Source organism: Pseudonocardia yuanmonensis (assembly GCF_039542425.1).
Taxonomy (GTDB): domain Bacteria; phylum Actinomycetota; class Actinomycetes; order Mycobacteriales; family Pseudonocardiaceae; genus Pseudonocardia; species Pseudonocardia yuanmonensis.
In genome coordinates this window covers 1-56,852 of record NZ_BAABIC010000012.1, presented here as the reverse complement: position 1 = coordinate 56,852, position 56,852 = coordinate 1, and the positions used below count along the sequence as shown (strand labels likewise).

Below are 56,852 nucleotides of genomic sequence, written 5' to 3'. Positions count from 1 at the left end.
GGTCAGGGCGGCGGCCGAGCTGGTGGCGTTCGGCCTGCAGCGCCGCTCCCGCCCCGTGGAGGGGAGCGACTACCGCGCCCTGCTGGACCGGTACCGGTCCGAGCTGCGCTTCCGGGACGTCGTGGACACGATGGCCGAGGGCCTCGGCCTCGAGGTGCTCGGCACGCCGCGCTCGGGGATCGTGCTCGCGCCCGAGCCCGGTGGCGCGTTCGCGACCCGGCTCGCCGACCTGCGCACGATGGACCAGGCGGAACGGCTGGTGTTCGGCCTGGTCCTGCTGGGGATCGCGGCGTACGCGTACCCGCAGGACGTCGACTTCGACGACCCGGAGACCAAGCTGGTCGACGTCGTCAAGGTCGACGAGTTCCTCCGCTCCGCGATCGGCACGCTCCAGGGCCAGGAGGGCGGCGAGGGCACTCCGGAGGAGCGCGCCCGGGCGGCCGCCGAGGTCTACGCCGACATGCCGCAGCTGATCACCACGCAGACCGGTCGGCGCGCCCGCGGCTGCACCCTCAAGGTGATCGAGGACGCGCTGGGCTGGCTCGTCGACCAGGGCGCGGCGCGTGAGGCCACCACCCTGGGGCCGGACGTCTACCACCTCACGGACCGCTTCCGGCTGCTCGTCGCGGACTCGGCCGGCGGCGCGGCCCTCGACGCGTTGCGCGGGCTGCGGGCGACGGAAGGACGGGCGCGGTGACGGCCCCGGTGATGTGGAAGATGAGCCGGGTCCGCCTGGACCGGGTCGGCCCGAGCGCGGCGCGGTTCCTCGACGTCACGCTGGACTTCACCGACGAGCGCGACGGGCACCCGCTCGACTCGATCCTCTGGCTGCGCAACGGCGGCGGGAAGTCCACCCTCCTCTCCCTGGTCTGCGCGTTGATCCGGCCGCGCCGCCGGGACTTCCTCGCGACGGCCGCCACCGGCAAGCACCTCGAGGACTACGTGCTGGGGGCGGACACCGCGCACGTCGTCGTCGAGTGGTCGGGGCCGGACGGGCGGCGCCTGGTGACCGGCGCCGTCCACGAGTGGGCCGACCGTGCGCAGCCGGCCGATCCGAACCGCGACCACGACCGGCTCAACTCCCGCTGGTACCTGTTCCGACCTCAGCCCGGGCGGGCGGAGCTGGACCTGCTGCCCTTCGAGATCGACGGGCGTCCGGCCACCCAGAAGGACTTCCTCGCCGCGGTGCGCGCGTGGGACGCGGTGCCGCAGGCCGGCGTGGCGATCACGGACGGGCTGGACCGCTGGGCCCGGCTCCTCGACGAGCACGGCCTCGACCCGGCGATCTTCACGGCGCTCCTGCAGATGAACGCCACCGAGGGCGGCATCGAGGGGCAGTTCCAGTTCCGCAACGCGGACCAGTTCGTGCGCTACCTCCTTGAGCTGATCGTCGATCCCGAGGTGCCGGGCCAGGTGTCGGCGATCCTCGAACGCGTTCGCGCCGGGCTGGCCGAGCGGCCCGAGCTGCTCGCGGACCTGGCGTTCGCGTCCGAGGCGGCCCCGCTGCTCCGCTCGCTCGCCGAGGGCCGGGCCACGCTCGCCGGGGCCGAGGAGGCCGAGCGCGCCGAGCAGGAGCGGGCCGCCCGACTGGCCGGCGCGATCGCGGCGGGCGTCGGCCGCGCGCGCCGCGAGGAGGCGGCGTACTCCGACCGGCAGCAGGAGCTGGCCGCGCACCTCACCGAGCTGCGCGGGCTGGCCGCGACCGCCGAGGAGCTGGAGTCGGCGCTGCGCGGGCTCGCCGCGCGGAACCGGGTGGAGGCGGCGCGGGAGGAGCTGGCGCAGGCGCAGGCCGGCCAGGAGCGTGCCCGGGCGGAGCTGGCGGCATGGCGCGCGGTCGTGGACGTGCTCCGGCTCCGCGATGCCCGGGCGCGGGTGCGGTCGTTGGAGGAGCAGCTCGCCGCGGCCGAGGAGGACGCGGAACCCCTGCGGCGCAGGCTCGCCGAGGCCGCCGCCCGATACGCCCGCAGCCTCGACGCGGCCCTCGCCGAGCAGACCGAGCAGGTCGCGGTGCTCGAGGAGCGACTGTCGGCGGCCCGCGCGGCGGCCGACGCCGCCCGCGAGCGGGCCCGGGCGGCCACGCGCGTCCAGGGCACGCTGTCCGGTGAGCTGGCGGCCCTGCGCACCCGGCTCGCGGAGCTCGACGCGGGCATCGACGCCTCCCGCGCGCAGGGGCACCTCGACCCGGAGGAGGAGGTGGCCGCGGCCGTCGAGCGGCACCGGGCGGCGGACGCCGAGGCCGCCGCCGAGCTGGACCGGCTGCTCCAGGACCGGGCCGGACTCCGGGAGCGCCGCGACGAGCTGCGGGCGGCCGCGGACTCCCTCGCGACCGGGCGGCGCACCCTCGCCGAGCGGCACCGGGTGGCCGCCGAGCGTCGCGCCGGACTGCGGGCCCGGGCCGCGGAGCTGGCCGCCGACGACCGGCTGCGCGCGCTGGCCGGTGGCGACGAGGTGGACCCGATCACCGAGGCGGGCGACCTGGAGGCCCTGCTCACCGCGGCGATCGCGCGGGCCGACCGGCACCGCGTCGAGCTGGCGGTCGAGGGGGCGGAGGACGAGCGCGCGCTCGCCGCGCTGGGCACGTCCGGCCTGCTCCCGCCGGCCCTGGACCTCGCCCGCGCGCAGGAGGCGGTGGAGGCCGCGGGGATCGCCGTCGCGACGGGCTGGCGCCACCTCGCCGACTCGGTCCCCCAGCGGGAGCACGAGGCCGTCCTGCGTGCGGCGCCCGCGCTGGCGTCGGGCCTGCTCGTCCACGCCGAGGCCGACCTGCCGACGGCGCGCCGGGCGCTCGCCGCGGCCGGCCTCCGCCCGACCACCGCCCTCGTCCTGGCCACCACCGCCGAGCTCGACGCCGTCGTGCAGGAGAGTCGCTCGCCGCGGTTCGAGCTGGTCACGCCCGCCGCCGCGCTCACCGACCCGGCCGCGGCCGGGGCGGAGACGGCCGCGCGCGAGCAGGCCCGGGCCGCCCGGGCGTCCCGGGACGCGGCGCTGGTGGCGGACCGGGAGCGGGACGACGACCTGCGCCGCCACGTCCGCGCGCTGCGGGCGGACTGCCCACCCGGCACCCTCGAGGCGCTCGACGCGGAGGTCGCGGCCGCCGCGGAGGAGCTCGGCCGGGTGGACGAGGACGCCGCGCTGGTCGCGGTCGACCTCGCTGCGGTCGACGAGCGTGAGCAGGAGTGCGAGCACCGCCGCGAGGCGGCGGAGGCGATCCGACGGGCGGCCGGTGTGGCCGGGGCGGTGCTGCGCGGCATGGCCGAGCGGCTCGTCGCCGCCGAGGAGGCCCGGGAGCGGGCGCAGGTCCTGCCGGTGGAGATCGACGCCGCGCAACGGGAGGTCGAGCGGGCCGGCGCCGAGGAGGAGGCGGCCCGGCGGACCGCGCGGGAGGCGGAGGAGCGGGCGGCCGCGGTGCGCCGCAGCGTCTCCGGGCTGCGCGAGGCCCGCGACGGGCTGGACGTGTCCGCGGGCGATCCGGATACCGCGGACGCCCCGCCGGTGGCCGAGGCGCAGCGGGCGTGGGAGAGCGCCGGGCGTGCCTACGCGCGCGAGGTCTCCGACTCCGCGCTGGTCGCGGCGGTCGCCGAGGCGCGCCGGGCCGTCGAGGTCCCGGCGCAGCAGGTCGCCGCCCTCCCGCCGGCGGTGCAGGAGGCCGCGACCGCGCTGGTCGACGGGCCCGACGCGGTCGACGCCGAGGCCCGCGCCGCCGCCGTTGCCCGGGCCGAGCAGACCGCCCGGGCCGCGGACGAGGCTGTGGGGTCCGCCCGGTCCGCCGTGGCGCTGACTGAGTCAGAGCTCGGCCGCCACCCGACCGTCGGCGACCTGCCCGATCCGCCGCCGCCCGACGCCGCCACCGCGCTCGCCCTGGCGGACGGGGCCGCGGAGGAGCACGCCCGGCACCGGGCGGCCGCCGAGCGCGTCCGCGCCGAGCACGAGAAGGCCGGCGGGCTCCGGGCGGAGGCACGCGAACGGGCGTCGGAGCTCGGACACCAGGGGCAGCTGCTGGGCGTCGCGCCGCCGGAGGCCGACGAGGTCACCGCTCACGAGGTCACCGCCGACGAGGTCCTGGCTGATGAGGTCACCGTGGACCAGGCCACCGCCGAGGTCACGGCCGTCCGGGACCGGCTCGACGCCGCCGGCGCCGCGGTCCGTCGCGGCCGGGGCGCCGTCGAGAAGGTGGCCCGCGAGATCGTCCTGTGGTCGGCGGCGGACCGGTTCGCCGCGGTCAAGCCCGCGGTGCGGGACCGGTTCCGGGTCACGGACGTCGCCGGCGAGCTCGGCCCGGAGGCGGAGGACCTCGCCCGCGAGCTGGAGACCTACGCGGCGAACCTGCGGGGCCGGCTGGAGGAGCTCGAGGAGCACAAGTCCGTCGTCGTCACGGCGATGACCGGCATGGTCCGCCAGGCGCTCAAGGCGCTGGCCCGTGCGCAGTCGCTGTCCGAGCTGCCGGAGAACCTCGGGCCGTGGGCGGGGCACCGCTTCCTGGAGGTCGGACCGCGGTCGGCAGTGGAGACCGCGGACGCCGTGGTGCGGGACCGCTGCGCCCGGCTGGTCGACCTGCTGACGTCCAGGGGTGCGGAGGTCCCCCGCGGCCAGGAGCTGTTGTGGCAGGCCACGAACGCGGTGGTCGGCGACGGCAACTGGAAGGCGCGGGTGCTCAAGCCGTCGACCGCGCTCGCCCTCGAGCGGGTGCCGGTGGAGCGGATGCGGAAGTGGTCCGGCGGCGAGAAGGTCACCATCTCGCTGCTGCTGTTCTGCATGGTCGCGAAGCTGCGCGCCACGAGCCGCGGCCGGGACCTGCCGGGGCTGGGCGCGCTGCCCCTCGACAACCCGCTCGGCAAGGCCAACTACGTGGTGTTCCTGGACCTGCAGCGCAAGGTCGCCGCGGCCAACGGCGTACAGCTGATCTTCCTGACGGGGGTGGGGGACATGAAGGCGGTCGGCCGCTTCCCCAACATCATCCGGCTGCGCAACACGGCCAACCGGGGCCGGGAGTACGTCCGGGTCGCCGACCGCACCCAGGCGGGGGAGGACCCGGCGGGCGCGGTGGACGTCACGCGGATCCACCGCGACGACCCGGTGCTCACCCTGCTGTAGCGCTCATGATCCACGTCCGGGCCGGAGAAGCGTCGGAGACCGGCGGTTCCGCTGCCGGGGAGTGGATCATGGTCGGCGAGGGAGGTACTTCTCCGCCGCCGCCCGATAGCGCTCCTCCAACCCCGGGGTGAGCTCGCCCTCGTACCGCTCCGAGGTCCCGCTCGCCCAGGCCGGGGGCTCCGACCCGCCGGAGAGCACCCAGGCGGCCTGCCGGGCGGCGCCGTCGGCCACGTACTCACCGGGTTCGGGCACCACGACCGGCACGCCGAACACCGTCGGGGCGATCAGCCGCACCGCCTCCGAGCGGGCGGCGCCACCGATCAGCATGATCTCGTCCGCGTGCACCCCGACCGCGGCGAGGGCGTCGACCCCCGCCTTCTGCCCGGACAGCATCCCCTCGATCGCGGCCCGCGCGAGGTTGGCGGGCGTGGCGTTGGCCAGCGTCATGCCGTGGATCGCGCCGGTGGAGTCCGGCAGGTTGGGCGTGCGCTCGCCCTCCAGGTACGGCACGAGCGTGAGGCCCTCCGCGCCGGGCGCGGCGGAGAGCGCGAGCCGGGACAGCTCCGCGTGGTCGACGCCGAGCAGCCGGGCGGCCGCGTCGAGCACCCGGGCCGCGTTGAGCGTGACCACCAGCGGCAGGAAGGCGCCGGTCGCGTCGGCGAACCCGGCGATCGTGCCGGTCGGGTCACTGCCCTGCCGGTCCCCGCGCGCCGACACCACGCCCGAGGTCCCCAGCGAGACGACGACGTCGTCGCCCGCCCCGAGCCCGAGCGCGGCGCCCGCGTTGTCCCCGGCCCCGGGGCCGAGCCGGAACCCCGGGCCCTCGACCGACTCGGTGGGGCCGAGCACCCGGGGGAGGACGACGTCGTCGCGGCCGAGGCCGAGTCGCAGCAGGTCGCGGCGGTAGTTCCCGGAGGAGGCGTCGAAGTAGCCGGTGCCGGAGGCGTCCGACCGGTCGGTGACCAGCGCGTCGAGTCCCGGAGCGCCGTGTCGACGGTCGGCTCCGCCGCCGGCCAGCTGCCAGGTCAGCCAGTCGTGCGGGAGGCAGACGGCGGCGGTGCGGGCGGCGTTGGCGGGCTCGTGCTCGGCGAGCCACCGCAGCTTCGTCACGGTGATCGACGCGACCGGCACCGTGCCGGTGGCGTCCGCCCAGGCCTGCGCGCCCAGCTCCTCGACGAGCGCGGCGGCCGCGGCGGCGGACCGGGTGTCGTTCCACAGCAACGCCGGCCGGACGACCTCGCCGGTCTCGTCGAGGCACACCATGCCGTGCTGCTGGCCGGCGACGCTGACGGCCGCGACGTCCGCGAGCCCGCCGGCCTGCTCGAGGGCCTGCTGCAGCGCCGCCCACCAGTGCTTCGGCTCGACCTCGGTCCCGTCGGGATGCGTGGCCCGCCCGGAGCGGACCAGCTCCCCGGACTCCGCGTCCCGGACGACGACCTTGCAGGACTGCGTCGACGAGTCGACGCCGGCGACCAGCTCACCCATGCCGATCACCCTGCCCTGCGCGCCCCCTCGGGCGCGAGGGCAGGATCGGGCGCGTGCAACGACTTCTGATCACGGGAGCCGCCGGGCGGATCGGGCGGATGCTGCGGGCGCGGATGCCGCGCCCCGACCGCGAGCTGCGGCTGCTCGACCGCGTCCCGGTCGACGAGCCGGGCGCGATCACCGCCGACGTCGCGGACCTCGACGCGATGGTGGCCGCGTGCGAGGGCGTCGACGCCGTCGTGCACCTCGGCGGGATCTCCGGCGAGGCGGACTGGGCGTCCATCCGGGACGCCAACATCGAGGGCACGTACGCGGTCTTCGAGGCCGCGTGGCGGGCCGGGGTGCCGCGGGTGGTGTACGCGTCGAGCAACCACGCCGTCGGGTTCGCGCACCAGCCCGACGACCCCGATCTCGACATGCCCGACGACCTCGCACCCCGCCCCGACACCTACTACGGCGTCAGCAAGGTGCTCGGCGAGGCGCTGGGCAGCCTGCACCACGACCGGCACGGGCTCGATGTCGTCTGCCTGCGGATCGGCACCTGCGCCGAGGAGCCGCACGACCTGCGCGGGCTGTCGACCTGGCTCTCGCCGGACGACTGCGCGCGGCTGGTCGAGGCGGCCGTCGCGACCCCGTCGCCGGGCTTCCGGATCGTCTGGGGCGTCTCGGCCAACAGCCGTCGCGTCTGGTCCCTCGACGGCGGCGCGGCGATCGGGTACGTCCCGCAGGACGACGCCGAGGTGTTCGCCGACCGGATCGGGCCCGGCGACCCGGCGAAGGACGAGGCCGGGAGGAGGTACGTCGGCGGCGCCTTCACGCTCTGACCACCCGGGATGTGCGGCTCGGACGCCCGGAAGTGGCGACGCGGGGGACACGGCGGGACCTCAGAGGGCCATGGCGTCCGTCCAGAGGCGGGCGGAGCGACCCGTGAGGACGTCCAACAGGGCGCCCGCCTGCGCGTCCGTCAGCGAGGCCACGTAGTCGATCACCGCCCGTCCGCGGGCGAGGTCGCCGACCTGCGCCGCCTTGACCACACCCTCCTCGGCGAGCGCGGAGTACTCGCCGCGGGCCAGCTCGACCAGGTCGTGCAGCCGCGGCGGGAGACCGGGGGCGTCCGGCGAGCGGCCGTCGGCGAGCCAGTCGTGCAGCGCGCCGACCAGCCCGGTGACGACGGTCGCCTGGCCGCGCTGGTGCGAGGCCAGGTCGGCGCGGCGCAACACGAACTGCTGGTGCACGAACTTCAGCACCGCCACCTCGTGCCACTGCGCCTCGCCGAGGGCGACGTGCGCCGCGCGGACCGGCGGGTCCTCGAGCACGCGGATGCCGCCGACGAGCCGTGAGGTCCAGCGTGCGGAGAACTCGGCGACGGCCCGCTCGGCCGCCATCGACCCGTCGAAGGGCACGGCGAGCAGGCCGTCGACCAGCTCGGCCCGCACCCGGGAGACGGCGGCGGCGAAGGCGTCGTCGGAGTAGACCCAGTCGTCCCGTTCGGCGAGCCGGCGGCGCAGGCGCTCCAGCGCGGCGCCCGGCCCGGCGGTGGGGCCGGGCTCGGCGGACCGTTCCCAGCCGCGCAGCTCGGCGGCCACCCCGGCCTGCTGGAGCACGCCGACCCGGTGGAAGTCCTCGACGTCGTGGATGGCGTAGGCGATGTCGTCGGCCGTGTCCATCACCGCGGCCTCGACGGTCTGCTGCCACGGCGCGACCGGGAACGGCGCCCGGGCCGCCCGCAGCTCGCCCAGCTCGGTCACGTAGGCGGAGAACTTGGCCGACCCGGAGTCGGGGACGCCGGGGAGCGGGCCGCCGCCGCGGGGCGGCAGGTCGGCCTCGCTGGGGTGCGGGTCCGGGTACCCGCGCCGCGCCCAGGGGTACTTGAGGACGGCGGCGCGCACCGCCGCCGTCAGGCCGAGGCCGGTGCGCCCCGGGCCGTGCAGGTCGATCGTGGTGACGATCCGGAAGCTCTGTGCGTTGCCCTCGAAGCCGTCCCGCAGGCCGAGGCGTTCGCGGGCGAGCCGGTCGAGCACCTGCTCGCCGAGGTGCCCGAAGGGCGGATGACCGAGGTCGTGCGCCAGCGCCGCGGCCTCGACGACGTCCGCGTCGCACCCGCCGAGCTTGTCGACCACCGGCCCGGACTCCTCGCCGAGCCGCTCGGCGATCGCCCGGCCGACCTGCGCGACCTGCAACGAGTGCGTGAGCCGGTTGTGCAGCAGCAGCCCGGCCCCGTTGGGGCTCACCACCTGCGTGACGCCGGCGAGGCGGGCGAAGAAGGGCGACGCGGCGATCCGGTCCCGGTCCACCCGGAACGGCGAGCCCGCCAGCCCGGCTCCCGTCTCCGCCGCACCGGACGCGCGCTCCTCCCGCCCGTCGGCCGTGCGCAGGGTCATGCGCAGCAGGCTATCCGCGCGGCCCCGCGCCCGCCGGGACCGTCTGGACGCAGCATGGATCCATCACGCCTCCATGACGGGTCGTTCGGCGAGTCATGGATCCATGACGTCTCCAGGACGGGCCCTTCGACGCGTCGTGGGCCGCGCGCCGGAGCCGGATCACAGGCGGTGGAGGCGCACCGGGATCCCGCCCACCGGGACGGGGAGCGAGGTGTTGTCCCAGCGCAGCGTGTAGCCGGGCTCGACCTCCCAGCGGTAGGTCCGCAGCATCTCGTGCAGGATCGCGGTGACCTCGTAGGTGCCGAAGTGCAGGCCGATGCACTTGTGCACGCCGCCGCCGAAGGGGATCCAGGCGTCGCGGTCGGAGCGGTCCTCGCGGCGCGACTCGGAGAAGCGGTCGGGGTCGAAGGTCTCCGGGTCGGTCCAGCAGGTCGGGTCGTAGTGGTTCACCCCCTGCGCGACGACGACCCGGGTCCCCTTCGGCACGAAGTACCCGGCCACCGTGGTGTCCTTCACCGCCGTGCGCATCACGACCGGGACCGGCGCGTCCATCCGGAGCGCCTCCTTGATCACGAGCTCCAGCGTGCCGAGGGACTTCAGGGCGGCGACGTCCGGGGGCGTGTCGCCCAGCGCGAGGGACTCCGCGCGGGCCTTCTCCTGCCACTCCGGGTTGCGGCCCAGGTGGTAGGCGGCGGACGCGGTGGCGATGGTCGACGTGTCGTGCGCGGCCATCATCAGGAAGATCATGTGGTTGACGACGTCGTCGTCGGAGAACCGCTCGCCCTCCGGCGTGACGGCGTGGCAGAGGGCGGTGAACAGGTCGTCGCCGTCGCCCGCCCGCTTGGCCGGCAGCGCGTCCCGGAACCACTTCTCCAGCACGGCGCGGCCCTGCAGGCCCTTCTGCCAGCGCGTGCCCGGGATCGGGTACCGCACGAAGGCGTTGGCCGCGCGCACGCAGTCGACGAAGGCCCGGTTGATCTCGTCCGCCTCCGGGCCGCTGCGGGCGTCCATGAACACCCGGGTGGCGATGTCGAGGGTCATGCTCTTCAGCGCGGGGTAGAGCCGCAGCGACCCCTGCCACGTCGGCACCACGTCCCGGACCACGGGCACGGCCTCGTCGACGTAGGACCTGATGCGCTCGGCGGTGAACGCCTCCTGCATGATCCGCCGGTGGGCGCGGTGCTCGTCGAAGTCCATGAGCATCAGCCCGCGGTGGAAGAACCGGTCGACCAGGACCCGCCAGCCCTCCTGTGAGAACGCCTTGTCCCGGTTGGTGAGCACCTCGCGGGTCGCCGCCGGGCCGCCGACGACGAGCGCGCGGCCGGTGGGGCTGCGCATCCACCAGACCGGGCCGTAGTGGGCGCTGCGGCGGCGGTTGAGGTCGGTGCCGAAGCGGACGTAGCCGAGCGCGTGCCCGAGCAGGGGCAGCCCGTCGTCGCCCGGCACCGGGCGCAGACCCTCCGGGGCGGTGGAGAACGGCGAGCCGACGGTGCCGGCGGAGCGCTCGAGCAGGGCGCGGTCGACCCGCTCGGGCAGCGGCAGGGTCAGCACGGAGGAGAACCGCTCCCGGGCGCGGCGCGGGAGCGACCCGAGTCCCGCACCGACCTGCTGCACCTGCTCGATCACCGTCACTGAGTCCTCCTCGACCTCGGCTGCGCCACCGACGTTAGACACTGTGACCAAATGTGTCCAGACGATTGACGGATCCGGCGTTGACGTCCAGGCTGGCCGGGTGGAACCGAGGTCGATGGCCCAGCGGGCGCGCGCCGGACTGCGCGACGACGCGCTCGACGTCGCCGAGGAGCTCGTGGTCGACCGCGGGTTCCGGGCCTTCTCGATGCGCGACCTCGCCACCCGGGTCGGGGTGAGCCGCCAGACCCTCTACACCGAGTTCGGCGACCGCCGGGGCGTGGCGTCGGCGCTGGTCCTGCGCTCGACCGAGCGGTTCCTCGACGAGATAGAGCAGGCCCTGGCCGGGGAGGCGGACCTGCACGCGGCCTGGGTGGCGGCGGTGCGGGGCGCGCTGGCCCGGGCCGAGGGCAACCCGCTGCTCACGACGCTGCTGACCGGCGAGGAGGGAACGCCGGAGCTGTTCGGCACGGACAGCGAGCCGATCGTGGTCGCGGCGCGCGAGCGGGCGGCGGGCTACCTGCGCCGCCGCCGGCCCGATCTCGACCCCGACACCGTCGGGCTCGCCGCCGAGACCGCGGCCCGGCTCACGGTGAGCCACATCGTGCTCCCGCTCGCCCCCGCCGACGTGATCGCCGAGCAGGTGGCCACGGTCGTCACCCGCATCTGCGAGGAGTGATGGTCGCTCTGACGACCGTTGCCGGCACGAGGAGTCAGCGGGTCAGGCGGGGCAGCAGGGCGCTCGCGACCGTGATCATCGCGGCGGCGGCGAGGACGAGCACCCCGAAGCAGAGGCCCAGTCGCGCCGGTTCGCCGATCAGCAGCCCGCGCAGCGCCTCCACCTCGTAGGACAGCGGGTTGACGTGGTTGACCCACTGCAGCCACGTCGGCATCAGCGCCACCGGGTAGAGCGCGTTCGAGGCGAAGAACAACGGCATGGTGATCGCCTGCCCGATGCCCATCAGCCGGTCGCGGGAGAGCACCAGCCCGGCGATCGTGATCGACAGGCAGCAGAAGAAGGCCGAGCCGAGCATCAGCGCCACGACCACGCCCAGCAGCTTCAGCGGGTTCGCCGTGAGCGACACGCCCAGGGCCAGGGCGAGCAGCAGCACGACGACGGCCTGGGCCACCGCCCGCACCCCGGCCGCGAACGCCTTGGCCGCGACGAGGGCGACCCGGGGCGTCGGTGTGACCATCAGCTTGGCCAGCACGCCGGCGTCGCGCTCCCAGATGATCTGGATGCCGTAGAAGATCGCGATGAACAGCGCCGACTGGGCGAGGATGCCGGGGGCGAGGAAGTCCAGGTAGGGCGTGCTCCCCGTCGGGATCGCGTGGATGTTGGTGAACACCTGGCCGAAGACGATCAGCCACAGGGCGGGCTGCACGGCGCGGGTGAGCAGCTCGGTGCGGTCGTGGCGGAGCTTCTGCAGCTCCACCAGGCACATGGTGGCGATGCGCGAGAGGGCGGTGCGGACGAGCGCGACCGGGCCTGGTTCGGCGTCAGCCCAGGCGGCCGGCGGTGCGGCGAGCGGCGCGGACATCGCGGATCCCTCCCTTGTCACTGCCGTCGAGGGTGTCGCCGGTGTGGTGGCGGAAGACGTCGTCGAGCGTGGCGTCCGGTCCGATGGCGCTCTTCAGCTCCCCGGGGGTGCCGAGCGCCCGCACGCGGCCGCGGTGCATCAGCGCGATCCGCTCGCAGTGCTCGTCGGCCTCCTGCATGGCGTGGGTGGTGACCAGCACCGTCATGCCGGTCTCGGCGCGGGTCCGGGCGATCCGTTCCCACACGCCGTCGCGCGCGACGGGGTCCAGGCCGACCGTCGGCTCGTCGAGGACCAGCAGCCGCGGGGCGCTGACCAGGGCCTGCGCCAGCTCGAGCCGGCGGACCATGCCGCCGGAGTAGGTCTTGACGGGCCGGTCCGCGGCCTCGACCAGGTCCATCGCCTCGAGCACGCCCTCGACCTGCGCGGTGCGAGCACGGCGCGGCACGTCGAAGAGCCGGGCGAAGAGCATCACGTTCTCGCGGCCGGTCAGCGTGCCGTCGGCGGAGAGCTGCTGCGGGACGTACCCGATCAGCCGGCGGACCTGGGTGCGCTGCCGGGCGACGTCGCGGCCGAGCACGGCGACCGTGCCGGGCGGGGCGGGCAGCAGCGTGGTGATCGAGCGGAGGGTGGTGGTCTTGCCGGCGCCGTTCGGGCCGAGCAGGCCGAACACCTCGCCGCGCCGGACCTCGAGGTCGAGGCCGTCGACGGCGACGGTGTCGCCGAAGGCCTGGCGCAGCCCGGTGCACCGGACGGCCGGGGGATCGGGGCTGTCGACGGGGCTGGTCACGGGGCCTCCGGCACGGATCGGTCCTCGAGGGTGGCGAGGAGGTGTTCGAGGGCGGGGAGCGCGGCGGTGATCGCGCTGCGCTCGGCCGGGTCGAGCTGCGCGAGGCCGGCGTCGAGGAGCTCGCGGCGGGCCTCGCGGCGCTGCCCCAGGCGCTCGACGGCGGCCGGCGTGAGGAAGAGCCGGACGGCGCGGCGGTCGTCCGGGTCGGGGTCGCGGCGCAGCAGACCGGTGTCGACGAGCTGGTTGACCAGGGTGCTCACCGAGTTGCCGGCGAGGTGGAGCGCCCGCGCGGCGGCCGCGACGCCGATGCCGGGTTCCGCCTCGACCTGCTGCAGCAGCTCCGCCTGCGCCCCGCGCAGCGGCGGCCCGCCGAACCGGGCGCGCAAGCGGCGGCGGAGCACGCGCCGCAGCCCCACGACGACGCGCAGCACGTCGTCCGAGGTGGTGGGGGTGGCGGGGGTGGGTGCCGAGGCGGCGACGGCGGTGGGTGCCGAGGCGGTTGCGGAGGCGGTTGCGGAGGCGGGTGCCGCGGGGGGTGCTGAGGTGGGTACGGCCACGCCTACGACGATAGCTCGCACTCAGAGCTGTTAGCCACGCTCAACATCAGGCGAAGCCGGAGGACTAGATGAGCGAGCGGCGCTGTCGCTCACTCCTAGTGAGCGAGAGCGCCGGTCGCTCAGTGTGGAGTGGTTCGCCCGGTGCAGGGTGGTTCGCTCGGGGGGCGTGGCGCCGATCTCGTACGCAGTACTCCGTATTGCGGAGGCGGTCGGAGCCCGACCAGCCTTGCCCTCCCGTCGTCTTCGGGCTCGGCCTCTTCGGGGTTCAGCCGCGACCGGCGAAGTCAGGTAGGTGCGTGCACATGTCGTCAGACCCTGCCGTCCGGAGCACCGGGCTCCGCGCTGACCTCGACGATCCCGTGGCTCGGGAGTTGTTGTCGTCCGCGATCCCCGCGCGCTTGGCCTATTGCTGGCGAGACGGGACTCCGCGGGTGGTGCCGATCTGGTTCCACTGGGACGGCACGGAGATCGTGATGGCGTCGCCGCCGGGTGCGCCCAAGCTGAAGGCGCTCGAGGACGGAGTCCCCGTCGCGCTCACCATCGACTCCGACGAATGGCCCTACAAGGTCCTCTCGATCAGGGGCCGCGCACAGGTCGCGAAGGTCGTCGGCGTCTGTGCGGAGTACGCCAGAGCGGCAGAGCGATATTTCGGACCGAGCGAGGGTGCGGCGTGGGTGAGCCGGTTCCCGCCCGACGTCGAGATGTGGCGCATCGCGGTCACCCCCGAGCAGGTGCGCATCCTCGACTTCGACACCCGCTTCCCAAGCGCGTTGTCGAGCTGAGCCCTCGTCGACGCCGACGCGTCGGTGACGCACGACCGGAACGGCCGGCCGAACCCGACCGGGTCACGGCCGCGGCGCCAGGCGTGAGCCGAGCTGCGAGCTGCCGGAAGGTCGGCCGCTCAAGTTCGGACAGGGCGTGGAGCCAGGGTCGCGGCGATCTCCTGCACCCGGGCCCGGAGGAGCTGGGCGGCCTCGGTGACCGGGACGTCGAACGGGCCCGTGGCGACGACGACCAGGCGCGCGCCGTGGCCCGTGCCCTCGACCAGCTCCCACCGCACCGTCCCGCCGCCGAGGACCGGCGGATCGAGCAGCGGGCGGGCGGCGTCCGCGGGGGCGGTGAGCTGCCGCTCGATCCGGATCGTGTCGCCCTCGGTCACCGGCGCGTCGAGGTCGAACTCGTGGACGTACTCCTCGTGCCGCGCCGTCATGTCGACCGTCGGGGCCGGCTCCTCTCCTGCCAGGACCTGCGACAACCCCTCGACGCACGCCGACCAGCCCGTCGCGAAGCTGGCGGCGCCGTAGTGGTCGCTGAACGCGTGGTGCAGGACCAGTACCGACCCGTCGTCGGCCGGGTGCACCTCCCAGCGCAGGTGGTCCGAGTCGCCCCAGCTGAACGCGAAGAGCCGGGGCGGGTCGAGGGCGGTGACGACGCCCCGCGTGTCGCCGTCGTCGAACACGATCTCCCCGCCCTCGCGCAGGTCGAGCCGGACCGTCGACGGGAACCACCGCGCCAGGTGCTCCGGCGTGGTCAGCGCGCGCCACACCTTCTCCGGCGGGTGGGGCATCGGCCGCTCGATCCGGAGCACGGTGCGGCCGTCGCGCAGTGTCAGGCTGTCGGGGGTCATCGGGTCTCCTCCGTGGGCACGGGGTCGGGCACCGGGTCGGGCACGGGATCGAAGTCGGGCACCGGGTCGGGCGCGGGATGGAAGTCGGGCACCGGGTCGGGCGCGGCATCGGAACCGGGCACCGGATCGGCCATGCGATCCAGCTCCCGCTCCAGGGCGTCGAGCCGGCGGTTCCAGAAGCGGCGGTAGGGGGCGAGCCACGCGTCGAGCTCGGCGAGCGGCTCCGCCCGCAGCGCGTACCGACGGCGCTGCGCGTCGACCTGCGCCTCGACCAGCCCGGCCTCGCGCAGCACCCGCAGGTGCTTGGACGTGCCCGGCTGGCTCAGGCCCAGCTCGGCGGAGAGCTCCCCGACCAGGCGCGGACGCTCCCGCAGCAGGTCGAGGATCCGGCGCCGGGCGGGTTCGGCGAGGACGGCGAACGGCAGCACGCCAACAATGTACCATATCAGTTATATAACTAGCAAGGGATGTACGAGCGTCGGGGGCTCAGACCTGAGACGCTCACTCCCATGAGCGAGCAGCAATGGTTCTACTGCCTGAAGCACCACACGGTGGAGGGTCCGGACGGCTGCCGGGCCGCAGACCGCCTGGGCCCGTACCCGGACCGGGAGACGGCCGCGCGAGCCCTCGAGATCGCCCGCGAGCGGACCGAGGCGGCCGACCGGTACGACGAGGAATGGCGCGAACGGGGTTCCACACGCTGATCACCGGCTAGGCTTCCCGTTCGATGCAGGCGCATGAACGGAGGATGCCGATGGACAGCAGGGTCGCTGTCGTGACCGGGGGCAGCCGCGGGATGGGGCGCGAGATCTGCCGGGATCTCGCCCGCCGCGGCCACCGGGTGGTCGTGGCCAGCCGGAAGGCCGAGGCGTGCGAGGCCCTCGCCGCCGAGCTCCGCGAGGAGTTCGGGGTGGAGGCGCTCGGGATCGCCTGCCACGTCGGCAGGTGGCAGGACTGCGACGCCCTGATGGATCGCGTGCTCGAGGAGTTCGGGCGGATCGACGTCCTGGTGAACAACGCCGGCATGTCGCCGCTCTACCCCTCGCTGGGCGAGGTGGGCGAGGACCTGTTCGACAAGGTGATCGGCGTGAACCTCAAGGGCCCGTTCCGGCTCGCGGTGCGGGCGGGCGAGGCGATGCAGAAGGGCGAGGGCGGGCAGATCGTCAACGTCAGCAGCATCGCCGCCGTGCAGCCCCAGCCCGGCGAGCTGCCGTACGCCACCGCGAAGGCGGGGCTCAACGCGATGACCCTCGGCCTGGCCCGCGCGTTCGGGCCGACGGTGCGGGTCAACTGTGTGATGCCCGGGATGTTCCGCACGGACATCAGCAAGGCGTGGAGCGACGAGATGTTCGCCAAGGGGGAGACCGCCGCGCTCGGCCGGATCGGCGAGGCGGAGGAGATCGTGGGGGCGGTGCGGTACCTGACCAGCCCGGACTCGAGCTTCACCACCGGGGCGATCCTCAAGGTCGACGGCGGCATGGCCTGGTCACCGGCATGACGGACACCGACACCCGTTCGGACGGCCGTGTCGACGCGAAGGGCGACACCCGGTCACGGCTGCTCGACGCCGCCGAGGCGTTGTTCGCCGAGCGGGGCAGCGAGTCGGTGTCCCTGCGCGAGATCGGCCGGGCCGCCGGCGCGCGCAACGTCATCGCGGCGCAGTACTGGTTCACCGACCGGGACGGCCTGATCAGGGCGCTGATCGACCGGCACCGGCCGGAGATCGAGGCGGCCCGGCACGCCCTGCTCGACGGCTACGAGACCGCCTTCGCCGACGGCCCGGACGGGACCGCCGGGGATGCGGACGCCCGGCTGGCGGCGCTCGCCGGCGCCCTGGTGCGGCCGAGCGCGGTCAAGCTGGACCAGGGCGCGAGCGGGGCCGGCTACCTGCGCACCGTCGCCGACCTGCTCACCCGGCCCGAGCCGCAGACCGAACCGCTGGGCTACGACGTCGAGGGCGGCAGCATCCTGCGCTGGCGCGCCCTGCTGGAGCCGCTCCTCGACCCGGACGCCGTCGTGCTGCACCGGCGTTTCCACGTGATCCGGTTCGTCGACGTCGAGCTGGCCCAGCGTGCCCGCGCGCCCGGCCGGCGCGACCACCGGCTGTTCGTGAGCCAGCTCGTCGACTCGGCCGCCGGGCTGCTGGGTGCCCGGGTCTCGGAGGAGACGCGGCGGCTGCGGGCCGAGAGGAGCGAGCGGTGAGGCCCGTGGACACCGTCGACCTGGACCGGCTGGCCGCCTGGCTCCGGACCCAGGGCGTCGAGGGAACGATCGGCGAGGTCACGCCGCTGGCCGGCGGGACCCAGAACGTCGTGCTGCGGATCGAGCTCGACGGCCGGCCGGTCGTGCTGCGCCGCCCGCCCGAGCACCCGCGGCCCACCAGCGACCGCACGATCGCGCGGGAGATCACCGTGCTGCGCGGGCTCGCCGGCACGGACGTCCCGCACCCGCGGCTGCTCGCGGGCTGCGAGGACACGTCGGTGCTCGGCGTCGTCTTCTACCTCATGGAGCTGATCGACGGCGTCAACCCCGGCGAGGAGGTCACGCCCGAGCAGCGGGCGGACCCGGAGCTGCGGCACGGGCAGGGCCTCGCCATGGCGCGGGCACTGTCGCGGCTCGGGGCCCTCGACCCCACGGCGCAGGGGCTCGACGTGCTGCGCAAGCCGGGCAGCTTCCTGGAGAAGCAGGTCCCGCAGTGGCTGCGCCACCTCGAGGGCTACCGCGAGTTCCCGGACTGGGAGCCGGGCGGACTGCCGGACGTCGAGCTGGTCGCCCGGTGGCTGGAGGAGCACCGGCCCGCCGACGCCCCGCCCGGGGTGATGCACGGCGACTTCCACCTGAACAACGTGCTGCTCGCCCGCACGGAGCCCGAGGTGGCGGCGATCGTGGACTGGGAGATGTGCACGGTCGGCGACCCGCTGCTGGACCTGGGCTGGCTGATGGTGACCTGGCCGCAGGAACCGACGGCGATGGACGTCGGCGGGCCGCTCGCTCAGCTCGGCGGCCTGCCCACGCGCAAGGAGCTGGTCGGGGCCTACGCCGACGCGGGCGGCCGCGAGCCGGTGCACGTCGACTGGTACACCGCGCTCGCCGGGTTCAAGCTCGGCATCGTCCTGGAGGGGACGTGGGCGCGGGCGAGCGCCGGCAAGGCGCCGCAGGAGATCGGGCAGCGGCTGCACGACCACGCCGTCGGCCTGCTCACCCTCGCCGGCCGGGTCGCGCGGGGGGAGTGGTCGGTGCTCGACTGAGCCGGGTCAGGTCGCGGTGCGGTGGACGCCGGCGAGGTGCACGTAGGCCGCGGCGTTGAGGGCGATGCCCTTGCGCTCGTCCTCGCCCGTCTCCTTGCGCACCTTGCCCGGCACGCCCGCGACCAGCGAGTTCGGCGGGATCTCCACGCCCTGGGTGATCACCGCGCCCGCGGCGACGATCGTGCCGGAGCCGATCCGCGCGCCGTTGAGCACCACCGCACCCATGCCGATCAGCACGTCGTCGGCGATGGTGCAGCCGTGCAGCACCGCCCGGTGCCCCACGCTGACCCCGGAGCCGATCGTGACCGGGAACCCGGGGTCGGCGTGCACCACGGTGCCGTCCTGGATGTTGGAGCGGGCGCCGACCGTGATCGAGTCCATGTCGCCGCGCAGCACGCAGGTGTACCAGACGCTCGCCTCGGCCTCGAGGCGCACGCGCCCGGCCAGCACCGCACCCGGCGCCACCCACGCCTGCGGGTCCATCGACGGCGTCGACCCCTCGATCGTGATCATCCTGCCCCTCTCACACCTTCTCGAACGCGCGCAGGATCTCCGCGCTGAACAGCACGAACCGTGCCACCTCGACCTGCGTGTCCGCCTCCCGGACGGTGGTCACGGCGATCCGGGCGGCGTCCGCGAGCGGCCAGCCGTAGATCCCGGCGGACACCGCCGGGAAGGCGACCGACCGGGCGCCGAGCTCGTCGGCGACCCGCAGCGACTCCCGGTACGCCGAGGCGAGCAGGTGCGAGCGGTCCTCCTTCTTCGCGTACACCGGCCCGACGGTGTGGATCACCCAGCGGGCCGGCATGTTCCCGGCCGTCGTGGCCACCGCCTGCCCGGTCGGCAGCCCGTCCGGGTACTTCGTGGCCCGCAGCTCCCTGCACTCGGCGAGGATCGCCGGCCCGCCGGCACGGTGGATGGCGCCGTCGACACCCCCGCCGCCGAGGAGCGACGAGTTCGCGGCGTTGACGACGGCGTCGACCTCCTGGGTCGTGATGTCCCCCTGGACCAGCTCGATCCGGGTCACGAGGCACCTCCCTGGGCGCGGAGCTTCTGCAGCAGCGGGATCGCCGCGATCTTCTCGTCCGTCAGCGACTCCCACAGCACTTCCCCGGTGGGCCGCGGGGCACGCGCGGGCCGGCAGTCGATCACCCGCTCCGGGGTGACGACGAGGTCCACGGGGATGTCGTGCGCCGCCGTCGGGATCACCCCGGCCGGCCGGACCTGCAGCTCGTGCACAGTGGTCACCACGACGGTGTGCTCCGAGATCAACCCGGCCGCGCCGGCCAGTGCGAACTCCAGGTCGGCGAACCCGCCGCCCTTGCCCAGCCGCGCCCCGTCCGCGCCGACGGCGACGCAGCCCGTCACCACGAGGTCGACCGGGTCGAGGTCGGCGACGGCCACGCGGCGGGCCGAGCGGGTGGCGTTCCTGATCGACACCGCGCGCCGTGGGGGGGCGGCCAGGTGTTCGGGGTCGAGCAGGAAGAACGGGTCCTCCTCGGCGAGCTTCGGCACGGCCATGTAGAGCGTCTTGCCGTCCTGGAGGGCGCGTTGCCGGACCGGGAGCTGTGCGGAGTCCGGGTTGGACTTGACCGCTCGCGCCTTCTCCCACTCCGGCAGCGACCGCAGGAGCTCGGCGGCCTTCTCCGCGCCGGTGAAGTTGGAGATCCGGTTGCGGGCGCCCGGGAACCGGGCGACCTTCGCCTCGGTCAGCGCCGTCCAGACCTCCTCGCGCAGGGCCGCCTTGGCCTCGAGGAGGGCGCGGTCGCCGCCCGCGTCGTGATCGTGCCGCCGGGGCGTCCGTGCCATGCGCCGACCCTATCCGCGCCGGCCGACCCCGGCCCGTGCCGCATCATGGAAGGCATGACGGCGGTCCCGCACAGCGCGCACTGGGGAGTCTTCCGGGCCGAGTGGCGAGCGGGTGAGCTGCAGGTATCGCCGCACGAGGCCGACCCGAACCCGTCGCCCGTCCTGCAGAACATCCCCGCCGCCGTCCGCAACCCCGTCCGGGTCGCCCGCCCCGCCGTCCGCCGCGGCTGGTGGGAGCAGGGGCCGGGCCCGGGTGACCGGCGCGGGCGCGAGGAGTTCCTCGAGGTCGGCTGGGACGAGGTGCTCGACCGGCTCGCGGCCGAGTACCGGCGGGTGTACGCCGAGCACGGACCGACCGCGGTCTACGGCGGCTCCTACGGCTGGGCCAGCGCCGGCCGCTTCCATCACGCCCAGGGCCAGATCCACCGGTTCCTCGCCATGGCCGGCGGCTACACGCAGTCCGTCAACACCTACTCCGGCGGGGCGGCGGAGGTGCTGCTCCCGCACGTCCTCGGGCCCTTCGACGCGGTCACCCGCTCGGTGGTGACATGGGACCAGATCGCCGCGCACACCGACACCGTGCTGGCCTTCGGCGGGATGGCGCTGAAGAACTCGACGGTCGCGGCGGGGGGCGTCAGCCGGCACCTGGAGCGGGACGCCATGCTCGCCGCGCACCGCCGGGGTGCGCGGTTCGTGCTGGTCAGCCCGCTGCGACAGGACCTCCCGCCGGAGGTCGACGCCCGGTGGCTGGCCCCGGAGCCCGGCACGGACGCGGCGTTGATGATCGGCCTGGCGCACACGCTGCTCGCCGAGGACCTGCACGACCGGGAGTTCCTCGCGACGCACTGTGCGGGCTGGCCGGAGTACGAGCGCTCCCTGCGCGGCCGGGACGCCGACTGGGCGGCCGGGATCTGCGGGATCGCGGCGGAGGAGATCCGCGCCCTCGCCCGCCGGCTCGCCGCCGGGCGCACCCTGATCACCGTCTCGCAGTCGCTGCAGCGCGCCGAGCACGGTGAGCAGCCGGTGTGGGCCGGGCTGGCGCTGGCCGCGATGCTCGGCCAGATCGGCCTGCCCGGCGGCGGCTTCGTCTACGGCCTCGGCTCGCTCGGTCACTACGGCCGCCCGCGCAACGCCGTCCCGGTCCCGACCCTGGCCCGCCGGCCGAACCCGGTGCGCAGCTTCATCCCCGTCGCGCGGGTGGCGGACATGCTGCTGCGCCCCGGCGAGCGCTACTCGTACAACGGCGAGGAGCGGGTCTACCCGGACATCCGGCTGATGCACTGGTGCGGCGGCAACCCGTTCCACCACCACCAGGACCTCGCGCGGCTGGGCCGGGCGCTCGGCAGGCTGGACACCTTCGTGGTGCACGAGTCCGTGTGGACGGCCACGGCCCGGCACGCCGACGTCGTCCTGCCCGCCACGACCACGCTCGAGCGCGAGGACATCGGGGCGCACGGCACGGACTCCCTGGTCGTGGCGATGAAACAGGTCGCGGAGCCCTACGCCGAGGCCCGGGACGACCACGCCGTCCTCGCCGCGCTGGCCGAGCGGCTCGGGTTCGGAGCGCGGTTCACCGAGGGCCGGACCACCCGCGAGTGGCTCGCGCACCTGTGGGAACGGACCGAGAAGGCGTTGGCGGACAAGGGGTTGCCCGCGCCGACCTTCGACGAGCTGTGGGCGGCGGGGGAGCACGAGCTCCCGCCCGGGCCGGACGACGGCGGCCTGCTCGCCGCCTTCCGCGCCGGCACGGGCACGCTCCCGACGGAGTCCGGGCGGATCCAGATCGCGTCGGAGCGGATCGCGTCGTTCGGCTACGACGACTGCCCGGGCCACCCGGCCTGGCTCCCGCCGACCGAGCCGCCCACGCCGGAACAGCCGCTCTGGCTGGTGTCGAACCAGCCGTCGACGCGGCTGCACAGCCAGCTGGACTTCGGGGCCACCAGCGCGGCGGGGAAGATCGGGGGTCGGGAGGTCGTGCGGATCCACCCGGCCGACGCGGCCGCGCGGGGCATCGGGGACGGCGACGTCGTCCGGCTGCACAACCGCCGCGGCGCCTGCCTGGCCGCCGCCCGGGTGACGGACGACGTGCGGGCCGGCGTGGTGCAGCTGCCGACCGGGGCCTGGTACACGCCGGCCTCGGCGGACGACCCGACCTGCGTGCACGGGAATCCGAACGTGCTCACGCGGGACGTCGGGACCTCGCGGCTGGCGCAGGCCTGCACCGGGCAGCTCACGACGGTGCAGGTGGAGCGGTACCCGGGGGAGCCGCCGGAGGTGCGCGCGCACGTGCCGCCGCGCATCGTGCCCCGGGAGTGACGGTATTACCCCGCCCGCCGCCGGGACTCTCGTCCGGCGGCGGGCGGGCGTCCGGCGTCGTCGGGGTACCGCTGGGCCGCGACGGCGCCGGGAGTCCTCAGGAGGGAGCGGGGCCGCCCGCGTGCCGCTCCTGCCACGCGTGGATGCGGTCCTCCGGCCGGCGGACGCCGGCCAGCGCACGGATCTCGGCCACGACCTCGGGCCGGGCGCGGTGCTCGGCGACCGCCCGCTCCGCCTCGGCCAGCTCACGGGCCGCGGCGGCCTCGGCCGCACCCCCGGCCAGGTGGATCCCGCTGAGCTCGGGGCTCAGCTGCGGGTCCTCGAACGTGCCGACCCGCTCCCGGGCGTAGGGGCTGTCGGCACGCAGGCGGCCGGTGAACCGGCCCCAGGACCCGACCGTCAGCAGGATCCCGCCGACGACCAGGCTGAAGATCACGTTGGGCATCCGGAACGCCAGCAGGTTCAGGCCCGTGTTCAGGACCAGGACGTTCACGATGCCGGAGAGCAGGAACAGCGCGCCGACCACGACCTGCACGCTCGACGACAACCGCCCGCCCCGGATCCCGGCGCCGATGAGGATCGCGCCGAACACCACCGAGATCGTGGACAGCAGGCCGTTGGAGGACAGGCCGAGGACGGGCTGGCCCTGCGTGGAGAAGAAGTCCAGCCGCTGCACGAACCCGAGCACCGCGAACACCCACAGGCCCAGCCCGATCACCACCGATCCCGTCCGGTGCAGGAGGTCGATGCGGTGCGCGGTGCGGTCCTCGGCGGTGCTGCGCGCGCCGTCGGCTCGGTCGGTGCTGCTCACGGTGCTCCTCCTCGAGGTGGAGACGTCGCGTCGTCGCTCTCCGACGAAACGCGCCAAACCTTGTTCACGAACAGGATGGTGCGATCCGTCGGGAGGCGCCACCCGAGCGTCCGACGCGGCAGGCGCGGGTGCCGGCGCGCCTGGTCAGTGGTCGCGCAGGGCCTTCACCAGCTCGTCCTTGGACATGTCCGACCGGCCCTCGATGCCCACCTTCTTGGCGCGCTCGTAGAGCTCGTCCTTCGTCATGTCGTCGTAGGAGCCGGACTTCCCGCCGCGGGAGGAGACCTTCTTCGTGCCCTCCGCCGCGGAGGCGTTCGCGATCCGCGCGGCCTTCTCCTTGCTCTCGCCGCGGTCGCGCAGCTCCTCGTACATCTTCTCGTTCTTGATGCTCGAGTTCGGCATGTCGGCGGTGGTACCCCCACGCGACGTGTGCTATGCGCCACGAGCAGTGAGTTTTCTCGACGGGCGGCGGTGGACGACCCGTTCCGTAACACCGTTTGTGCCGGCACTCGGCGGGGTACCCCGCGGCACTCCGGAGGAGGTGCGCCGATGGGGCTGGTTCGCGGAGTGACCGGCCTGGTGTCCGGTCTGCTCGGTGCCGTGACGGGCGTGCTGTCCACGCTGGTCCGCGGGGTGCTGGCGCTCGTGCTGGCGTTGGTCGGGACGGTGGTGCTGCTCGTCGGGGTCGTGCTGTGCGCGACCGTCCTGCTGCTGCCGCTGGGGATCCCGGTCGTCGTCCTCGCGCTGTCGCTCTACGGCAGGGCCGCCAGGCTCCTGGTGCCCGGCAGCACGAGGGTCGAGGGCATGGTCCGCAGGGGCGAGAGCGCGCTGCGCGGGACCGGCCTGCGGCTGCGCCGGCGCCTGCACCTGGCGGCGTGAGGCGATGATCCGGGCGCTGCGGGCGGTGGCCGGGGTGCTGCTGCTGGTGCTGGGCACGCTGCTGCTGGTCGTGGCCCTGGTGTTCTGCGTGACCGTCGTGCTGCTGCCGCTCGGGCTCCTCGTCGGCTTCCTCGCGCTGCGGCTGTGGGGGTACGGGTTCCGGCTGCTGCTGCCGCGGAAGGCGGACGTGCAGCGCGGCCTGCGCAAGGAGTTCCACGTGCGGGAGATCCGCGGGGCAGTCGATCAGGCCGCCCGCGCCCTGCGCCGCCCCCGGCGTCGGCTGCGCAAGCAGGTCCGCACCCGGGTCCGTGCGGCGCGCCGCCGGCTCGGCCACTGACCGAGCCCTGTCCTCGTGGGTGCCGATGGCCGCTCCGGCGACCACCGGCACCCACGACGGGGAGTCACGAGGCCAGCAGCTCCAGGCCGGGGTAGGGGCGGATCCGTGCGCCGGGCGCGCGAGTGGGCGGCGTGACCGTCGCCGGCGGGGTGAGGGCGGGCAGGTCCGCGGCGGCGCGCTCGACGATCGCCGCGCCGCGCAGGATCGCCGGGCGCGCGGTGACCGCGACCCGGGAGCCCGCGGTGCGCACGATCCTCAGCGGCTGGCGGCGGGCGACGACGGTCGCGGTGCGGGCGGCGAGGACCCCGAGACCGGCCCCGTCCACGGGCCTGGCGGCGGCTCGGGCGAGACGACCGAAGGCCGTGCGGGCCGGCAGCGGGACCCGCGCCGGCAGGGTGAGCCGCGGCGTCCGGTCGGCCACGGCGAGCGCGAGACCGGCCGCGACCACGGCCAGCAGCGGCACCGAGGCCAGCGCGGCCGGCAGGCCGGCGTGCTCGGCGAGGAAGCCGATGGCGGGCGGGCCGCCGAGCAGCCCGCTGTAGCCGACGGTCGAGGCGAGCCCGACGCCGCGCGCGCCCGAGTGCGCCCCGGCCCGCGCGATCGTCACGGGGAACAGGTTGGCCAGCCCCAGACCGACCAGGACGAACCCGGCCAGCGCCAGCTCGGCCGACGACGTCAGCAGCGCCACCGTCATGCCGGCCGCGGCGAGCAGCGCGCCGCCGCCGAGCAGCCGGGTCTCGCCGAGCCGGCGCAGCAGCACGCCGCCGGTGAGCCGGCCGCAGGCCATCGCGAGCGAGAAGCAGGAGTAGCCGGCCGCGGCCAGGGCGGGCGCGGCGCCGAGCGTCTCGCGCAGGTGCAGGGCGCCCCAGTCGGTGACGGCGCCCTCGCCGAAGGCGGTGCAGCCGGCGACCAGGCCGAGCAGCACGACCAGCCTCCGGCCGCGACGGGGGCTGCCGAGGTCGTCCGACGCGGCGGGCGCCGGGGCCGCGTCCTCCCGCAGGCCGGTGAGCGCGGAGCGGGCCGCGGCCACCACGACGAGCCCGACGACGCCGACGACCGCGAGGTGCGGCAGCACCGGTCCGAGCGTCGAGGCGACCCCGCCCGCTGCGGCGCCGGCGAGCCCGCCGAGGCTGAACGCCGCGTGGAGCGCGGGCAGCAGGGGTCGCCCGGGCCGCCGTGCCCCGACGGAGACGCCCGCGGTGTTCACCGCGACGTTGACCACGCCGGTGAGCGCGCCGAACAGCAGGAGGACCGCGGAGAGCTGCGGGATCGACGTCGCCAGCCCGGGCAGCGGGACGACCAGCGCGGCGCCGGCGGTGCCCGCGAGCGCGACCCGGCCGGCGCCGAAGCGACCGGCGAGCACGCCGGTGAGCTGCATGCTGGCGAGCGCGCCGAGCGAGACGCAGAGCAGTGCGACACCCAGCGTGGCGTGCGTGGCGCCGACCTGGGCGGTGACGTCCGGGATGCGGGCCGCCCAGCTGCCGAACACCGCGCCGTCGAAGGCGAACAACGCCGTGACGGCGGTGCGGAGCCGGCGGAAGGAGACCGGCGTGCCCGCGTGGTCCGGGGTGGACCGGGCGCCGGACGGGCCGGAGTGCTGAGTGGACCGCTCGGTGGACACAGCGGTGGACCGCTCGGTGGACACGGCGGTGGACACCGAGGTGGACGCCGGGACGGTGCGGGATGGACGGAACGGGCCGCGAGCGCGGAGGCGTACGGGCGTGCGACGGCGCGACCCGACGGGGGAGACGGGCATGTGACGTGGTCCTCGTGGCGGGCCGCGCGCTCCGCCGGCGCTCGGGTTGCCGGGTCCGGAGGGGCTCACCGTGACGGTCGCGGCGCCGGGGCTGCGCGCGACGGGCGGTCGGGGTGTCGGGGACGCACGACCGCGTGCGCCAGCCGTCCACGATGGCAGAGCCCGCGCCGTGATCGCCAATCACCTGCAGGTGAGACGACTCACGATCGATTCAGATGACCGATCGGTGAGGACGGGCCGGGGATGCACGGGCTCAGGCGGTGGCGAGGAGCGCCTCGAGCCGGTCGAGGAAGGGCAGCTGGCCCTTGACGAGCTTCACCCGCGCCGTGGCCAGGTCGAACCAGGCGGCGCGGTCGATCTCGGGGAAGCGCAGGCGGCGCCCGGTGTTGCGCGGCCACTCGATCTCGATCCACGTGCCGTCGTCCGGCCGCTCGGCGACGGCGGCGACCTCGACGTCCGGGACGTCGCCGGCCAGCGCGAACCCGAGGACGGTCTTGCGCCTGCCGGACTGGACGACCGAGCCGAGCTCGTGCAGCTCGCCCGCGGGCGGCGGAAAGCCCAGCTCCTCGGCGAACTCGCGGCGGGCGGCGGCGGCCGGCTCCTCGCCCGCGTCGAGCTCGCCCTTGGGGATGGACCAGGCGGCGGCGTCCTTGCGGGACCAGAACGGGCCGCCCATGTGCCCGAGGAGCACCTCGACGATCCCGGCGCGGTCACGGTGGAGCAGGATCCCGGCACTCGTCAGCACGACACGATTCTCCGCCCCGGCGGCGGCGCCGCCGGAGCCCGGGTCGGGTCGGGCCGGGCGGTCGGTCAGTGGATCTTGGATCGCCAGTCCGCCGGGACACGGCCGGCCGGACCGGGCACGGGCTGCGCCTCCGGGCGCGCGCTCGGCGGGGCCAGCGGCGGGCCGGACAGCGCGACCTCGCGCTCGTAGTCCCAGAACCAGTCCTCGCCGGGCTCGAAGCTCTGCACCACCGAGTGCCCGGTGGAGCGGAAGTGTGCGGTGGCGTGCTGCTCGGGTGAGCTGTCGCAGCACCCGACGTGCCCGCAGGTCGCGCAGCGGCGCAGGTGCACCCACCAGCCGCCGGCGGCCTCGCACTCCGCGCACCCGGTGCCCGAGGGCGGCACCGACGGGTCGATGGTCGTCACGATTCCTCCACGAGTGCGTCGAAGGGCAGCAGGACCTGGAACCGGGTGTCGCCCGGCGACGAGATCACCCGCAGGTCGCCGTGGTGGCGGTTCACGACGATCCGCCAGGAGATGTCCAGGCCGAGCCCGGTGCCCTCGCCCACGGCCTTCGTGGTGAAGAACGGCTCGAAGATCCGCGACCGGATCTCCGCCGGGATGCCGGGCCCGGTGTCGCCGATCTCGACGAGCAGCCGGTCGCCCTCCCGGGCGGTCCGGACGGTCAGCGTGCCCTTCCCGTCCATGGCCTGCACGGCGTTGTCGATCAGGTTCGTCCACACCTGGTTGAGCTCGGCGGCGTAGACGTTGACCTTCGGCAGCGTGCGGTCGAAGTCCTTGACCAGGGAGACGCCGTTGCCGAACTTGCCCTGCAGCATGATCAGCGTCGACTTCAGCAGCTCGTGCACGTCGACGGTCTGGTACGGCGCCCGGTCCATCTGCGAGTACTGCTTCGCCGCGCCCACCAGGGTCGAGACCCGGGTGGTCGAGTCGGCGATCTCGTTCATCAGCAGCTCGGTCTCGACCGTGTAGTTCAGCCAGCGGACCGCGCTCTCCAGGATCGGGGGCGGCACGCTCGCCTTGACCTGCTGCAGCCATTCGACGTCGATCCCGGCGGCCACGAAGTTCGGCGCGATGTCCCAGCCGCCCTCGATGCCCTGGTCGGCGATCCACTCGCCGACCTCGTCCTCGGCGTCGCCGGTCTCGAGCGGGCTGAGCTCGGGCGCCTTGCCGACGCGGTCGGCGGCGTCCTCCTGCAGGCGCATGAGGGTCTCGAGGTCGGCCCGCTCGTACGGCCCGGCCGCGATCAGGCCGAGCTTGTGCCGCATCCCCGCGACCCGCTCCCGCAGCGTCGCCGTGGCCCGGACGGCCGCGGCCGCGGGGTTGTTCAGCTCGTGCGTCAGTCCGGCCGACAGCGACCCGAGGGCGAGGAGCCGTTCGCGCTGGCTGACGGCCTGCTGGGTGTTCTGGATGCCGAAGAACAGCCCCTCCAGCAGGTGCAGCGCCATCGGGAACCACTCGCGCATCAGCGTCGAGAGCTTCTCGGCGTCGAGTACGTAGAACCGCGACGGCACCGTGACCCGCAGCGAGTTGTTGTAGACCTGCGGCACCCGGTCGCCGAGGTAGGCGTGCCAGGCCCCGGCGTACACACCGGGCTGGGAGGTGCGCTCGACCTCGACGTCCTCCTCGCCCGAGCGCCTGCTGAGCACGACCGTGCCCTCGATGAGCACGTAGAAGCAGGTCGCCGGGTCGCCCTCCCGGTACACCTGGCCGGGCTCGAAGGTCTCCGTCCGCCCCTGCCGGCACAGCGCGTCGAGCTGGTCCGGCCGGAGCTTCTCGAACAGGAAGAGCCGGCGCAGTTCCTCCGGGTCGCAGGCGGTCGATGCGCTCATCACGGCCTCTCCAGGTAGCGGTGGACGAGCGACACGGCCATCGCCCCGTCGCCCACGGCCGACGCGACCCGCTTCACGGACTCGGCCCGCGCGTCCCCGGCGACGAAGACCCCCGGCAGGCTCGTCTCCAGGTGCAACGGATCCCGCTCCTCGGTCCATCCCGCGGGGCGCCGGCCCTCGACGACGAGGTCGGGGCCCGCGAGGACGAAGCCGCCGGCGTCCCGCTGGACCACGTCGCCGAGCCAGTCGGTGCGCGGGGTGGCGCCGATGAAGATGAAGAGGTAGCCGGCGTCGACGGTCTCGGTCTCGCCGGTGTTCCGGTCCCGCAGGGTCAGCTTCTCCAGGTGCTCGCCGCCCGTGGCCTCGACGACCTCGGTGCAGGTCCGCACGGTGATCTCGGGGATGCCCTCGATCTGCTCGATGAGGTACTGCGACATGGACGCCTGCAGGCCCGGCCCGCGCACCAGCATCGTGACGCTGCGGGCGTGCCGGGAGAAGTAGACGGCGGCCTGACCGGCGGAGTTGGCGCCGCCGACGATGTAGACGTCGCTGCCTGCGCAGCCCGCGGCCTCCGTCAGCGCCGAGCCGTAGAACACGCCGCGGCCGGAGAGGTCGGCCAGGCCCGGGGCGTCGAGCTCGCGGTAGCTGACCCCGGTCGCCAGGACCACGGCGTGGGCGTGGATCGCGCTGCCGTCCGCGAACCGGACGGTGCGGGCGGGCCCGTTGGCCTCCAGCGCGACGACCTCGCGGGCGGTGAGCAGCTCCGCCCCGAGCCGCACCGCCTGCCGGCGGGCCCGGTCGGTGAGCTGGGCGCCGGACACGCCGTCCGGGAAGCCCAGGTAGTTCTCGATCCGTGAGCTCTGCCCGGCCTGGCCGCCGGTCGCGGTCCGCTCGACCAGCACCGTCCGCAGCCCCTCGGACGCCCCGTAGACGCTCGCGCCGAGCCCGGCCGGGCCGCCGCCGATCACGATGAGGTCGTAGAAGTCCGTGGCCGGGACCGTCGCCAGCCCGACGCGGTCGGCGAGCTGCATCTCGTCCGGCGCCACCAGGCACTCGCCGGCCGGGGAGATCACCACCGGCAGGTGCGAGTCGTCGACGCCCGCGGCCTCCAGCAGCCGCGCGGCCTCGGGCTGGTCGACCGGGTACCAGCGGTAGGGGACCTGGTTGCGGGCGAGGAAGTCCCGCACCTCGTGCGAGCGGGCGGACCAGCGGTGCCCGATCACCCGGGTCTCGCAGACCTCCCGGCGCGGGGTGGACCGCCACGAGTCGATCATGGCGTCGACCACCGGGTAGAGCTTCTCCTCCGGGGGGTCCCAGGGCTTGAGCAGGTAGTGGTCGAGGTCGACGACGTTGATCGCGGTGATGGCGGCGTCGGTGTCGGCGTAGGCGGTCAGCAGGACCCGCCGGGCCGCGGGGTACAGGTCCATGGCCTGCTCGAGGAACTCCAGCCCGTTCATCCCGGGCATGCGGTAGTCCGCGAGCAGGACCGCGACGTCGTTGCCGCGGAGCGCCATCTCCTTGAGGGCGTCCAGGGCCTGCTGCCCGGACTCGGCGCGCACGACGCGGTAGTTCTCGCCGTACCGGCGCCGCAGGTCGCGGGCCACGGCGCGGGACACGCTGGGATCGTCGTCGACGGTGACGAGGGCGGGCTTGGCGGGGACGAGCGAGGAGGGAGCCTCCGGCATGGGCCCCATCCTGCACTGCCGCGTGCCGCCGGGGCACCGTCATTCGTCGGCAGCGCCGCCGTGTTCGCCCTCGGCTGCATCGGCCGCGCGCGGACGGGCACGTCCGCCCTTGTCGGCGCGGCACGACGTGGCCGAGATCATGATCGCCGCGCGGGGCGTCAGCCCATGCGCTCGCGCAGGCCGCTGGCCCGGCTGACGGGGCGGGCGATGGCCGCGCGGACCGCCTCCTCACTGCCCACGATCCGCACGACGCTGCGGGCGCGGGTCACCGCCGTGTACAGCAGCTCCCGGGTGAGCAGGGGCGACTCCGGGGGCGGCAGCACGACCGTGACCCGGGCGAACTGGCTGCCCTGGCTGCGGTGGACGGTCATCGCGTGCACCGTCTGCACCCCGCCGAGGCGGGCCGGCGCGAAGGACTGCGGGGCGTTGGGCCGCCCGAACACCGCGCGCAGCACGCCGTCCCGGCGCACGACGACGCCGGTGTCGCCGTTGTACAGCCCGAGGTCGTAGTCGTTGGCGGTGACGAGCAACGGCCGACCCGGGTACCAGGGCCCCGGCCGGCCGGGCTCGATCTCGTCGAAGCCCGGGCGGGCCTGCGCGAGCCAGCGCTCGACCTCCAGGCCCCAGCGCGTGACGCCGAACGGGCCACGGCGGTGGGCGCAGAGCAGCCGGTGCCGGTCCAGGGTGTCGAGCGCCTCGGCGGTGCGCCCGGCCACAGCCGCGGTGATGAGCGCGCCGGACGCGTCGACGACGTCCGCCCGCAGTCCCTCCAGCCCTACCGGCTCCCGCACCTCCAGGTCGCTCTCCACGAACAGCAGGTCGGGCCGCCCCTCGCGGAGAAGAGCGACCGCCGCGTCGGCCGCCCCCGCCTGGACGGCGCCCGCGAACTCGGCGATCCCGCCCTCGAAGCGCCAGGTGTGCCGCAGCGTGACGACCCCGTGGACGACGGGCGGGTCCTCGTCGGCGAGCGCGCCGACCGTCCGGAGCCGCTCCTCGAGGGCCGGCTCGGGCCGCCCGCCGGCCCGCGCGAGATCGCCGAGCACCGCCCCGGCCTCGACGGACGCCAGCTGGTCCGGGTCGCCGACCAGCACGAGCCGGGCGTCCGGCCGGACCGCCTCGAGCAGCCGGGCCATCAGGGTGAGCGAGACCATCGATGTCTCGTCGACGACCACGACGTCGTGCGGGAGGCGGTTGAGGCGGTCGTGCCGGAAGCGGCTCGACGAGCCCGGCCGCCGGCCGAGCAGGCGGTGGATCGTCGCGGCCGACGGGGACCCGACGCGCACGCGGTCCTCCTCCGGCAGCTCGGCGGTGTGGTGGGCGACGGCCTCGCCGAGCCGCGCGGCCGCCTTCCCCGTGGGCGCGACGAGCGCGACCCGCAGCGGCGAGGGGGAGCCGGTGGCCTCGTGCAGGTCGTGCAGCAGCGCGATCAGCCGCGCGACCGTGGTGGTCTTGCCGGTACCGGGGCCGCCGGCGAGCACCGTGACCCGACGCAGCGCGGCGACGGCGGCGGCGAGCCGCTGCAGGTCGGTGCCCTGCGGGGCGTGCGCCCCCGCCGCCCGGTCGGTGTCCTGCGGGGCGTCCGCGCCTGCCGGCCGGCCGAACAGGCGGGTGAGCGCCGCACGCAACCGGTCGGGATCGACCTCGGGCTGCTCGGCGGCGGCGCGCTCGCGCAGTTCCCGGCGGACGAGCTCCTCCTCCGCCCAGTAGCGGTCGAGGTAGAGCAGACCCCTCCCGCCCGCGACCGGGATCATCCGCAGCGGGCGGCCTGCCGACGCGTCGGCACCGCTCGCCACCAGGGGGCTCCGCTCGACGGCGGCGCGCCAGGCCTGCGGTTCGGGCCACGGCAGGGCCGAGACGTCGACCGACTCCTCGCCCTCGCCCAGCACCGTGTGCGCCACCTCGGCGAGGTCGATGCAGACGGAGCCGTTGCGGATGGCGCGGACGGTCAGCGCGACGGCGAGCAGCACCTCCTCGGGCTCGCCGGCCGGGTCGCCGCCGAGCCGCCCGAGCCGGGTCGCGACGTGCACGTCGGCCGCCGAGAGCACGCCGGCGACGTTGAACGCGCCGAGCAGGCCCGACGCGGTGCGGGCGGTGCGGAGGTCGTAGGGGTCGCGCTCGGGGGCGGCGGGTCCCGGGGTGGTGGGCAGGTGTGCCGGGGCTGCCGGCTGGGGTGCCGGGGCTGCCGGCTGGGGTGCCGGTGCGGTGGCCTGGGGTGCCGGGGCGGCCGCCGCGGGCACGGTCTGTGGGACGCTCATCGCCGGCCTCCCGGCTCGCCGAGGTCGAACGGCCCGGGCACGGTCTGTGGGACGCTCATCGCCGGCCTCCCAACTCGCCGAGGTCGAACAGCCCGGGCTCGTCCGCGGGCGGATCCGCGGCCGGCCTGCGTGGCCGAGACCCGGTCCGCTCCCGTGGGCTCGGCGGCTCCGCGGGCTCGGGCAGCTCGAGGGGCAGCTCCTCCCGGACCTCCTCCCCGTCGGTGATCGCCGGCCCGGACGTTTCCGCGCCACCGTCGGCCGCGATCGGTCCCGAATGGTGATCATGGTCGGCGGGTGTCGCTGTGCTGGGAGCGGCGTCGGGGGTGATCGCCGTTCCGGACCGTTCTGCGCCGTTCACGGCCGCTGCCGGTCCGGGTCGGTGATCAAGGGGAGGAGCGGCGGGGGTCGAGCGGGCGTCGAGGACGTCGGAGAGCTCCGTGATCAGGGCGGGGGAGGGCTGCCAGCCGAAGACACCGCAGGGCGTGTCCCCCACCTGCGGCGTGTCCGGACCGCACATCCCCCGGAGGAAGAGGTAGAGGACGCCGCCCAGGTGCTCCTCGGGGGAGTACCCGGCCAGCCGCCAGCGCAGGAAGCGGTGCAGCGCGACCGAGTACAGCAGCGCCTGCAGCGGGTAGTGCGCGGCCTGCATCGCGGCGGCGAGGACCGGCGGGGCGTAGTGCGCCGCGGTCAGCGGCTCCCGCCCGCCCGGTCCGGAGGGCCCGAGCCAGTTGGTCTTGTAGTCCACGACGAGGTAGCGGCCGTCGATCCGCAGCACGGCGTCGATCGAGCCGGTGAGGTACCCGCGCAGCGGCTGCCCCGCCAGGGCCGGGGCGGCGATCAGGTCCGGGTAGCCGGCGAGCGGGTCCCCGGGGGGCAGGTGCCGGCGCAGCACCGGGGCCAGATCGCCGAGGGTGACCTGTCCCGACGGCGTGTCCCCACCCGCGAGCGGCATCTCGAAGTCCAGCTCGGACAGCCGGTCCGCGGGCCGGATCGTGCGCAGCGCACGGCCGCCGGCGAGCGGCCCCAGGGGCGTCTCGACCACCGGCCGCAGTGCCGCGGCGAGCGCCCCGGGATCGATCTCGGCCGGCTGCCGGGCCAACTCATCGTCGACCCGCAGGCGCAGCTCGGCGGCCAGGTCCAGGGCCGTGGGATCGAGGTGCTCGAACACGGCGTGGACGAGCGTGCCGAAAGCGGTGCCCAGCGGCAGGTCGGCCATCGGCGACGGCACCTCAGCCCCGACCCCGGCACCGGCCCCCGCCACGACCTCGACCAGGTCCAGCTCGGCCTCGTCGTCCTTGCCAGGCGCCTCGGGCTCGGACCCGACGCCCGGGGTCGGCGGCTCCGGTGTCCCCGCGGCTGCGTGGTGGCCGTGGGCGTCCGCGGTCAGCGCGCTGTAGGAGGTGCGCCGCCAGGCCGCGTCGAGCCGGCGGGCGAACCGGGCCACGCCCAGCTCGGGCAGGTCGCCCTCGCCCTCCGGCGCGGGGACGGGCGCGCGGTCCGACAGGGTCTCGACGGAGACACCCGGCACCGATCGCAGCAGCTCCAGGGCTGCCGCGTCCGACGGGATCCGGTACCCCGCCTCGGGCACGGTGCCGGCGGCGGGGCGCCCGACCAGCAACCGGTGCAGGGCGGAGCACTCGGTGGTGGTGGTCGGGGCCCACCAGGCCACGACCTGGCAGCGCGCCCGGGTGAGCGCGACGTACATCAGCCGCAGGTCCTCGCCGGCCTCCTCCTCGAGGTGGCGCTGCAGCCGCGGTGCGCGCCAGGGCCCGACCGGGCCGCCGACGTCGAGGACGCGGGCGCCGTCGTCGTCGTGGACGAGCAGGACGTCGGCCTTGTCGTTGACCCACCGGTCCCAGCCGAACGGCACGTAGACGACCGGGAACTCGAGCCCCTTGCTGCGGTGCACCGTGACGATCTGCACGGCGTCCGCGTCCGACTCCAGGCGCCGGCTCCGCTCGGTGGTGGTGTCCCGCGCGGCGTCCGCCATGCGGTGGCGCAGCCACTCGACCAGCGCCGACGGCCCGAGGTGCCGCTCCAGCGACGCCCCGTGCAGCACCTGCCCGATGTGCCGGACGTCCGTGAGCCGCCGGTCGCCCTCGCGCAGCCCGAGCAGCCGGGACGGCAGCCGGGTGCGGCTGGTGACCGCCTCCAGCAGGGCCGCGACCCCCCGCTCGGCCAGCACCGCGTGCCACGCCCGCAGGTCGGCGCCCAGCTCGTCGATCAGCTCCTCGGCGCGCTCGCCGCACAGCTGCTCGACCGTGTGCCCGACGAAGCAGGTCAGCGCCGCGGCGCGCAGCCGGGTGGTGCGCTGCGGCTGCTCGACGGCCTCGAGCAGGGTCAGCCACTCCGCCGCGGCCTCGGTGGTGAACACGCTGGTGGTGCCGGTGAGCACCGCCGGGACGCCCGCCGCGGTGCACGCGTCCCGCACCTGGACGCCCTGGGCGTTGGTCCGGACGAGCACGGCGACGTCCCCGGCCCGCAGGTCCCGGCCCTCGACGGTGGCCGGGGAGGCGAGCAGGGCCGCGATGTCGGCGGCGACGTCCTCCGCCACCACCTCCCGCGCCTTCTGCGCCCGGCCCAGCCGCTTGCCGGTGAGCGGTTCGAGCCGGTCCCGGTCCACCACCCGCAGCCGGAACGGCTCGTCCGAGGGGGCCCCGGCCAGCCGCCGGGCGGTGTGGTGCGCCGCCACCGGCCGGACGACGATCTGGTCCGATCCCAGCGCGACCTCGCCGAACACCCCGTCCAGCGCCTCGAGCAGCGCCTCGTCCGTGCGGTAGTTCGTGCCCAGCGTCCGCAGCGCGCCGGCCTCCTGCGCGGCCGCCAGGTAGGAGACGACGTCCGCCCCGCGGAACGCGTAGATCGCCTGCTTCGGGTCGCCGATGAGCACGAGCGTGACGTGCCCGTGGAAGGCCCGGCGCAGGATCTCCCACTGCACGGGGTCGGTGTCCTGGAACTCGTCGACCAGCACCACGGAGTACCGGGCGCGCAGCCGGGCGCGGGCCGCCTCCCCGCGCACCGGGTCCCGCAGGGCGCCGGCCAGCCGGGTGAGCATGTCGTCGTAGCTGAACAGGCGCCGGGCCCGCTTGCGCCGGTCGACCTCGCCGCGGACCGCCTTGGCGAAGCTGTACCGGACGCCCGCCGCGGACGACGGGCCCGCGTCGGCGGGCTCCAGCCGCGCCTGCGGGTCGCCGACGGCCCGGCGGGCCAGGGCCAGCGCCTCCTCCCGGTCGAAGTCCGGCCGCCCGGCGCCGGGCGCGGCGTACTTGCGCACGTAGAAGTCGTCGACCACCTCGGTGAGCAGGTCGTCGACGTGCTCGACGAACTCCGCGTCCGGATCGCTGTCGCCGGCCACGCCGAGCCCCGCGAGCATCTGCTGGCAGAACTGGTGGGTGGTCGCGATCGTCGCGGCGTCGAACTGGGCGAGCGCGGCCCGCAGCCGGGCGCGGCGCGCCGCGACCTCCTCGGGCGGGCCCTGCTGCAGCAGCCGGACGACCGGGTCCGCCGACGGCACCCCGGCCGCCAGCCCGCGCTCGGTGGCGCCGAGCCGCTCGCGGACCCGCTCCCGCAGCTCCTGCGTGGCCTCCCGGCCGAACGTGACGAGCATCAGCTCGGGCAGCTCGGCGATCCCCTCGGCCACGTAACGGGTGGCGAGCGCGGCGATCGTGTAGGTCTTGCCGGTGCCCGCGCTGGCCTCGAGCACGGTGGTGCCCTCCGGCAGCGGGCCGTCGACCTCGAACTGCGGGTGGGTGAGCAGCGCCTGGGTCACAGCACCTCCAGGTGCTCGACGTCCAGCAGGGGGCGCCACAGCCGCTCGGCCAGCGCGCCGAACCGGGACACCCCGTCCGCACCGCGAACCCGTAGCAGCGCCTCGAACTCGGGCTCCGCCCCGAGCACCGCCACGATCGACTCGTCCTCCTTCTCGAACTTCCACTCCCGGCCCGCCGCGGACTCCGCGTCCCGCGGGGCGGCGCCGGTCCGGCGCGCCTTCGCGTACTCGGCCGCACAGGGCGTGGACAGCGGCAGGGGCTCGCACAGGCCCTCGCGGTGCAGGGCGACGAGGTCGGCGAGGGCGGCGCGAGCCTCCTCGACGCCGAGCGGGCGCAGCGTCGCCCGGGCCGCGCCGCCGCCTCGGGCCCGGCCGAGCGTGACGGCCCGCCACGGCGTGTCCGGCCTGGTCACCGTGAGGGCGAGCAGCCGCGCCCACGCGCGCAGGCGGTGCTTGGGGCCGAGCCGCGAGTACTCGACCGTGACGAGGGTGGTGCCGTGCAGCCCGGCGACCGTGCCGACCACCCGGTCCGCGCCCGGCAGCACGGCCGCGACGTCCCGGGAGCCCGGCTCGCCCACGCGCAGCTCGGCGCTGGCCGCCACCAGCGGCTCGACCGCCCCGCTCACCTTCTCCAGCACCGCCCGCCCGAGGGCACCGGGCGGCAGCTCGCCGCGCCGCCACTCGGCCTGCGTGCAGTGCTCGGCGGCGGCCCCCGCGAGCCGGTCCCGCAGCATCCGGTTCCCGACCGCCCACTCGTCGAGCCCGCCGAGGCTCACCGGCAGCGCGTCCGCCGGCTCCTCGTCCTCCGAGCGCGGCACCATGCCGACCCGCTGCCGCAGGAAGGCCTTCATCGGGTGCTCGAGGAACCGCACCAGGTCGTCGAGCTCGACGGTGTCGCCGGTCTCCACCGCCGCGAGCGGCGCCGGCAGGAACGGCGGCACCGGGCGCCGCTCGCCCTGCAACGCCCGGGCGCCGGCCAGCGCGTTGCGGTCGAAGCTGAACGGCGCGCGCCCCCGGGTGAGCTCGGGGGTGAAGTTCCGCGGGTCGAAGGGCTGCAGCGGGTGGCGGACCGTGATCGCCTCGCTCGGCCTGGCGGAGCGGGAGCCGGCGGGCACGCGCACGGTCGCGTCGACGGCATCGAGCAGCTCGCCGATCGGGACGGCCGGAGGCCGGTCCGCGCCGGTCCGCTCGTTCATTCCCGAGTGCACCACGACCAGGTGCTCCGTGGCGGCCATGATCGCGTCGAGCAGGAGCTGGCGGTCCTCGCTGCGCGGGTCCCGCTCGCCGACGCGCGGGTCCCGGGCGAGCACGTCGTCCCCGTCCGGCGCGCCGGTGCGGGGGAACACCCCGTCGTCCACCCCGAGCAGGCAGACGACCCGGTGCGGCACCGAGCGCATCGGCACCAGGGTGGCGACGGTCAGGGTGCCGGTGCGGAAGTTCGCCCGGCTCGGGCGGCCGCGCAGCCGGTCGGCCAGCAAACCGCGCACGTCCGACAGGGTCAGCGGGACCGTGGCGCCCTGTGGGCCGGCCGAGCGCACGACCTCGGCGAGCTCGGCCCGCGCCTGCGCCTCCTGCCAGGCCTCGGACGCGGTGGTGGCGGTGAGGGCGGACAGCCCGTCGAGCAGTGCGGCGACCCACGCGGTGAGCGGCTGCGGGCCGGCGAGCGCGTCCAGTGCGGTGCGCAGCCGGTCGAGGATCTCCGCGAGGGAGCCGACGAGGTCGACGTCCGAGGAGTCGACGTCGTCGAGCGGGAGGGCCGTGCCCAGCCAGCCCTGCTCGCCCGGCCGCTCGGCCATGGCGACCCCGAGCAGCATCCGGTCCAGCCCCGCCGACCAGGTGTTCTGCGGGAAACCGTCGAGCTTGAAGGGGCGGCGGTGCTCGCCGTCGAGCCCCCAGCGGACCCCGGCCCGGACGACGAGCTCGCCGATCCGGTCCAGCGCGTCGTCGTCCAGCCGGAAGCGGCGCCGCACCGGCACCGAGCCGACCAGGTCGAGCACCTGGGACGCCGAGACGCGGGAGTCGGCCAGCTCGAGCAGCGCCGACACCGTGCCGAGCAGGGGGTTGGCCTGACGCAGCGCGCGGTCGGCGAGCCGGACGCGCAGCCGGTGCCCCGGATGGGTGTCGCCGGGGTCCGCGCCCGCCGCGTCGGCGCCGGGGACCGCGGCGGCCAGCCCGAACGAGGCCGAGATCAGCGGGGCGAAGGCCTCGATGTCCGGGCACATCACGATGACGTCCCGCGGCTCGAGGGTCTCGTCCGCCGCGAGCAGGCCGAGGACGATCTCCCGCAGCACCTCCACCTGGCGGTCCGGGCCGTGGCACGCGTGCACCTGGACGCTGCGGTCGCCCTCGTCGAGCAGCGGCAGCTCGCCCGTGGGGACCCGGTCCCGGCGCAGGCCCTCCTGCAGACGCCCGAGCAGCGTGGCCGGCGCCGACCCGGCCGGGTGGTGGACCTCCTCGATCCCGGCGGGCAGCCGCAGCTGCAGCTCCCGGACGTCCCGTCCGAGGGAGCGCAGCAGCGGGTTGCTCGCCGCGTCCGCCGAGCGGTCCTCCCGCCGCGGCAGGGCGGCGCCCTGCGAGGAGGACAGCTTCTCCCACAGCGCGGGGGAGGGGTGCGGCAGCCAGAGGTGCACCTCGCGGTGCGCGGCGAGCGCGGACAGCACGGCCAGGTGCTCGGCGGCCAGCCGGGTGGGGCCGAAGACCGACAGCCGCCCGGGCAGGTCGACCAGGCCGGGGTCCGCGCGCAGCGCCCGCTCGGCCTGCTCCAACCGCTCGGCCGGACCGGGCACGCCGATCCGGGCCCGCAGCCGCCGCCACAGCTCCACCTGCCACCGCAGGTCCTCCGGGACGCCCTCGGCCGAGCCCGCCCACCAGGCCCGGAGCATGTCCGGCCGGTGGACGGCGTAGCCCGCGAAGAGGTCCGCGAGCCGGCGGGCGACGGCGTAGGTCCGGGTCCCGCCGCTCTGCGAGAGGTGCGCGGCCAGCGCGGCGAAGGTCTCGCCGGGCGCCTCGACGGCCGCCACGACCTCCTCCAGCAGCGGCCACACCGCCCGCGCCGGGTGCCAGGGGTCGGTCTCCGGGTCGGTGCCGGTCGCCGCGTCGACCGCCTCGGCGAGCACCTGGCCGGGAGCGGGGAACAGGACGTTCGCACACACCCCGTCGGCCGCCCCGGCCATCCCTCCGGCGGTGCCCAGGCGGTGGGCGAGCCGCTGCCCCAGCCATCGCTCGACCCCGCGCTCGGGCACCGCGACGATCTCGGGCGCGAACGGGTCGGCCGCCCGCCCGCCGATCACCTCGGCGAGCGCGTCGGCCAGCCGATCGGCCCGCTCGGCCCGGTGCACCACCCACACGAGGGCAAAGTTAGCGACGCCCACCGACGGTTCCGGCGAGCCCCCCACGGCGTGTCCGCGGTCCGTCCACAGCACGGCGCGGACCGACGCCGAGCGGGTACGGACCGGCCCGTGAGCCCGTCGGTCGGAGCCCCTCCGGAAGGCTCAGTCCAGCTCGGCGAGCGCCTTCTTCGCCTGCTCCAGCTGGGCCTCGAGCTCGGCGACCTTCGCCTCGCGGGCGGCCCGCGCCTCCCCGATGACCTGCTCGATCGGCTCGGCGATCTCCGCGTGCAGCTCGGCGGCGGCCTTCTGCACCGCGCCCGCGGACACCGGCAGCGCCCGGGCGAGCCACGTGGTGCCGCGCTTGAGCTCGGCCTGCCAGTCGCCGTCGGCCGTGCCGCTCACCGTGAGGGTCAGCTCGACCACCCGGGTCGTGCGGGCCGTCGAGCCCTTCGGTCGGCCCCGCTTGCGCTTCTCCGGCTCGGCCGGGACGGAGGCCGCCTCGCCGCCGGTCGTCCCGGAGGTCGTCGCCGGAGCCGCCGGAGCGGCTGGGGTTGCGGAGACCGGCGCGGAGTCAGGCGCGGAGTCAGGCGCCGAGTCCGGCGCGGAGTCCGGTGCGGCGGCCGCGGATCCGGCGGATCCCCCGGTGGGCGCGGTGTCGGTCGAGGTCGTGTCGGTCTCGGCGGTCACGTGCTCCCTCTCCTGCTGGGCGGAACGTCCAGGGTGACCGTAGAACAGGTGTTCGACCGCTCCGGGATCCGGGTCACGATCACACCGCATCGACGACTTGAAGTTGCGTGCGGACCTCCCAGCCCGGGATGACCGGCATCGTCGGCCGGCTCGAGGCGGCCGGGCTGGTCGAGCGCGGGCCCGACCCGTCGCACGGCCGCGCCACGCTCGTCTCCGCCACGGCCACCGGCAGCGCCTACATCGCGGGCCGGCACGCCCGGCGCACGGAGTTCCTCGCCGACCGGATCACCACCCTGTCCGCCGACGACCGGCGCGCGCTGCTCGGCGCGACGCGCGCGCCGGCCGCCCTGACCGACACCCCGATCCCGACGACCCCCGCCGGCCCCACCGGGCCGGGCGCCGAGGCCGCCGGCACCCCGACCACCCGCGAGACCCGTACCGAGGGGGAGCCGTCGCGAGTTCGCACGGCACGTCCGCAAGTCCGTTCCGGCGACCAAGGCGGTCCGGGCCGTCGCCTTCGCGTGCGTCACCTCGTTCATGGGCATCGGCCTCGTCGACCCGATCCTGCCCGCGCTCGCGACCCAGCTGCACGCCGGCCACACCCAGGTCGAGCTGCTCTTCACCAGCTACCTCGTGGTCACCGCGGTGGCCATGCTGGTCACCGGCTGGATGTCGAGCCGGATCGGCGCCAAGCGCACCCTGGTGATCGGGCTGGCGCTGATCGCCGTCTTCGCCGTGGCGGCCGCGCTGGCCGGGCGCATCGGCGGGATCGTCGGCTTCCGGGTCGGCTGGGGCCTCGGCAACGCCCTGTTCATCGCGACCAGCCTCGCCGTGATCGTCGGCTCGGCCAGCGGCGGGTTCGGCGGCGCGATCGTGCTCTACGAGACCGCGCTGGGCGTCGGCATCGCCTCCGGGCCGCTGCTCGGCGGCCTGCTGGGCACCATCATCTCGTGGCCCGGACCGTTCTTCGGGGTCTCCGCGCTGATGCTGATCGCGCTGGTCGCGACCCTGGTGTTCGTCGACAGGACCCCGACGCCCGCCGAGCCGTCCAGGCTCTCCGAGCCGCTCACGGCGCTGCGCCACCGCAGCCTGCGCACCACGAGCCTGGTCGGCCTCCTCTACAACTGGGTTTTCTTCACCCTGCTCGGCTACGCGCCCTTCCTGATGAACCTCTCCGCGCTGCGGCTCGGGGCCGTGTTCTTCGCGTGGGGCGTGCTCGTCGCGATCTTCGCCGTCCTCGGCGCCACCTGGCTCAAGGGCCGCTTCGGCACCGCCCGCACGCGCTCTACGGCAGCCTGATCCGCATCGCCGTGATCCTGGCGGTGATCGGCACCTTCGCCGGCTCCGTACCCACCGTGATCGTCGCGGTGATCCTCTCCGGCGCCTTCGTCGGGCTGAACAACACGCTGGTCACGACCGCGGCCATGAGCATCTCGCCGGTGGCGCGCACCGTCGCCAGCGCCACCTACGGCTTCGTCCGGTTCATCGGCGGCGGGCTCGCCCCCTTCGTCGCGGGGCTGCTGGCCGAGGGCCTCACCGTGCACGTCCCGTTCTGGATCGCCGCGGTCGTCGTCCTCGCCGGGGCGCTGCTGCTGAGCACGGTGCCCTGTAACAGGCCGACGAGGAGGCCGCGGCCGAGGACGCCGGGGACGCCGTGACCCGCGTGCCGGCGGTCGAGGAGGAGGCGATCCTCGCCGAGGAGGCGCTGCGGCACGAGAGCGGCCGGCGATGAGCGACAACGGGTTCGAGTACGGCGTCTCCTGGTCGGGGCCAGCGTGCAGGCGGGGCACAAGCTCTTCGGCTCGGTCGCCGTGCGGGTGGTGCGGACCGGGCGCCGGCCCGTGACCGTGGTTCCCTAGGAGGGGTTCCCGAGGTAGGTGCCCGGCGCCGGGTGGATCGGGTGCAGCCCGCGTCCGCCCAGCTCCGGCGGCGCGTCGACGACGGTCCCGGACCGCTCGCCCAGCCAGGCCACGAAGTCCTCCCACCACGATCCCTGCTCGACGTGCGAGGCCGCCCGCCACCGCTCCGCGTCGGCCGGGTTGCCCGCGGACACCGCCCCCGCGGCGACCCGGTGCACGCTCGTCCCGTACCCGACGGCGGCCGCGGTGCTCCCCGGCACGAGCACGAACCGGCACTTCCCGCCCAGCACCTGTGAGGTCCGGTAGACGGCCTGCCAGCTGCCGACCCGGTCGGCGACCCCGGAGAGCAGGTAGACGTCCCGGTCCACCGCCGAGAGGTCGACCGGGCGTCCGAGGACCCGCGCGGACCGGGGCCGGGTCAGCGCGCCGGAGAGCGCCAGCTCGGCGAGGTCGCGGAACAGCGCGGCCGGCACGTGCAGGGCATCGAGGTTCCAGGCGCGCAGCGGATCGGGCCGGGTCCGCCCGGTGCCGAGGTAGCGCCGCTCCCAGGCCGGCCAGACCAGCGCCTCCGGGCAGAGCAGGGCGTGGATCTCGGCGAGCCGGCGACCGTCGAGCAGGCCGGCCCGGCCGACGGCGGTGACGGCGGCACGGACCTCGGCGTCGTCGACCGGTGCGGCGGCGGGGCCGGTGCGCGAGCGCTCGCGGTCCAGCGTGGTGCCCGCCAGCACGAGCGCGGCGACCCGCTCCTGTCGCTCCAGCCGCGCGGTGACCGCCGCGGCGAGCAGGCCCCCGGTGGAGACGCCCAACAGCGTTGTGCGGTCCACCCGGCAGATCCGCTCGCACGCCCCCAGCGCCTCGACGACGGCCGCGGCGTAGGCGTCGAGCCCCCGTCCGGCGTCCGCGGGGCCGGGGTTGCTCCAGGACAGCGCGAACACCTGCTGGCCGGCCTCGACGAGCCGGCGGACCAGGCTGCGGTCCGGTGCGAGGTCGACGAGGTGGACGCGGTTGACCACGCCCGGCACCACCAGCACCGGCACCTCGGCGACCTGCTCGGTGGCCGGCAGGTAGTGGATCAGCTCGAACAGCGGCGCGCGCAGCACGACGGCGCCGGGTGCGGTCGCGGTCTCGACACCGGGCTCGAGCCGGGCCCGGCCGTCGGGCAGGCGCGGGGGCGACGTGAGGTCCGCGCCCAGGGCCCGCACGGTGCGGACGGCGCTCGCGCCGCCGGAGCGCAGCGCCTCGCGCAGGCCGCGGGGGTGCAGCAGCGGGTTCGTGCCGGGGGCGAGGAGGTCGGCGAGCCGGGCGACGGCGACCCGCAGCCGGTCGGCGTCGTCCGCGTCGGCGGCGAGGTCCTCGACCAGCTCCAGCGCGGAGTCCCGGGCGGCGCGGTGCGCCTGCAGCAGGCGGGACAGGACCGGGTCGTCCGCCCAGGCCGGGTCGGCGTGCCGGGGATCCTCGGCGCGGCCGGCGGCCGGGCGCGCGCCCAGCCCGATGCGGTCGAGCTCGGCCAGCAGGCCCACGGCCCGGCCGGCCGTGGCGGCGGGGGACCGCAGCGCGGCGGCGGCGAGCCGCGCGGCGGGGGCGACGGGCAGGAGCCGGGCCAGCGGTCCGCGGGCGGCCTCGGTGATCAGGGCGTCGAGCGGCAGGGCGGCGTCGTCGGCCTCGGGCCGGCTCATCGCCCGCACCCGGCCGCCGTCGCCCGGCGGGCCGCCGCCCGTCGCGTCGACCGCCCGTCCCGTCCCGCCCGGGTCATCCGTGAGCCCCTTCCGCCCGGTTCGTCCCGCTCGTCCGTCCGCCGGCCCGATCCTCCCAGCCGGCCCGGCGTGCCCGCAGGTGTACCCCTCACGGGCTCGCCCGGGCCACCCCGACGCGTGTGACGTGCGCGTTCGCGCCCGCGTCGGGGCACGGCGTCCCGCGCGGTGACCGCCGGATACCCTGATCGTCGGGCCCAGCACCCCCCACCGGGGGCAGGTCGGCAGGACAGGGAGACGTGTGTCGCAGACGGAATCCGTACCGATTCAGGGACTCTCCTCGGTGTCGGCTCCGGGCTCGCGGCCGCTGCGTGCCTGGCAGCGGTCGGCGCTCGCCCGGTACCTGGCCGCCGGGCCCCGGGACTTCCTGACGGTCGCGACGCCGGGCGCGGGCAAGACGGCCTTCGCGCTGCGGGTGGCGAGCGAGCTGCTGGCGGACCGGACGATCGAGGCGGTCACGGTCGTCACGCCGACCGAGCACCTCAAGTACCAGTGGGCGCAGTCCGCGGCCGCGGTCGGGATCGCGCTGGACCCCGAGTTCCGGGCGTCGACGGGCACCTCCCGGGACTACCACGGCATCGCGATCACCTACGCCGGCGTGGCGGTGCACCCGAACACCCACCGGGCGCGCACGGAGAACCGGCGCACGCTGGTGATCCTCGACGAGATCCACCACGCCGGCGACGCGAAGTCCTGGGGCGAGGGTGTCCAGCTGGCCTTCGAGCCCGCCGAGCGGCGTCTGGCGCTGACGGGCACGCCCTTCCGGTCCGACGACAACCCGATCCCGTTCGTGGAGTACGTCCGGGACGCGGAGGGTGCGCTGCGCAGCCGCGCCGACCACTCCTACGGCTACGCGGACGCGCTGTCCGACAACGTCGTGCGGCCGGTGGTGTTCCTGGCCTACTCCGGGACGTCGAGCTGGCGGACGAGTGCGGGCGAGGAGATCACCGCCCGGCTCGGCGAGCCGCTCACCAAGGAGCAGACCGCGATGGCCTGGCGCACCGCGCTGGACCCCGGCGGCGAGTGGATGCCCGCGGTGCTCGCCGCTGCGGACAAGCGGCTCGACGCGCACCGCAACAGCGGGATGGCCGACGCCGGCGGCCTCGTCATCGCCACCGACCAGACCGCGGCGCGGGCCTACGCGGCCCTGCTGCAGCAGGTCACGGGGACCGCTCCGGCGCTGATCCTCTCGGACGAGGCGGGCTCGTCGGAACGGATCGAGTCCTTCTCCCGGTCCGACGAGCGGTGGATGGTCGCCGTCCGGATGGTGTCCGAGGGCGTCGACGTGCCGCGGCTCGCGGTGGGCGTCTACGCCACCTCGGCGTCGACCCCGCTGTACTTCGCGCAGGCCATCGGCCGGTTCGTGCGGTCACGGCGGCCGGGGGAGACGGCGTCGGTGTTCGTGCCGTCCGTCCCGGTGCTGCTGGGCCTGGCGAGCGAGCTGGAGGCGCAGCGCGACCACGTCCTGGGCAAACCGCACCGGCCCAAGGAGGAGTGGAACGACGAGGAGCTCGCCCTCGCCAACCGGCAGCAGGACGAGCCGGGGGAGGACGAGAAGTCCTTCACCGCCCTGCACGCCGACGCCGAGCTGGACCAGCTGATCTTCGACGGCGCCTCGTTCAGCGCGGACGAGGAGGAGTACATCGGGCTGCCCGGGCTCCTCGACGCCGACCAGGTGCGCACGCTGCTGCAGCAGCGCCAGCAGGAGTGGGTGGACAGAGGGTCGCCGCGCACGGGCGCCGCGGCCCGCGCCGTCCCGCCGCCGGCGCCGGAACCGCCCCGCGAGATGTCCGTGCGCGAGCGCATCCAGAAGCTGCGCAAGGAGCTGAACACGCTGGTCGCGCTGCACAACCACCGCACGAAGAAGCCGCACGGCGTGATCCACAACGAGCTGCGGCGGCACTGCGGGGGCCCGCCCACCGCCATGGCCACCATCGAGCAGCTCGAGGAGCGCATCGCCACGATCCGGTCGTGGCGGTGACAGAGCGGTGACCGGCGTCACCCGGACACACGAGAGGGCCGGCACCCGCGGGTGCCGGCCCTCCCGACGACGCTCACATGACCGGCGAGGGGAGTCGCCGATCGCCCATCACTCGTGCCTACTCAGCACCCTGTTGCACGTCCACCTCGAGCTCACGCAGCTTGTCGGCGTGCGCACGCGCGTGGTGTCCGCAGAACAGGAGCTCGCCACCGGACGGCAGGACGGCACGAACCTTTGCGGCCGCTCCGCAGCGGTCACAGCGGTCGGCGAGGGTCAACTCGGGCCGGGTCAGGGTTCCAGGCTGCATAGCGGTCTCCCTCCGTCTCGACTCCGGGTTCCCCCGGTGTCGCTTGCTGTGACGACCGCTCGCGCGGTGCGCCCACTCTTGCAGACGTCATTTACCCCTGCATGTGTTCCCGTCCCGTGTCGCGACGACAATCACAGATCGACCTTTCGGGGTCGAGCGACCGTCGGAGCGGTGGCGGTCCGATGACGAACACGGATTCAGTTGACTACGAGTGAATGATGCGGTGCAGGGTGTGACACCGCAAGGTGTGGCGTGTAAACACTCCGGTCCACGCGACTACGGACCGCAGTCGGTGGCGCAGGCATGGCGCCGAGCATGATCCGCCGGGTCCCGGCGCCCGTGCTCTTCGTCGTCGGGGGCGCCTCGATGTACGTCGGGGCGGCCCTCGCGGTCGGTCTGTTCGACCGGTTGTCGCCCGCGGCGGTCGCGGTGTTACGGATCTTGGGTGCGGGCCTGGTGCTGCTCGCCTGGCGGCGGCCCGCGCGGGCGGCGTGGCGGGCCGCGCGGCTGCGCCGGTCGGTCCCGTTCGGGCTGGCCACGGCGCTCATGAACGCGGCGTTCTACGAGGCGATCGCGCGGCTGCCCCTGGGCACGGCGGTCGCCCTGGAGTTCTGCGGGCCGGTCGCCGTGGCGGCGGCGCTCTCGCGCCGGCCGCGGGACGTCGGGGCCGTCGTGCTGGCCGCCGGGGGAGTGGCCCTCATCGCGGATGTGCGCTGGTCGGGCAGCCCCTCGGGGGTGCTGTGGGCGCTCGCCGCGGCGGTCATGTGGGCCGCCTACATCCTCCTCGGCAAGCGGGTCGCGACGGCCGGGAACGGGGTCGACGACATGGCCGTCGGCTTCACCGTGGCGGCGGTCCTGTGCTCCCCGGTGCTGGTTCTCGGCGGCGCCGCGGGCCTCGCGCCGCTCGCCGACCCGGTCGTGCTGCTGCTCGCGGTCGGGGTGGGCGTGCTGTCCAGCGTGATCCCCTACGGCCTGGACCAGGTGGTGCTGCGGCGGGTCGGGCAGGGCCGCTTCGCGGTGCTCCTGGCGCTGCTCCCGGCGACCGCGACGGTGATCGGCTTCCTGGCCCTGGGGCAGCTGCCCGGGCCGGCCGAGGCGGTCGGGATCGCCGCCGTGATCGGCGCGGTGGCGCTCCGCTCGAGGGACGGCGACGCCGCCCCGGAGGTCGTCCCGGCACCCCGGGAGGCCCCTCCTCGTCACGGGGAGTGACATCCGTAGTCGGTCACGCCAGGTGACCGGCCGGGCGGCGGCCGGGTGAAGGCCACCCGATCCGGTGCGGCGGTTCTCGCGCCCCGTCGATCGTGTCGGTGCCTGCGGTGCCGCCGCCCGGGGCGACACGGAGCGTGACCCGTCCCGGACGGAGCACGCCGCTCGGTCAGGGTCGAGGCGCGGTCCGCTGCGGCCGTTCGGGAGGACGGTTCGCCCCGCCGGTGCGCGCCCGGTCGGCGCAGCGGAGCTGCGACGGGAAGGGCGCACCACAGGCGTCCGCGGGCCCCGGCACATCGCCATCGCACATCGCCATCGCAAGCACGGGCAAGGGTGCCCCGACGACACCGCCGCCCGCGCCCGGTCGACCGCGAACCGGCACGCAAGCAGTTCCGCGATCCTCGCCACCGCTGCCCCAAACGCGCCGCCTACTTCCGTGCCGAGATCGTTCGTCGCCGCCACAGTGTTGTGGCTATGCACCGACTTACAGGACACTCCCTCGAGGGCCGGCTGCCCCGGGGAGCGGCCCGTCGACGACCCTCTCCTGTCCCGCGATCGGGGAGCGTGCTGATGAGCAGCGACATCCCGCCCGACGCGACACGGCGGGCGCTCGTGACGGGGCTCTGCGGCGCCGTAGGCGCGGCGGTCGTCCCGGCCTGCGGGGGATCGCGGGGGTCCGACCCCGGCCCGGCGGCCAGCCCGGTCCCGGGTCCCGCACCCCCCACCGCTGCCGGTGGTACGCCGCCCGCGCTCGCCACGACCTCGGACATCCCCGTCGGTGGTGGGAGGGTGTTCCCCGAGGACCTGGTCGTCGTCACGCAGCCCACCGTCGGAGACCTGAGGGCGTTCGACGCGATCTGCACCCATGACGGATGCATGCTCACCACCGTTTCCGACGCCACCATCGGATGTCCGTGCCACGGGGGTCGGTTCGCGATCACCGACGGAACGGTGGTGAGCGGCCCGGCGAAACGCGCGCTGACCCCACGCCCGATCAGTGTCCGGGACGGTTCGATCGTCCTGAACCCGTGACCGCGGGCGGCTCCGTGTTCCTCTGCCGGAGGGAGGCCGGGAGCAGTTCCCGGACGGTCTCACGGCGTGAAGCCGAGTGGTGACGCTCCGCGATGAGAATCGGCGCCGCGGCAACAAATGGGTCTCGGTGAGACCGAATCGTGACGCTCCGCCGGAACCTTGACCGATACAGCATGCTTTGCATCACAGCGATCCACCGCATACGTTGTCGCCCACAACATTCACCCGGAGCCCTGGGCACCGGGTCCACAGTGAGGTGGAGGGCGGATGCGGGTAGGCAGGTCGGCGCTGCGTGGTGCGCCGAAGATGATCGCGGCGCTGGGACTGGGGCTGGTCCTCACCCTCACCGCGTGCGGGGCGAACAGCTCCGGCGGCTCGTCGGGCGGGACCGCGCCCTCGGCGGCGCCGTCGAGCGGGGGCGTCAAGGTCGGCGTCATCCTCCCGGAGACCGACAGCTCGGCCCGGTGGGAGGGCTTCGACAAGCCCATGATCGACAAGGCCATGCGGGCCGCGGGTCTCGACCCGGACATCCAGAACGCGCAGGGCGACGAGCAGAAGTTCTCGACCCTCGCCGACGGCATGATCTCCAGCGGTGTGAAGGTCCTGGTCATCGCGTCGATCAGCTCGGACGGCGGGTCGGCGGTCGCGGCCAAGGCCAAGGCGCAGGGCATCCCGGTCATCGACTACGACCGGCTCAACCTGGGCGGGACCAGCGACTACTACGTCTCGTTCGACAACGAGAAGGTCGGCGCGCTGCAGGGCCAGGGCCTCGCGCAGGCGCTGCAGGGCAAGCAGGGCGCCCAGGTGATCCAGATCGAGGGCGCGCCCACGGACAACAACGCGACCCTCTTCTACAACGGCCAGCAGTCCGTGCTGAAGCCGATGTACGACTCCGGGCAGCTCAAGCTCGTGGCGAACCAGGCCATCGACAAGTGGGACAACCAGGTCGGCGGCACCACCTTCGAGCAGCTGCTGACCGGCAACGGCGGCCAGGTCGACGGCGTCGTCGCCGCCAACGACGGCCTCGCCGGCGCCGTGGTGACCGTGCTGACCAAGTACGGGCTCAACGGCAAGGTGGCCGTGACCGGCCAGGACGCCACGGCGGACGGCCTGCAGGCCATCCTGCGCGGCGACCAGTACATGACGGTGTTCAAGCCGATCCAGGAGGAGGCCGACGCGACCGCCAAGCTCGCCGCGGCCCTCGCCAAGGGCGACACCGCCACCGCGGACCGGACGGCGACCCAGACGGTGAACGACCCGAAGGGCAACCGCGAGGTGAAGTCCGTGCTGCTCACCCCGCAGCTGATCACCAAGGACAACGTCAAGACCGTCGTCGACGCCGGCTACATCAAGGCGAGCGAGATCTGCGTGCCCGCCACGCAGGCCGCCTGCGACGCCGCCGGCATCAAGTAACCCGGAGCCGGGCGCGCGGCCGAGACCCCTCCCGGCCGCGCGCCCCCTCATGGAGGTCCGCATGTCCGAACCCATCCTGCAGCTGCGGTCCGTGTCGAAGAGCTTCGGCGCGGTGCAGGTGCTCCACGACGTCGACCTGACGGTGCGCGCCGGCGAGGTGACCGCGCTCGTCGGCGACAACGGTGCCGGCAAGTCGACGTTGGTCAAGTGCGTCGCCGGGATCCACCCGATCGACGGCGGCGAGATCCTCTTCGACGGCGAACCCGTCGCGCTGCACGGCCCGTCCGACGCGTCGAAGCTCGGCATCGAGGTCGTCTACCAGGACCTCGCGCTCGCCGACAACCTCGACATCGTCCAGAACATGTTCCTCGGCCGCGAGCGCGGGAAGCCGTGGATCCTCGACGAGGCGGACATGGAGCAGGCGGCGCGGCGCACCCTCGCCTCGCTGTCGGTCCGCACCGTCACCAGCGTCCGGACCCCCGTGGCGTCGCTCTCCGGTGGTCAGCGGCAGACCGTCGCGATCGCCAAGGCCGTCCTCTGGGACTCCCGGGTCGTCCTGCTCGACGAGCCGACCGCCGCGCTCGGCGTCGCGCAGACCCGGCAGGTGCTCGACCTCGTCCGCCGGCTCGCCGAGCAGGGCATCGGGGTCGTCCTCATCAGCCACAACATGGCCGACGTCTTCGAGGTCGCCGACCGTATCGCCACCCTCTACCTCGGCCGCATGGTGGCCGAGGTGCCCACGCGCGACGTCACGCACGGGCAGGTCGTCGAGCTCATCACCGCAGGCCGGTCCGGGGATCTCGGGCTGGCCCGACCGGAAGGGGTCGTGGGAGCGTGACCGCACCCCAGAAACCCGCAGCACCGAAGTCCGCGGCCGAGCGGGCGAACCCCGGCAACCGGGCCGCCGACTTCGGCATCGACACCACCGCCCGCACCACGGGCGAGGCGATCCGCGCGTACCTGCAGGGCCTGCGCAACGGCGAGCTCGGCTCGCTGCCGGCGCTGCTCGGCCTCGCCGCGCTGTTCGTGCTGTTCACGATCCTCGACTCCGGCGGCACCTTCCCCAGCCTGCTGAACCTCGCGAACCTCCTCCAGCAGGGTGCCGGCCGGACCATCATCGCGATGGGCCTGGTGTTCGTGCTGCTCACCGGCGAGATCGACCTCGCCGCGGGCACGGCGTCCGGCCTCGCGGCGGCGCTCATGGCGCTGCACCTCGTGAGCGGCGGGAACATGCTCGGCGCGATGGGCGGCTTCGTCTTCGCCGTGCTCATCGTCGCCATGCTCGTCGCAGCGGCGCTGGCGATCTGGGTACGGGTGTGGGCCGGGGCCGTGGTGAGCGTGCTGACGGCGGTGATCCTGCTGATCGGCGTCCCGGCCAACCCGTGGATCGAGATGCTGCTGGCCGTGGGCGTCGGCGTGGTCGTCGGGTGCCTGACCGGCTTCCTCGTCGCCCGCGTCGGGATGCCGAGCTTCGTCGTCACGCTCGCCCTGTTCATCACCTGGCAGGGCGTGATCCTGCAGCTGATCGGCGACGGCGGCACCCTCGGCCTGCGCGACCCGGTGATCAACGCCGTGGCCAACGGCAACCTCTCGACGCTCGGCTCGTGGGTGCTGTTCGTGGTGGCGGCCGGTGGCTACGCGGCGGTCATGCTCCTGCAGCAGCGCAACCGGCTGCACAAGGGCCTGGTGGCGAAGCCGACGGGCCTGGTGCTGATCAAGGTGGGCGCCGTCGTCGTCCTCGGGGCGCTGGCGACCTTCCTGCTCACCCGGGACCGGTCGCCGGGCGTCATCGCCATCTCCGGTATCCCTTATGTCGTGCCGATCGTCCTGGTCCTCCTGGTTCTGGGGACCTACGTGCTCGACCGCACGCGGTTCGGCCGGCACGTCTACGCCGTCGGCGGCAACCGGGAGGCGGCCCGCCGGGCGGGCATCGACGTCGTCCGGATCCGGGCGGCGGTGTTCGTGATCAGCTCGGCGTTCGCGGCGATCGGCGCGATCGTCTACTCGTCGAAGGTCGGGTCGGTCTCGCCCGCGGCCGGTGGCGGCAACACGCTGCTGTTCGCGGTCGGTGCGGCCGTCATCGGCGGGACGTCGCTGTTCGGCGGGCGGGGCCGGGTCTCCAACGCCGTCATCGGCGGCGCGGTGCTGGCGACCGTCGAGAACGGGCTGGGCCTGCTCAAGCAGCCGGCCGCGGTGGTGTTCGTGATCACCGGCCTGGTGCTGCTGCTCGCGGCGGGCGTCGACGTCCTGTCCCGGCGGAAGTCGGCGGCCGCCGGCAGGTGACCGCCCCGACCTCCGGCACCCGTCCCGACGACGCCCGCCGGCACAACCGGACCGCGCTGCTGCGCCGCCTCCACGTCGAGGGGCCCTGCACGCGGGCGACGCTGGCGAGCGAGCTCGGGCTCAACCGCAGCACGATCAAGGCGGTGGTCGACGGGCTGGCGGAGTCGGGCGTCGTCACGGAGGCCGTCCCGGCGCAGCGCACCGGCGCCGGGCGGCCCTCCCTGCTGGTCCTGCCGGAGTCGCACGCGGCGGTCGTGCTGGCCGTGGACGTGCGGGTGGACCAGGTCGCGATGGCCATGGTCGGGATCGGCGGGCAGATCCTCGGCCGGCACAGTTGGAACCTGCACCGCACCACCCGGCTGCCCGGCGAGGTGATCACGCACGTCGCGGAGTCGGCGCAGCTGCTGCGCGACGAGCTGGGCGTGCGGGAGCAGGGGGTGGGCGTCTCGGTCCCCGGGGTCGTCCGCCGGGCGGACGGGCTGGTCCACGAGGCCCCCAACCTCGGCTGGCGGGAGGTCGCCCTGGGCAGCCGGCTCGCCGCGGTGCTCGGCTCGCCCACGACCGTCGGCAACGACGGCGACCTGGGCGCCCTCGCCGAGCACGTCCGCGGCGCGGCCCGGGACGCCTCCGACCTGCTCTACCTGTCCGCGGACGTCGGCGTGGGCGGCGGGGTGATCGTCGGGGGGGTGCCGTTGCGGGGCTCCGGCGGGTACGTCGGCGAGATCGGGCACATGATCGTCCGGCCGGGCGGGCGGGCGTGCTTCTGCGGCGAGCAGGGCTGCTGGGAGACCGAGGTCGGCGAGCCCGCGCTGTGCCGGGCGCTCGGCCTGCCCGAGGACACGCCGCGCGGGGTGCTGGTGGCGGAGCTGCGGGACCTCGAGGCACACCCCGGGCGGCTCGACCTCCTCGCCGAGGTGGGGGAGTGGCTGGTCACGGGCCTGGTCACCGCGGTGAACATGCTCGCGCCGGAGCTGGTGGTGCTCGGCGACCTCTTCGCCGCCCTCCCCACCGCACTCGTCGACACGATCCGCGAGGAGCTGCACCGCCGCAGCCTCGTCAGCCGCGCCGCGGGCCGCACCCGCATCGTCGTCTCCCCGCTGGGCAGGGACGGCAAGCTCGTGGGCGCCGCCGAGCTCGCCTTCGAACCCGTCCTCGGCGCGGTGTAGGCGGTTCCGCCCCCGTGAGTCGCGCCCCGGGCCCCCGCGAGTCGCGCTCTGGGCTTCCGCGAGTCGCGCCCTGAGCTCCCGCGATTCGCGCTCTGAGCTCCCGCGAGTCGCGCTGTGGGTCCCGCGAGTCCCGAGTTGGTGCACCGCGAGTAGGCACTTCCGGTATCGCGAGTCGGCGGTTCCAGGTCATCGAGATGCACATGTCCGTCGGCTCCGCCGGTGTGGGGTTCGGTGACCGGGAAGTGTCGACCCGCGCGAGGTCGACCCGGTGGCCCGGAGTGCCCACCGTCGTCCGACGTGCGAGGCGCGGTAACGCCCGACGACCGGGGCCGAGCCTCCGAGGGGAGCGAGCGCGAGGAGACGGGGATGCGCGGGAGCGGCCGGGTCACCGTCCCGCTCCGGTGCGGGCTGCTGCTGGCGCTGAGCCTCGTCGCACTGGTGACGACCGCCGGTGCCGCCGCGGCGGAGGTCACCCTCTCGCCGGACCACACGGAGGCCGGCGCGCGGGACGTCGCCGTGACCTTCCGGGTGAGCAACGACGATCCCGCCGACCCCGTCGTCGCGCTGCGCGTGGACCTGCCGACGGCACGTCCGCTCGTCGACCCGCAGCCGTCGTCGCCGCCGGGATGGCAGGTCACGACCACGGCGACCGGGTTCGAGTGGCGCGGCGGGCCGGCCGGGAGCGAGCCCGTCGACCTCGTGCTGCGGGTGGGGCGGATGCCCGACGGCGCGGGGCCGGTCCGGTTCCGGACGACGCAGACGAGCAGGTCGGGCGCCGTCGTCGAGTGGTCCGACCTGGTCGTGCCCGGACGGCCGGCGCCCGCCCACACCGCCCTCGAGCTGCGGTACGGGGCCCCGCTCCCGGCGGTCCCGGCGGGTGGCCATCACGACCACGACCAGGCGGCGCGGGACGTCGCGGCAGGACTGCCCACGGCACCGCCGGGCGCGACCGCGGCGTGGACCGTGGGCGTCGCGGTCGTCCTCGCCGCGCTGGCCGCGCTGGGGATCCGCGAGCTCGGGAAGTGGCAGGCCGCCCGGTTCGCCGCCCACCGCCCGGCGGAGCCCGGGGACGAGCCGGCGGAGGGGCGGGAGGCACGGTCCTGAGGCGGCCGGCTCCGTCACGGGAGCGGAGGAGCGAGCGTCTGCGCCGACCCGGTCGGGGGCGCGCGGGCCGTCACGCGGCGAGCAGGGCGCGACCGGAGTCGGTGAGGGCGACGGCTCCGTCGGCGTCGGCGATGAGGCCGGCGTCGGCGAGGCGCGGGGCGGCGAACGGATCGGCCAGGAACAGCCCGTCGACGACGAGGGCGGAGCCACCGGACAGCCGGACGCGGCCGGCCTGGACGGCGCGCAGGACTGCGCGGTCGCGGTGGGTCAGCGCCGGGGTGCCGGTGACGAGAGCGAGCTGAGCGGTCTGAGCGGACATCGTGCTTCTCCTTCCGTCCTGGCGCCGGGGCCCTCCCGGTGTCGGTGTCGAACGAGAAGAAGCATCCCGCCGGGGCGCGCCCCGGACGATGATGCCGGCCCCACTCCCTACCGGGGCCCACCCACCGACCGGGGTGGGGTTACCCCCACGCACCAGAACTGCCGGGCCTGTACCCGGGCGGAGCGGGCCTGAACTCGGTCGGTACCACGGATCCGGGAAATCCCCGAATGGCGGTACCGGCGAGGCGGTTCGCCGGCTTTGCGTGACTCGACGGGAGCCTGCGTCCCCGGACCTCGAGTGCCACTCGCGAGAGCAGGGCGCGACGATGCGAGGGCTCAGACCGCGACTCGCGGGAGCCCAGAGCGCGACTCGCGGGAGCCCAGAGCGCGACTCGCGGGAGCCCAGAGCGCGACTCGCGGCACGGGAACTCCCGACTCGCGGGAGTGCGCGAGCCGGGAGTGCCCGTGGAGGTGGGGCGGCGCCTGCCGGGTCAGCCCGTCAGGTTGATCTCGGTGAGGGTGCCGCTGTTGAGGTTGGTGACGTAGGCCTTCTTCCCGTCCGGCGTGACCGCGAGGCTGGTCGGGGCGTCGCCGGTGGGCAGGGTGGCGGTGACCGTCCAGGTCTCGGCGTTGATCACCGTGAGGGTGTCGCCCTCGACCGCGGTGACGTAGACGAATCGGCCGTCCGCCGCCCACGCGATGTCCTGCGGCTTCTTGCCCACCGGGACCGTCGCGATCACCTGCTCGGTGTTCGTGTCGATCGCGGTGACCGAGTCGCTGTCGTAGTTGACGTTGGCGACCACGGAGTTGTCCGGCGAAACCTCGAGACTGTGCGGGCTGACCTGCACCCGCACCTCGCCGAGCACGGAGTCGTCGGCGGTGTTGATGATCGTGATCACGCCCGACTCGTGGTTGGCCGTGTAGGCCTTGGAGCCGTCGGGCGAGAAGACCGCCCAGTGCGGGTTGGGCGCGACCTTGATGTCGTGCACCAGTGTGCTGTTGGCTGTGTCGATCACGCTGACGGTGCCGGAGTCGTGGTTGGGCACGTAGAGCTTCGACCCGTCGGGGGTGACGGCGAGGGCGAACGGCCGGGTGCCGACCGGGATGGTCGAGGTGATGGTGTTGCTGGACGTGTCGAGCACGCCGACGACGTTGATCGTCTTCTGGTCGTTGAAGATCGAGACGTAGACGCGCTTGCCGTCCGGCGCGAAGGCCAGGTACTGCGGCGGGCCGGCCTGGACCGGGATCGTCGCGATGACCTTGTTGACCGAGGTGTCCATGACGGTGACCACGCCGGCGTTGCGGTTGGCGATGTAGGCCAGCCGGCCGTTGGGCGACAGCGCGATGTAGCCGGGGGTCTTGCCCACCGGGATCGTGGCGCCCAGCGACGGGATCGGCACGCTCGTGGCGATGTCGGGCTCGGTCGGGTCGGCAGGCGACGGGATCTCCTCGTTCGACCCGCCTCCGCCCGCGGCCGATGTCGACGTGCCGGAGCTGCCTCCGAGCAGCCCGAACTGGTTCGCGGCGAACCAGCCCACGCCGCCGATGGCGGCCAGCAGGACCACCACCACGAGCGCGACGATCAGGCCCTTGCGCCCGCCGCCTCCGCCGTCCGAGGGCTCCGACGGGCCGGGCGGGGGTGCGCCGCCGCCGGGGGTCCCGCCCCCGAAGCCGCCCCCGCCACCACCGGTGCCACCACCGCCGCCGCCGAAGCCGCCCCCGCCACCGGGGCCACCTCCGCCGCCGCCCGGACCGCCGGGTCCCCCCGGCCCTCCGCCGTACGGCTGCGGGCCGGTGGGCTGCGGACCGGTGTGCTGGGGCGCCGGCGACGCGGCCGGCCGGGTGGGCGCGGTCGTGGCCGGGGGTGCCGCGGCCGC

General features: G+C 75.2%; 47 protein-coding genes and 1 pseudogene (1 of these 48 running past the window's edge). 22 read left to right on the top strand and 26 right to left on the bottom strand.

All coding sequences use genetic code 11. From position 1 onward, the window contains the following. Together ABD990_RS18495 and ABD990_RS18490 are read left to right on the top strand one after the other, a co-directional pair. Positions 1-697, top strand: the 3' portion of a protein-coding gene (locus ABD990_RS18495) for a hypothetical protein (RefSeq protein WP_345381817.1). The gene continues 32 nt to the left of window position 1, outside the view; 697 of the gene's 729 nt are visible here — the last part of the coding sequence; its start codon lies off the left edge, out of view; it ends in the stop codon at positions 695-697. Then, complete coding sequence (locus ABD990_RS18490; protein WP_345381816.1) at positions 694-5,091, top strand: hypothetical protein; 4,398 nt, start codon at positions 694-696, stop codon at positions 5,089-5,091. The genes ABD990_RS18495 and ABD990_RS18490 overlap by 4 nt, the downstream gene beginning before the upstream one ends. Before the next feature lie 66 nt (positions 5,092-5,157). Here ABD990_RS18490 and ABD990_RS18485 read toward each other — a convergent pair whose 3' ends face one another. Next, the gene (locus ABD990_RS18485; protein ID WP_345381814.1) at positions 5,158-6,576 is read right to left on the bottom strand and encodes a xylulokinase; all 1,419 of its coding nucleotides are present in this window, start codon (positions 6,574-6,576) and stop codon (positions 5,158-5,160) included. Positions 6,577-6,674: 98 nt separating this feature from the next. Between ABD990_RS18485 and ABD990_RS18480 the strand changes: the two genes are divergently transcribed. After that, positions 6,675-7,400, top strand: a complete 726-nt coding sequence (locus tag ABD990_RS18480) for an NAD-dependent epimerase/dehydratase family protein (protein ID WP_425569625.1) — start codon at positions 6,675-6,677, stop codon at positions 7,398-7,400. Positions 7,401-7,460: 60 nt separating this feature from the next. Here the strand turns inward: ABD990_RS18480 and ABD990_RS18475 are convergent, their stop codons facing one another. Then, positions 7,461-8,957 (bottom strand): deoxyguanosinetriphosphate triphosphohydrolase family protein, encoded by a 1,497-nt coding sequence (locus ABD990_RS18475; protein ID WP_345381812.1) that lies wholly within the window; start codon positions 8,955-8,957, stop codon positions 7,461-7,463. 159 nt (positions 8,958-9,116) lie between these two features. Further along, a complete protein-coding gene (locus ABD990_RS18470) occupies positions 9,117-10,583 on the bottom strand; it encodes a cytochrome P450 (protein WP_345381995.1) in 1,467 nt (488 codons plus the stop codon). Between the two features lie 106 nt (positions 10,584-10,689). Between ABD990_RS18470 and ABD990_RS18465 the strand changes: the two genes are divergently transcribed. Then, positions 10,690-11,265, top strand: a complete 576-nt coding sequence (locus ABD990_RS18465; RefSeq protein WP_345381811.1) for a TetR/AcrR family transcriptional regulator — start codon at positions 10,690-10,692, stop codon at positions 11,263-11,265. Between the two features lie 34 nt (positions 11,266-11,299). On the opposite strand, the gene ABD990_RS18460 is transcribed toward ABD990_RS18465, so the two are convergent. Genes ABD990_RS18460 through ABD990_RS18450 form a run of 3 tightly spaced genes read right to left on the bottom strand, consistent with a single transcriptional unit; the run spans position 11,300 to position 13,471 of the window. Beyond that, positions 11,300-12,127, bottom strand: coding sequence for an ABC transporter permease (locus ABD990_RS18460; protein WP_345381810.1), 828 nt, complete (start codon positions 12,125-12,127; stop codon positions 11,300-11,302). Then, positions 12,087-12,914, bottom strand: coding sequence for an ABC transporter ATP-binding protein (locus ABD990_RS18455; protein WP_345381809.1), 828 nt, complete (start codon positions 12,912-12,914; stop codon positions 12,087-12,089). Before ABD990_RS18455 ends, ABD990_RS18460 begins: the two co-directional genes overlap by 41 nt. Continuing rightward, positions 12,911-13,471, bottom strand: coding sequence for a MarR family transcriptional regulator (locus ABD990_RS18450; protein WP_345381808.1), 561 nt, complete (start codon positions 13,469-13,471; stop codon positions 12,911-12,913). The genes ABD990_RS18455 and ABD990_RS18450 overlap by 4 nt, the downstream gene beginning before the upstream one ends. A gap of 68 nt (positions 13,472-13,539) precedes the next feature. Between ABD990_RS18450 and ABD990_RS18445 the strand changes: the two genes are divergently transcribed. Then, complete coding sequence (locus ABD990_RS18445; RefSeq protein ID WP_345381807.1) at positions 13,540-14,253, top strand: pyridoxamine 5'-phosphate oxidase family protein; 714 nt, start codon at positions 13,540-13,542, stop codon at positions 14,251-14,253. Positions 14,254-14,372: 119 nt separating this feature from the next. On the opposite strand, the gene ABD990_RS18440 is transcribed toward ABD990_RS18445, so the two are convergent. Further along, positions 14,373-15,098, bottom strand: coding sequence for an SRPBCC family protein (locus ABD990_RS18440; RefSeq protein WP_345381806.1), 726 nt, complete (start codon positions 15,096-15,098; stop codon positions 14,373-14,375). A 122-nt stretch (positions 15,099-15,220) separates the two neighbouring features. Further along, positions 15,221-15,526, bottom strand: a pseudogene (locus ABD990_RS18435) (ArsR/SmtB family transcription factor); the annotation flags it as partial. An 81-nt stretch (positions 15,527-15,607) separates the two neighbouring features. Here ABD990_RS18435 and ABD990_RS18430 point away from each other — a divergent pair. From ABD990_RS18430 to ABD990_RS18415, 4 genes are read left to right on the top strand one after another with little or no spacing between them, the layout of a single operon-like run. Beyond that, on the top strand, positions 15,608-15,802 hold the full coding sequence (locus ABD990_RS18430) for a hypothetical protein (RefSeq protein WP_345381805.1): 195 nt from the start codon (positions 15,608-15,610) through the stop codon (positions 15,800-15,802). Between the two features lie 50 nt (positions 15,803-15,852). Then, positions 15,853-16,596 (top strand): SDR family NAD(P)-dependent oxidoreductase, encoded by a 744-nt coding sequence (locus tag ABD990_RS18425; RefSeq protein WP_345381804.1) that lies wholly within the window; start codon positions 15,853-15,855, stop codon positions 16,594-16,596. After that, positions 16,593-17,300 (top strand): TetR/AcrR family transcriptional regulator, encoded by a 708-nt coding sequence (locus tag ABD990_RS18420; RefSeq protein ID WP_345381803.1) that lies wholly within the window; start codon positions 16,593-16,595, stop codon positions 17,298-17,300. Before ABD990_RS18425 ends, ABD990_RS18420 begins: the two co-directional genes overlap by 4 nt. Next, entirely contained in the window at positions 17,297-18,346 is a 1,050-nt protein-coding gene (locus ABD990_RS18415) for a phosphotransferase family protein (RefSeq protein WP_345381802.1), read from the top strand. Before ABD990_RS18420 ends, ABD990_RS18415 begins: the two co-directional genes overlap by 4 nt. A gap of 6 nt (positions 18,347-18,352) precedes the next feature. Here ABD990_RS18415 and ABD990_RS18410 read toward each other — a convergent pair whose 3' ends face one another. The 3 genes from ABD990_RS18410 to ABD990_RS18400 are packed head-to-tail and all read right to left on the bottom strand — an operon-like array spanning position 18,353 to position 20,155. Beyond that, positions 18,353-18,859 (bottom strand): gamma carbonic anhydrase family protein, encoded by a 507-nt coding sequence (locus ABD990_RS18410; RefSeq protein WP_345381801.1) that lies wholly within the window; start codon positions 18,857-18,859, stop codon positions 18,353-18,355. A 10-nt stretch (positions 18,860-18,869) separates the two neighbouring features. Further along, positions 18,870-19,373, bottom strand: coding sequence for an O-acetyl-ADP-ribose deacetylase (locus ABD990_RS18405; RefSeq protein ID WP_345381800.1), 504 nt, complete (start codon positions 19,371-19,373; stop codon positions 18,870-18,872). Next, positions 19,370-20,155, bottom strand: coding sequence for a 5-formyltetrahydrofolate cyclo-ligase (locus ABD990_RS18400; RefSeq protein WP_345381799.1), 786 nt, complete (start codon positions 20,153-20,155; stop codon positions 19,370-19,372). Before ABD990_RS18400 ends, ABD990_RS18405 begins: the two co-directional genes overlap by 4 nt. Positions 20,156-20,209: 54 nt before the next feature. Here ABD990_RS18400 and ABD990_RS18395 point away from each other — a divergent pair, with 54 nt between their 5' ends. Beyond that, the gene (locus tag ABD990_RS18395; protein WP_345381798.1) at positions 20,210-22,471 is read left to right on the top strand and encodes a molybdopterin-dependent oxidoreductase; all 2,262 of its coding nucleotides are present in this window, start codon (positions 20,210-20,212) and stop codon (positions 22,469-22,471) included. 97 nt (positions 22,472-22,568) lie between these two features. Here ABD990_RS18395 and ABD990_RS18390 read toward each other — a convergent pair whose 3' ends face one another. Both ABD990_RS18390 and ABD990_RS18385 read right to left on the bottom strand, forming a co-directional pair. Then, positions 22,569-23,282: a DUF4383 domain-containing protein gene (locus ABD990_RS18390; protein ID WP_345381797.1), complete on the bottom strand. Its 714-nt coding sequence runs from the start codon at positions 23,280-23,282 to the stop codon at positions 22,569-22,571. 144 nt (positions 23,283-23,426) lie between these two features. Then, entirely contained in the window at positions 23,427-23,684 is a 258-nt protein-coding gene (locus tag ABD990_RS18385; protein WP_345381796.1) for a DUF7218 family protein, read from the bottom strand. A gap of 147 nt (positions 23,685-23,831) precedes the next feature. Between ABD990_RS18385 and ABD990_RS18380 the strand changes: the two genes are divergently transcribed. Continuing rightward, entirely contained in the window at positions 23,832-24,161 is a 330-nt protein-coding gene (locus ABD990_RS18380) for a hypothetical protein (protein WP_345381795.1), read from the top strand. 4 nt (positions 24,162-24,165) lie between these two features. Further along, positions 24,166-24,498, top strand: a complete 333-nt coding sequence (locus ABD990_RS18375) for a hypothetical protein (RefSeq protein WP_345381794.1) — start codon at positions 24,166-24,168, stop codon at positions 24,496-24,498. Positions 24,499-24,562: 64 nt separating this feature from the next. Here ABD990_RS18375 and ABD990_RS18370 read toward each other — a convergent pair whose 3' ends face one another. The 9 genes from ABD990_RS18370 to ABD990_RS18330 all read right to left on the bottom strand — a co-directional run bounded on the left by ABD990_RS18370 (position 24,563) and on the right by ABD990_RS18330 (position 40,555). After that, positions 24,563-26,155 (bottom strand): MFS transporter, encoded by a 1,593-nt coding sequence (locus ABD990_RS18370; protein WP_345381793.1) that lies wholly within the window; start codon positions 26,153-26,155, stop codon positions 24,563-24,565. A gap of 352 nt (positions 26,156-26,507) precedes the next feature. After that, the gene (locus tag ABD990_RS18365; protein WP_345381994.1) at positions 26,508-26,996 is read right to left on the bottom strand and encodes an NUDIX domain-containing protein; all 489 of its coding nucleotides are present in this window, start codon (positions 26,994-26,996) and stop codon (positions 26,508-26,510) included. Positions 26,997-27,064: 68 nt separating this feature from the next. Continuing rightward, positions 27,065-27,403, bottom strand: a complete 339-nt coding sequence (locus ABD990_RS18360; RefSeq protein WP_345381792.1) for a UBP-type zinc finger domain-containing protein — start codon at positions 27,401-27,403, stop codon at positions 27,065-27,067. Then, entirely contained in the window at positions 27,400-28,830 is a 1,431-nt protein-coding gene (locus tag ABD990_RS18355; protein ID WP_345381791.1) for an ATP-binding protein, read from the bottom strand. Before ABD990_RS18355 ends, ABD990_RS18360 begins: the two co-directional genes overlap by 4 nt. After that, positions 28,830-30,515 (bottom strand): NAD(P)/FAD-dependent oxidoreductase, encoded by a 1,686-nt coding sequence (locus ABD990_RS18350; RefSeq protein ID WP_345381790.1) that lies wholly within the window; start codon positions 30,513-30,515, stop codon positions 28,830-28,832. The genes ABD990_RS18355 and ABD990_RS18350 overlap by 1 nt, the downstream gene beginning before the upstream one ends. Positions 30,516-30,673: 158 nt before the next feature. Continuing rightward, positions 30,674-32,770 carry an exodeoxyribonuclease V subunit alpha gene (recD, locus tag ABD990_RS18345; RefSeq protein ID WP_345381789.1) on the bottom strand — a complete coding sequence of 699 codons (2,097 nt, stop codon included), beginning with the start codon at positions 32,768-32,770 and terminating at the stop codon, positions 30,674-30,676. Positions 32,771-32,825: 55 nt separating this feature from the next. Next, the gene (locus tag ABD990_RS18340; RefSeq protein ID WP_345381787.1) at positions 32,826-36,539 is read right to left on the bottom strand and encodes a UvrD-helicase domain-containing protein; all 3,714 of its coding nucleotides are present in this window, start codon (positions 36,537-36,539) and stop codon (positions 32,826-32,828) included. Then, on the bottom strand, positions 36,536-39,886 hold the full coding sequence (recC, locus tag ABD990_RS18335) for an exodeoxyribonuclease V subunit gamma (RefSeq protein WP_345381786.1): 3,351 nt from the start codon (positions 39,884-39,886) through the stop codon (positions 36,536-36,538). The genes ABD990_RS18340 and recC overlap by 4 nt, the downstream gene beginning before the upstream one ends. Before the next feature lie 144 nt (positions 39,887-40,030). Continuing rightward, positions 40,031-40,555, bottom strand: a complete 525-nt coding sequence (locus ABD990_RS18330; RefSeq protein WP_345381785.1) for a DUF6319 family protein — start codon at positions 40,553-40,555, stop codon at positions 40,031-40,033. Between the two features lie 537 nt (positions 40,556-41,092). Between ABD990_RS18330 and ABD990_RS18325 the strand changes: the two genes are divergently transcribed. Next, a complete protein-coding gene (locus ABD990_RS18325) occupies positions 41,093-41,854 on the top strand; it encodes an MFS transporter (RefSeq protein ID WP_345381784.1) in 762 nt (253 codons plus the stop codon). Between the two features lie 11 nt (positions 41,855-41,865). Then, the gene (locus ABD990_RS18320) at positions 41,866-42,213 is read left to right on the top strand and encodes an MFS transporter (protein WP_345381783.1); all 348 of its coding nucleotides are present in this window, start codon (positions 41,866-41,868) and stop codon (positions 42,211-42,213) included. 197 nt (positions 42,214-42,410) lie between these two features. Here the strand turns inward: ABD990_RS18320 and ABD990_RS18315 are convergent, their stop codons facing one another. Then, positions 42,411-44,090 (bottom strand): alpha/beta fold hydrolase, encoded by a 1,680-nt coding sequence (locus tag ABD990_RS18315; RefSeq protein WP_345381782.1) that lies wholly within the window; start codon positions 44,088-44,090, stop codon positions 42,411-42,413. A 316-nt stretch (positions 44,091-44,406) separates the two neighbouring features. Between ABD990_RS18315 and ABD990_RS18310 the strand changes: the two genes are divergently transcribed. After that, positions 44,407-46,146, top strand: coding sequence for a DEAD/DEAH box helicase (locus tag ABD990_RS18310; RefSeq protein WP_425569623.1), 1,740 nt, complete (start codon positions 44,407-44,409; stop codon positions 46,144-46,146). Positions 46,147-46,264: 118 nt separating this feature from the next. Here ABD990_RS18310 and ABD990_RS18305 read toward each other — a convergent pair whose 3' ends face one another. Continuing rightward, positions 46,265-46,453, bottom strand: a complete 189-nt coding sequence (locus ABD990_RS18305; RefSeq protein WP_037050289.1) for a DUF7455 domain-containing protein — start codon at positions 46,451-46,453, stop codon at positions 46,265-46,267. 303 nt (positions 46,454-46,756) lie between these two features. Here ABD990_RS18305 and ABD990_RS18300 point away from each other — a divergent pair, with 303 nt between their 5' ends. The 7 genes from ABD990_RS18300 (at position 46,757) to ABD990_RS18270 (ending at position 54,657) form a co-directional block, all read left to right on the top strand. Further along, positions 46,757-47,662: an EamA family transporter gene (locus ABD990_RS18300; protein WP_345381779.1), complete on the top strand. Its 906-nt coding sequence runs from the start codon at positions 46,757-46,759 to the stop codon at positions 47,660-47,662. Positions 47,663-48,448: 786 nt separating this feature from the next. After that, entirely contained in the window at positions 48,449-48,691 is a 243-nt protein-coding gene (locus ABD990_RS18295; protein ID WP_345381778.1) for a Rieske (2Fe-2S) protein, read from the top strand. A 267-nt stretch (positions 48,692-48,958) separates the two neighbouring features. Beyond that, positions 48,959-50,104, top strand: coding sequence for a sugar ABC transporter substrate-binding protein (locus tag ABD990_RS18290; RefSeq protein WP_345381777.1), 1,146 nt, complete (start codon positions 48,959-48,961; stop codon positions 50,102-50,104). A 61-nt stretch (positions 50,105-50,165) separates the two neighbouring features. After that, the gene (locus ABD990_RS18285; protein WP_345381776.1) at positions 50,166-50,942 is read left to right on the top strand and encodes an ATP-binding cassette domain-containing protein; all 777 of its coding nucleotides are present in this window, start codon (positions 50,166-50,168) and stop codon (positions 50,940-50,942) included. Further along, positions 50,939-52,387 (top strand): sugar ABC transporter permease, encoded by a 1,449-nt coding sequence (locus ABD990_RS18280; RefSeq protein WP_425569622.1) that lies wholly within the window; start codon positions 50,939-50,941, stop codon positions 52,385-52,387. The genes ABD990_RS18285 and ABD990_RS18280 overlap by 4 nt, the downstream gene beginning before the upstream one ends. Next, a complete protein-coding gene (locus ABD990_RS18275) occupies positions 52,384-53,553 on the top strand; it encodes an ROK family protein (protein WP_345381775.1) in 1,170 nt (389 codons plus the stop codon). The genes ABD990_RS18280 and ABD990_RS18275 overlap by 4 nt, the downstream gene beginning before the upstream one ends. A 366-nt stretch (positions 53,554-53,919) precedes the next feature. Then, a complete protein-coding gene (locus ABD990_RS18270; RefSeq protein WP_345381774.1) occupies positions 53,920-54,657 on the top strand; it encodes a DUF1775 domain-containing protein in 738 nt (245 codons plus the stop codon). Between the two features lie 70 nt (positions 54,658-54,727). Here ABD990_RS18270 and ABD990_RS18265 read toward each other — a convergent pair whose 3' ends face one another. Both ABD990_RS18265 and ABD990_RS18260 read right to left on the bottom strand, forming a co-directional pair. Next, on the bottom strand, positions 54,728-54,976 hold the full coding sequence (locus ABD990_RS18265; protein ID WP_345381773.1) for a hypothetical protein: 249 nt from the start codon (positions 54,974-54,976) through the stop codon (positions 54,728-54,730). Between the two features lie 490 nt (positions 54,977-55,466). After that, the coding region (locus tag ABD990_RS18260; RefSeq protein WP_345381771.1) for a YncE family protein at positions 55,467-56,852 on the bottom strand (1,386 nt) is incomplete at its 5' end.

Excerpts from the sequence above, each read along its gene's own strand:
- ABD990_RS18430 (WP_345381805.1), top strand. The coding sequence starts at position 15,608 with ATGAGCGAGCAGCAATGGTTCTACTGCCTGAAGCACCACACGGTGGAG.
- ABD990_RS18270 (WP_345381774.1), top strand. The coding sequence starts at position 53,920 with ATGCGCGGGAGCGGCCGGGTCACCGTCCCGCTCCGGTGCGGGCTGCTG.
- ABD990_RS18355 (WP_345381791.1), bottom strand. The coding sequence starts at position 28,830 with ATGAGCGCATCGACCGCCTGCGACCCGGAGGAACTGCGCCGGCTCTTC.
- ABD990_RS18440 (WP_345381806.1), bottom strand. The coding sequence starts at position 15,098 with ATGACCCCCGACAGCCTGACACTGCGCGACGGCCGCACCGTGCTCCGG.
- ABD990_RS18480 (WP_425569625.1), top strand. The coding sequence starts at position 6,675 with ATGCTGCGGGCGCGGATGCCGCGCCCCGACCGCGAGCTGCGGCTGCTC.
- ABD990_RS18305 (WP_037050289.1), bottom strand. The coding sequence starts at position 46,453 with ATGCAGCCTGGAACCCTGACCCGGCCCGAGTTGACCCTCGCCGACCGC.
- ABD990_RS18385 (WP_345381796.1), bottom strand. The coding sequence starts at position 23,684 with ATGCCGAACTCGAGCATCAAGAACGAGAAGATGTACGAGGAGCTGCGC.
- ABD990_RS18325 (WP_345381784.1), top strand. The coding sequence starts at position 41,093 with ATGGGCATCGGCCTCGTCGACCCGATCCTGCCCGCGCTCGCGACCCAG.
- ABD990_RS18395 (WP_345381798.1), top strand. The coding sequence starts at position 20,210 with ATGACGGCGGTCCCGCACAGCGCGCACTGGGGAGTCTTCCGGGCCGAG.
- ABD990_RS18375 (WP_345381794.1), top strand. The coding sequence starts at position 24,166 with ATGATCCGGGCGCTGCGGGCGGTGGCCGGGGTGCTGCTGCTGGTGCTG.
- ABD990_RS18410 (WP_345381801.1), bottom strand. The coding sequence starts at position 18,859 with ATGATCACGATCGAGGGGTCGACGCCGTCGATGGACCCGCAGGCGTGG.
- ABD990_RS18300 (WP_345381779.1), top strand. The coding sequence starts at position 46,757 with ATGGCGCCGAGCATGATCCGCCGGGTCCCGGCGCCCGTGCTCTTCGTC.
- ABD990_RS18425 (WP_345381804.1), top strand. The coding sequence starts at position 15,853 with ATGGACAGCAGGGTCGCTGTCGTGACCGGGGGCAGCCGCGGGATGGGG.
- recD (WP_345381789.1), bottom strand. The coding sequence starts at position 32,770 with ATGAGCGTCCCACAGACCGTGCCCGCGGCGGCCGCCCCGGCACCCCAG.
- ABD990_RS18420 (WP_345381803.1), top strand. The coding sequence starts at position 16,593 with ATGACGGACACCGACACCCGTTCGGACGGCCGTGTCGACGCGAAGGGC.
- ABD990_RS18485 (WP_345381814.1), bottom strand. The coding sequence starts at position 6,576 with ATGGGTGAGCTGGTCGCCGGCGTCGACTCGTCGACGCAGTCCTGCAAG.
- ABD990_RS18350 (WP_345381790.1), bottom strand. The coding sequence starts at position 30,515 with ATGCCGGAGGCTCCCTCCTCGCTCGTCCCCGCCAAGCCCGCCCTCGTC.
- ABD990_RS18445 (WP_345381807.1), top strand. The coding sequence starts at position 13,540 with ATGAGCGAGCGGCGCTGTCGCTCACTCCTAGTGAGCGAGAGCGCCGGT.
- ABD990_RS18315 (WP_345381782.1), bottom strand. The coding sequence starts at position 44,090 with ATGAGCCGGCCCGAGGCCGACGACGCCGCCCTGCCGCTCGACGCCCTG.
- ABD990_RS18460 (WP_345381810.1), bottom strand. The coding sequence starts at position 12,127 with ATGTCCGCGCCGCTCGCCGCACCGCCGGCCGCCTGGGCTGACGCCGAA.
- ABD990_RS18400 (WP_345381799.1), bottom strand. The coding sequence starts at position 20,155 with ATGGCACGGACGCCCCGGCGGCACGATCACGACGCGGGCGGCGACCGC.
- ABD990_RS18265 (WP_345381773.1), bottom strand. The coding sequence starts at position 54,976 with ATGTCCGCTCAGACCGCTCAGCTCGCTCTCGTCACCGGCACCCCGGCG.
- ABD990_RS18380 (WP_345381795.1), top strand. The coding sequence starts at position 23,832 with ATGGGGCTGGTTCGCGGAGTGACCGGCCTGGTGTCCGGTCTGCTCGGT.
- ABD990_RS18285 (WP_345381776.1), top strand. The coding sequence starts at position 50,166 with ATGTCCGAACCCATCCTGCAGCTGCGGTCCGTGTCGAAGAGCTTCGGC.
- ABD990_RS18475 (WP_345381812.1), bottom strand. The coding sequence starts at position 8,957 with ATGACCCTGCGCACGGCCGACGGGCGGGAGGAGCGCGCGTCCGGTGCG.
- ABD990_RS18290 (WP_345381777.1), top strand. The coding sequence starts at position 48,959 with ATGCGGGTAGGCAGGTCGGCGCTGCGTGGTGCGCCGAAGATGATCGCG.